The organism is Hymenobacter sp. YIM 151500-1 (assembly GCF_025979885.1).
Classification (GTDB): Bacteria; Bacteroidota; Bacteroidia; order Cytophagales; family Hymenobacteraceae; genus Hymenobacter.
Window position 1 is genome coordinate 708,795 of the sequence record NZ_CP110139.1, and the last position, 57,251, is coordinate 766,045.

44 protein-coding genes and 2 tRNA genes (1 of these 46 only partly in view) are annotated in these 57,251 nt (G+C 63.2%); 19 read left to right on the top strand and 27 right to left on the bottom strand.

From position 1 onward, the window contains the following. The 3 genes in view from OIS53_RS02820 to OIS53_RS02830 are tightly spaced (at most 11 nt apart) and all read left to right on the top strand, a layout consistent with a single transcriptional unit that may run on beyond the window. Positions 1 to 235, top strand: the 3' portion of a protein-coding gene (locus tag OIS53_RS02820; protein WP_264680871.1) for a hypothetical protein. It extends 167 nt beyond the left edge of the window; only the last 235 of its 402 coding nucleotides appear in the window; its start codon lies beyond the left edge, outside the window; the stop codon is at positions 233 to 235. Between the two features lie 11 nt (positions 236 to 246). Next, the gene (locus OIS53_RS02825; RefSeq protein ID WP_264680872.1) at positions 247 to 1,647 is read left to right on the top strand and encodes a radical SAM protein; all 1,401 of its coding nucleotides are present in this window, start codon (positions 247 to 249) and stop codon (positions 1,645 to 1,647) included. Beyond that, the gene (locus OIS53_RS02830; protein ID WP_264680873.1) at positions 1,648 to 1,938 is read left to right on the top strand and encodes a hypothetical protein; all 291 of its coding nucleotides are present in this window, start codon (positions 1,648 to 1,650) and stop codon (positions 1,936 to 1,938) included. A 523-nt stretch (positions 1,939 to 2,461) separates the two neighbouring features. On the opposite strand, the gene mutM is transcribed toward OIS53_RS02830, so the two are convergent. The 6 genes from mutM to OIS53_RS02860 form a co-directional block, all read right to left on the bottom strand. Then, the gene (gene mutM, locus OIS53_RS02835; protein WP_264680874.1) at positions 2,462 to 3,289 is read right to left on the bottom strand and encodes a DNA-formamidopyrimidine glycosylase; all 828 of its coding nucleotides are present in this window, start codon (positions 3,287 to 3,289) and stop codon (positions 2,462 to 2,464) included. 147 nt (positions 3,290 to 3,436) lie between these two features. Beyond that, positions 3,437 to 4,345, bottom strand: coding sequence for a PhzF family phenazine biosynthesis protein (locus OIS53_RS02840; RefSeq protein WP_264680875.1), 909 nt, complete (start codon positions 4,343 to 4,345; stop codon positions 3,437 to 3,439). 133 nt (positions 4,346 to 4,478) lie between these two features. Continuing rightward, on the bottom strand, positions 4,479 to 5,363 hold the full coding sequence (locus OIS53_RS02845; protein WP_264680876.1) for a M48 family metalloprotease: 885 nt from the start codon (positions 5,361 to 5,363) through the stop codon (positions 4,479 to 4,481). A 445-nt stretch (positions 5,364 to 5,808) separates the two neighbouring features. Further along, entirely contained in the window at positions 5,809 to 7,599 is a 1,791-nt protein-coding gene (locus OIS53_RS02850; RefSeq protein WP_264680877.1) for an ABC transporter ATP-binding protein, read from the bottom strand. A gap of 289 nt (positions 7,600 to 7,888) precedes the next feature. After that, on the bottom strand, positions 7,889 to 9,589 hold the full coding sequence (locus OIS53_RS02855; RefSeq protein ID WP_264680878.1) for an MFS transporter: 1,701 nt from the start codon (positions 9,587 to 9,589) through the stop codon (positions 7,889 to 7,891). Positions 9,590 to 9,859: 270 nt separating this feature from the next. Beyond that, positions 9,860 to 12,058 (bottom strand): hypothetical protein, encoded by a 2,199-nt coding sequence (locus OIS53_RS02860; RefSeq protein ID WP_264680879.1) that lies wholly within the window; start codon positions 12,056 to 12,058, stop codon positions 9,860 to 9,862. 223 nt (positions 12,059 to 12,281) lie between these two features. On the opposite strand from OIS53_RS02860, the gene OIS53_RS02865 reads away from it, so the two are divergent. Continuing rightward, on the top strand, positions 12,282 to 13,292 hold the full coding sequence (locus OIS53_RS02865; protein WP_264680880.1) for a helix-turn-helix domain-containing protein: 1,011 nt from the start codon (positions 12,282 to 12,284) through the stop codon (positions 13,290 to 13,292). Positions 13,293 to 13,363: 71 nt separating this feature from the next. After that, a complete protein-coding gene (locus tag OIS53_RS02870) occupies positions 13,364 to 14,353 on the top strand; it encodes an NAD-dependent epimerase/dehydratase family protein (protein WP_264680881.1) in 990 nt (329 codons plus the stop codon). Between the two features lie 113 nt (positions 14,354 to 14,466). On the opposite strand, the gene OIS53_RS02875 is transcribed toward OIS53_RS02870, so the two are convergent. Beyond that, positions 14,467 to 14,541: transfer RNA gene (locus tag OIS53_RS02875), tRNA-Glu, on the bottom strand. 314 nt (positions 14,542 to 14,855) lie between these two features. On the opposite strand from OIS53_RS02875, the gene OIS53_RS02880 reads away from it, so the two are divergent. Then, positions 14,856 to 16,652: a glycoside hydrolase family 15 protein gene (locus tag OIS53_RS02880; RefSeq protein ID WP_264680882.1), complete on the top strand. Its 1,797-nt coding sequence runs from the start codon at positions 14,856 to 14,858 to the stop codon at positions 16,650 to 16,652. A 464-nt stretch (positions 16,653 to 17,116) separates the two neighbouring features. Here the strand turns inward: OIS53_RS02880 and OIS53_RS02885 are convergent, their stop codons facing one another. Continuing rightward, positions 17,117 to 17,821, bottom strand: coding sequence for a M48 family metallopeptidase (locus tag OIS53_RS02885; protein WP_264680883.1), 705 nt, complete (start codon positions 17,819 to 17,821; stop codon positions 17,117 to 17,119). Between the two features lie 250 nt (positions 17,822 to 18,071). Beyond that, a complete protein-coding gene (locus tag OIS53_RS02890; RefSeq protein WP_264680884.1) occupies positions 18,072 to 20,264 on the bottom strand; it encodes a bifunctional alpha,alpha-trehalose-phosphate synthase (UDP-forming)/trehalose-phosphatase in 2,193 nt (730 codons plus the stop codon). 305 nt (positions 20,265 to 20,569) lie between these two features. Here OIS53_RS02890 and OIS53_RS02895 point away from each other — a divergent pair, with 305 nt between their 5' ends. Together OIS53_RS02895 and OIS53_RS02900 are read left to right on the top strand one after the other, a co-directional pair. After that, a complete protein-coding gene (locus tag OIS53_RS02895; RefSeq protein ID WP_264680885.1) occupies positions 20,570 to 21,649 on the top strand; it encodes a fatty acid desaturase family protein in 1,080 nt (359 codons plus the stop codon). Between the two features lie 14 nt (positions 21,650 to 21,663). Then, the gene (locus OIS53_RS02900; RefSeq protein WP_264680886.1) at positions 21,664 to 22,089 is read left to right on the top strand and encodes a GNAT family N-acetyltransferase; all 426 of its coding nucleotides are present in this window, start codon (positions 21,664 to 21,666) and stop codon (positions 22,087 to 22,089) included. Between the two features lie 167 nt (positions 22,090 to 22,256). On the opposite strand, the gene OIS53_RS02905 is transcribed toward OIS53_RS02900, so the two are convergent. The 6 genes from OIS53_RS02905 to OIS53_RS02930 all read right to left on the bottom strand — a co-directional run bounded on the left by OIS53_RS02905 (position 22,257) and on the right by OIS53_RS02930 (position 26,711). Next, on the bottom strand, positions 22,257 to 23,624 hold the full coding sequence (locus OIS53_RS02905) for a CocE/NonD family hydrolase (protein ID WP_264680887.1): 1,368 nt from the start codon (positions 23,622 to 23,624) through the stop codon (positions 22,257 to 22,259). Between the two features lie 88 nt (positions 23,625 to 23,712). After that, positions 23,713 to 24,618 carry a helix-turn-helix domain-containing protein gene (locus OIS53_RS02910; protein WP_264680888.1) on the bottom strand — a complete coding sequence of 302 codons (906 nt, stop codon included), beginning with the start codon at positions 24,616 to 24,618 and terminating at the stop codon, positions 23,713 to 23,715. A 38-nt stretch (positions 24,619 to 24,656) separates the two neighbouring features. After that, a complete protein-coding gene (locus tag OIS53_RS02915; protein WP_264680890.1) occupies positions 24,657 to 25,265 on the bottom strand; it encodes a hypothetical protein in 609 nt (202 codons plus the stop codon). A 103-nt stretch (positions 25,266 to 25,368) separates the two neighbouring features. Further along, a complete protein-coding gene (locus OIS53_RS02920; protein WP_264680891.1) occupies positions 25,369 to 25,740 on the bottom strand; it encodes a DUF4260 domain-containing protein in 372 nt (123 codons plus the stop codon). 212 nt (positions 25,741 to 25,952) lie between these two features. Continuing rightward, on the bottom strand, positions 25,953 to 26,552 hold the full coding sequence (locus OIS53_RS02925) for a Crp/Fnr family transcriptional regulator (protein ID WP_264680892.1): 600 nt from the start codon (positions 26,550 to 26,552) through the stop codon (positions 25,953 to 25,955). A gap of 87 nt (positions 26,553 to 26,639) precedes the next feature. Continuing rightward, positions 26,640 to 26,711, bottom strand: a tRNA-Glu gene (locus tag OIS53_RS02930). A gap of 280 nt (positions 26,712 to 26,991) precedes the next feature. On the opposite strand from OIS53_RS02930, the gene gap reads away from it, so the two are divergent. After that, positions 26,992 to 27,999: a type I glyceraldehyde-3-phosphate dehydrogenase gene (gap, locus tag OIS53_RS02935; RefSeq protein ID WP_264680893.1), complete on the top strand. Its 1,008-nt coding sequence runs from the start codon at positions 26,992 to 26,994 to the stop codon at positions 27,997 to 27,999. 262 nt (positions 28,000 to 28,261) lie between these two features. Next, positions 28,262 to 29,131 carry a diacylglycerol/lipid kinase family protein gene (locus OIS53_RS02940; protein ID WP_264680894.1) on the top strand — a complete coding sequence of 290 codons (870 nt, stop codon included), beginning with the start codon at positions 28,262 to 28,264 and terminating at the stop codon, positions 29,129 to 29,131. Between the two features lie 42 nt (positions 29,132 to 29,173). On the opposite strand, the gene OIS53_RS02945 is transcribed toward OIS53_RS02940, so the two are convergent. Then, a complete protein-coding gene (locus tag OIS53_RS02945; RefSeq protein WP_264680895.1) occupies positions 29,174 to 29,812 on the bottom strand; it encodes an HD domain-containing protein in 639 nt (212 codons plus the stop codon). A gap of 240 nt (positions 29,813 to 30,052) precedes the next feature. Here OIS53_RS02945 and OIS53_RS02950 point away from each other — a divergent pair, with 240 nt between their 5' ends. Beyond that, complete coding sequence (locus OIS53_RS02950; protein WP_264680896.1) at positions 30,053 to 32,761, top strand: cyclic nucleotide-binding domain-containing protein; 2,709 nt, start codon at positions 30,053 to 30,055, stop codon at positions 32,759 to 32,761. 397 nt (positions 32,762 to 33,158) lie between these two features. On the opposite strand, the gene OIS53_RS02955 is transcribed toward OIS53_RS02950, so the two are convergent. The 4 genes from OIS53_RS02955 to OIS53_RS02970 form a co-directional block, all read right to left on the bottom strand. Then, on the bottom strand, positions 33,159 to 34,205 hold the full coding sequence (locus OIS53_RS02955) for an adenylate/guanylate cyclase domain-containing protein (RefSeq protein WP_264680897.1): 1,047 nt from the start codon (positions 34,203 to 34,205) through the stop codon (positions 33,159 to 33,161). Continuing rightward, positions 34,195 to 34,590, bottom strand: coding sequence for a response regulator (locus OIS53_RS02960; protein WP_264680898.1), 396 nt, complete (start codon positions 34,588 to 34,590; stop codon positions 34,195 to 34,197). The genes OIS53_RS02955 and OIS53_RS02960 overlap by 11 nt, the downstream gene beginning before the upstream one ends. A 224-nt stretch (positions 34,591 to 34,814) precedes the next feature. Beyond that, the gene (locus tag OIS53_RS02965; RefSeq protein WP_264680899.1) at positions 34,815 to 36,212 is read right to left on the bottom strand and encodes a sensor histidine kinase; all 1,398 of its coding nucleotides are present in this window, start codon (positions 36,210 to 36,212) and stop codon (positions 34,815 to 34,817) included. Between the two features lie 30 nt (positions 36,213 to 36,242). Next, on the bottom strand, positions 36,243 to 36,521 hold the full coding sequence (locus OIS53_RS02970; protein WP_264680900.1) for a hypothetical protein: 279 nt from the start codon (positions 36,519 to 36,521) through the stop codon (positions 36,243 to 36,245). A gap of 171 nt (positions 36,522 to 36,692) precedes the next feature. Here OIS53_RS02970 and OIS53_RS02975 point away from each other — a divergent pair, with 171 nt between their 5' ends. Then, positions 36,693 to 37,037, top strand: a complete 345-nt coding sequence (locus tag OIS53_RS02975; protein WP_264680902.1) for a translation initiation factor — start codon at positions 36,693 to 36,695, stop codon at positions 37,035 to 37,037. 209 nt (positions 37,038 to 37,246) lie between these two features. On the opposite strand, the gene kdsB is transcribed toward OIS53_RS02975, so the two are convergent. Continuing rightward, a complete protein-coding gene (gene kdsB / locus OIS53_RS02980; RefSeq protein WP_264680903.1) occupies positions 37,247 to 37,987 on the bottom strand; it encodes a 3-deoxy-manno-octulosonate cytidylyltransferase in 741 nt (246 codons plus the stop codon). 241 nt (positions 37,988 to 38,228) lie between these two features. Here kdsB and OIS53_RS02985 point away from each other — a divergent pair, with 241 nt between their 5' ends. Further along, complete coding sequence (locus tag OIS53_RS02985; protein WP_264680904.1) at positions 38,229 to 39,293, top strand: LysM peptidoglycan-binding domain-containing protein; 1,065 nt, start codon at positions 38,229 to 38,231, stop codon at positions 39,291 to 39,293. Positions 39,294 to 39,511: 218 nt separating this feature from the next. Next, positions 39,512 to 40,270 carry a TIGR02757 family protein gene (locus tag OIS53_RS02990; RefSeq protein ID WP_264680905.1) on the top strand — a complete coding sequence of 253 codons (759 nt, stop codon included), beginning with the start codon at positions 39,512 to 39,514 and terminating at the stop codon, positions 40,268 to 40,270. A gap of 398 nt (positions 40,271 to 40,668) precedes the next feature. Here OIS53_RS02990 and OIS53_RS02995 read toward each other — a convergent pair whose 3' ends face one another. After that, positions 40,669 to 41,316, bottom strand: coding sequence for a sce7726 family protein (locus OIS53_RS02995; protein ID WP_264680906.1), 648 nt, complete (start codon positions 41,314 to 41,316; stop codon positions 40,669 to 40,671). A 247-nt stretch (positions 41,317 to 41,563) separates the two neighbouring features. Here OIS53_RS02995 and OIS53_RS03000 point away from each other — a divergent pair, with 247 nt between their 5' ends. Both OIS53_RS03000 and rlmF read left to right on the top strand, forming a co-directional pair. Then, positions 41,564 to 43,981, top strand: a complete 2,418-nt coding sequence (locus OIS53_RS03000; RefSeq protein ID WP_264680907.1) for an endonuclease MutS2 — start codon at positions 41,564 to 41,566, stop codon at positions 43,979 to 43,981. Between the two features lie 191 nt (positions 43,982 to 44,172). Further along, complete coding sequence (gene rlmF, locus OIS53_RS03005) at positions 44,173 to 45,138, top strand: 23S rRNA (adenine(1618)-N(6))-methyltransferase RlmF (RefSeq protein ID WP_264680908.1); 966 nt, start codon at positions 44,173 to 44,175, stop codon at positions 45,136 to 45,138. A gap of 352 nt (positions 45,139 to 45,490) precedes the next feature. Here the strand turns inward: rlmF and murB are convergent, their stop codons facing one another. Both murB and OIS53_RS03015 read right to left on the bottom strand, forming a co-directional pair. Continuing rightward, the gene (gene murB / locus OIS53_RS03010) at positions 45,491 to 46,519 is read right to left on the bottom strand and encodes a UDP-N-acetylmuramate dehydrogenase (protein ID WP_264680910.1); all 1,029 of its coding nucleotides are present in this window, start codon (positions 46,517 to 46,519) and stop codon (positions 45,491 to 45,493) included. Between the two features lie 137 nt (positions 46,520 to 46,656). Further along, entirely contained in the window at positions 46,657 to 48,522 is a 1,866-nt protein-coding gene (locus OIS53_RS03015) for a hypothetical protein (RefSeq protein WP_264680911.1), read from the bottom strand. 366 nt (positions 48,523 to 48,888) lie between these two features. On the opposite strand from OIS53_RS03015, the gene OIS53_RS03020 reads away from it, so the two are divergent. Then, a complete protein-coding gene (locus tag OIS53_RS03020; protein WP_264680912.1) occupies positions 48,889 to 49,686 on the top strand; it encodes a DUF547 domain-containing protein in 798 nt (265 codons plus the stop codon). Positions 49,687 to 49,981: 295 nt separating this feature from the next. Here OIS53_RS03020 and OIS53_RS03025 read toward each other — a convergent pair whose 3' ends face one another. From OIS53_RS03025 to OIS53_RS03035, 3 genes are all read right to left on the bottom strand, one after another. Continuing rightward, positions 49,982 to 51,142, bottom strand: a complete 1,161-nt coding sequence (locus OIS53_RS03025; RefSeq protein ID WP_264680913.1) for an outer membrane protein assembly factor — start codon at positions 51,140 to 51,142, stop codon at positions 49,982 to 49,984. 91 nt (positions 51,143 to 51,233) lie between these two features. Beyond that, positions 51,234 to 52,646 carry a sugar MFS transporter gene (locus tag OIS53_RS03030; protein WP_264680914.1) on the bottom strand — a complete coding sequence of 471 codons (1,413 nt, stop codon included), beginning with the start codon at positions 52,644 to 52,646 and terminating at the stop codon, positions 51,234 to 51,236. Positions 52,647 to 52,772: 126 nt separating this feature from the next. Then, a complete protein-coding gene (locus OIS53_RS03035) occupies positions 52,773 to 53,306 on the bottom strand; it encodes a hypothetical protein (protein WP_264680915.1) in 534 nt (177 codons plus the stop codon). A 167-nt stretch (positions 53,307 to 53,473) separates the two neighbouring features. Here OIS53_RS03035 and OIS53_RS03040 point away from each other — a divergent pair, with 167 nt between their 5' ends. Together OIS53_RS03040 and recQ are read left to right on the top strand one after the other, a co-directional pair. After that, entirely contained in the window at positions 53,474 to 54,652 is a 1,179-nt protein-coding gene (locus tag OIS53_RS03040; RefSeq protein WP_264680916.1) for a THUMP domain-containing class I SAM-dependent RNA methyltransferase, read from the top strand. Positions 54,653 to 54,902: 250 nt separating this feature from the next. After that, the gene (gene recQ / locus OIS53_RS03045; RefSeq protein ID WP_264680917.1) at positions 54,903 to 57,158 is read left to right on the top strand and encodes a DNA helicase RecQ; all 2,256 of its coding nucleotides are present in this window, start codon (positions 54,903 to 54,905) and stop codon (positions 57,156 to 57,158) included. The last annotated feature ends 93 nt before the right edge of the window (positions 57,159 to 57,251 follow it).

Consider the following 57,251-nt stretch of genomic DNA (forward strand, 5'->3'; position numbering starts at 1 on the left):
TTTTATAACGGGCAGCAGTGGGCATACCATCGGAACAAAGTCTGCCTATTTTAGGGACGTTTCGAGTTGGATGGCCGATGGCAATTCAATTGTAACCAGCTACGCTATCTTGAATGTGGACCAAGTAAATCAGTCGGGTGGGTACGAGGTCATTCTGTTTTATTGGGTTAAGGTGTCTCCATCTCCTAAAGCAGTTATTAGAAAAATCAACGCCCGCACGTCACTGGTGCCTTAAACCTACTTCTTATGCCCGAACGGCCCTATACTTACTACGACTTTACCCTGAGCCTCTGTCCGCACTGCCTGCGCCGCGTTGAGGCCAAGATTGTGTTTGAAGATGGCGGCGTGTACATGCTCAAGCGCTGCCCGGAACACGGCCGCCAGCGCGTGCTCATTGCCACCGACGTAGAGTACTACAAAAGCATCCGCAACTACGTGAAGCCTAGCGAAACGCCGCGCCGCTTCAACACCGCCACTCACTACGGCTGCCCCTACGACTGCGGCCTGTGCCAGGACCACGAGCAACACTCCTGCCTCACCGTCATTGAAATTACGGACCGCTGCAACCTCACCTGCCCCACCTGCTACGCCGAGAGCAGCCCCCTGCACGGCCGGCACCGCACGCTGGCCGAGGTAGAAGCCATGGTGGATGTGCTGGTAGAAAACGAGGGTGAGCCCGACGTAGTGCAGATTTCGGGCGGGGAGCCCACGCTGCACCCCCAGTTCTGGGAGATTCTGGACATGTGCAAGCGCAAGCCCATCAAGCACCTGATGGTGAACACCAATGGCGTACGCCTGGCCAAAGACGAGGAGTTTGTAGCCCGCCTGGCTACCTACGCCGGGGCGTTTGAGGTGTATCTACAATTCGACTCGTTCAGGCAAGAGGCGCTGGAAGCCCTGCGCGGGCGCGACCTGCGCCAGGTGCGCCTCCAGGCCCTGGAACACCTCAACAAATACAACCTCAGCACCACGCTGGTCGTGACCTTGCAAAAGGGGCTGAACGATGATGAAATGGGCGACATCATCGACTTTGCCCTCCGGCAGCGCTGCGTGCGGGGCGTCACGTTCCAACCCACCCAAGCCGCCGGCCGCTTAGAGCACTTCGACCCCGCCACCGACCGGCTCAGCCTCACCGAAGTGCGCCAGGGCATTATCCGGCAAAGCTCGGTGTTCACGGCCCAGGACTTGCTGCCCGTGCCCTGCAACCCCGATGCCCTGGCCATGGCCTACGCCCTCAAGCTCGACGGCGAGGTGTTTCCGCTCACGCGCTACGTAGACCCCGCCGACCTGCTCCAGAGCGCCGGCAACACCATTGTATACGAGCGGGACCCGCGCCTGCGCCAGCACCTGTTGCGCCTGTTTAGCACGGCCAATACCGTGGATACGGTGCTGCCCGAGATGAACCAGCTGCTCTGCTGCCTGCCCCAGGTGCAGGCCCCCAACCTGGGCTACGACAACCTATTCCGCATCATCATCCTACAGTTTATGGACGCGTGGAACTTCGACGTGCGGGCCGTCAAGAAGTCCTGTGTGCACATCGTTAGCAAGGACCTGAAAATCATTCCTTTCGAAACCATGAACCTGCTCTACCGCGACGCTGAAAAGCAGCAGCGGCTGGAGGTTCTGCGCGACATTCCAGTGCTGTAAATGGAAAACCAACTTCCTCAACCGTCACCACCCGAGCAGCCCCGCCCCTCCGATGGGGAATGGATGCTGATTATTTTGTTCGGCAACGTCGTGCTGGTGGTGCTGTGCGTGTCGCTAGGGGGCTTTTTTCTGCTGCTGCTTTTGCCAGTAGCCAATATTATAGCGGGGCTGTTAGTGCTGCTGGGGGGAAGAAAGAGATTGGGGCTGATGATGGTGTTGTCTGTGCTGGTGCTTGGTCTAATTGGCTTCGGCACTTGTGCGCTGATGCTGTCCAATCTCAGCATTCACTAACAAAGTATTTCAGCAGCACTACTCAGTGCGAAAACACCAGCGTGTAGATGGTAGCTGAGCCATTTTCGGCGGTTTGCGTCAGCTCTTTTACCGCAAACCGGCGAGTTATGCCCGACTGCACCACGGTAAGAGAATCGCCGCCCGGGATGAGCTTCTAGGAGCCGGTTTGGTGCGGCGGGGCTTCGGGGTGGGTCTTCAACTGGGCTTCATCCAGCGCGTAGCTGCCATCGGCTTTGAAAATCTGTTCGGTTGTCGCGCTGAAACGCTTTCAGGCGGGCCAGCATTTCCACGGCCGGCGCTTACCCGGTGGTTAGGCGCCAGGGGGCAGCCTCGCAAGCGGCGAATACCAGCGCACAAGCCAGCACGACCAGGACCACGAGCAGTTTTTCATGAAAATGGGTTTTGCCAACGGGGCGACAACACCTGAATAAATGTGGTGCAGCGCATCTGGCGCGTGTCTCCCACTAAATGCCCAACTTCACTTTTCCACGGTGGCCGGTAGCCTGAGATGATACTTGCATTTTTATGCTAAAGTGGGCGCAGGCTGGCAAACCGGGCATACGTACGTAGCTCGGCCGCCCACGTAGCTTTTTACAATTTCCGTATTGGCGTGGCGGGGGCAAAACCGGTGGGCATCGGTGCCGGGGGTGGCGGAGTCGTCCCACTGCCGGGCGTGAATCAGGAAGTCGGCCGGAAAATGGCGGTAGGTGGCTTCATGCCGGATGGCCGTGCCTAGCACATGCTGAATGGCGCCGTGCAGGGCCTGGTACTCGTCGGCTTGTAGCGTATGGGCGAGGCGCTCCGGGTGGATGCCGGCCTGAAACAGCACCTCGTCCACAATCCAGTTGCCCAAGCCTGCCGTGATGCTCTGGTCTAACAAGAGGGGCTTCACGGCTACTTTGCGGCGTTGCAGTTTCTGCTGCAGCTGCTCCGGGCTGATGTCCAGGGCGTCGGGGCCCAGCTTCTTGGCCTGCTGGTAGGTTTCGATGCTGTCGGCCAGCCGGATGCGCCCGAACTTGCGCGGGTCGATGAAGGCAACGCGCAGGCCGGAGTCCAGGTACAAGGTCACACGCGTAAACCGGGGTCGGTCGGCTGGGTCGCGGTAGGCGCCCACGTCACCGGTCATGCCAAAGTGCAGCACCAGCACCCGGCCATCGTCGAGCAGCAGAAAGCAGTTTTTACCTAGACGCCCCGTATCCCGGACGGTTCGGCCCACCACGGCCTGGCGCAACGTGTCTTCGTCAACGGCCAGCACGTGGGCATCGTGCACTTCCAGCGCGGTTATGGTTTGCGCTACAACTAGTTCGTGAAGAAAGCGGCGGTAAGTTTCTACTTCGGGTAGTTCGGGCACAGCAAGAAAACAGAGAAGTGAAAAAGCCAGGAGCGGCCAGCTTTCAACAACCTGAAGCGTCGCAAAGTTGCTGGTGGCTGATGCTGGACCGTTAGCAGTCCAGCATCGAACCCAGATTCCTCGCGCTGCTCGGAATGACAGGTGCTTTTACACGGTCAGGGTGCCGCTGACTACCACGATACCTGTGCCCCCGATGCGCACGGCTTGCAGGTTGGTGGGGGTGCCGTCGAGGCGGACGTGCACGGTGCCGGGGCGGCCCAGCCAGTGGCCTTGCTCGGCCACAAACTCGGGCCGGGACAGACAACCGTAGTGCCAGAGGTAGGCAGCCATGCCCCCGGTGGCGGAGCCCGTTACGGGGTCTTCCACCACGTCGGGCGGGGTGCAGAAGTGGCGGGCAAACGTGTGCCCGGCCGCCGTGGCCCCGCCCAGGCAAAAGAGGTGGGTGCTGAAAAAGCCGGACGCGGCCCGGTACTGGTCGAGGCCAGCGGCGTCGGCCAGGCGGGCCCGGCGCAGGGCTTCGGGGCCGCGCAGCAGCACCATGAGCTGGGGTGTGCCGGTGCTTACGGTGTGCAAAGGGGCACCGGGGTGCACATCATCGGGCGAGAGGCCAAAAAAAGGCAGCACCACGGCCGGGTCGTGGGTGCGGCCAAATTCCGGCCGCCGCTGGGTCATCCACACCGGCGCCGGGGTACCGGGCACCGGCGGGGCCAGCACCTCTACCTGAATGGGGCCGTGCAGCAGCTCCAGCTGCAAACGGAGCGGCGCCTCCAGGCCAGGCAGTGGCAGGCGGCCGGTGTGCAGCAGCGCCGTGAGCGTGGCAATGGTAGGGTGGCCCGCCAGCGGAATTTCCTCGGCTGGCGTGAAGTAGCGCACCCCAAAGTCGGCCACTGCCGAGCGGCGCACAAAGGCCGTTTCCGACTGATTGAACTCCCGCGCCAGGCGTTGCATCTGCTCGTCGGCCAGCGTATCGGCATCCAGCACTACGGCGCACGGGTTGCCGCCCAGGGCCGTATCGGTGAAAGCGTCAACCAGCAGAAAAGGGTAGGAGCGCGGCATGAGGCAACGAGAGAATGCTGCTGCAAAGTAAGGCGAAGCCCGCACTCCGGGCCGTGCGCCCTGGACGGACGCATAAAAGCCAGCTCCCACACGTAGGAGCTGGCTTTTATTGAACCCGAAAGCGAAACGCTGCTTAGGAAGGGTCCGAGAGCAGGGCCACCTGGCGGCCGCTCTGGTCGTAGATGCCGCCGCTCTGGCTGACAAACAGGCGGCGCTGCTGCCCATCGACCAGCACAAACGGGAAGGTGCTGCTGTCGGAGCGGGTGAGGCGGCCTACCACCTGGGCCGTGTGGTCGGAGTGGTCGAGACGCACCACGTTGAGGCGGCTGGTGAGGTAGTAGGGCTCGTCGGGGTTGCTGCGGAAGGTGATTTTGCCGAGCACGCTCACCTGGCTGCCATCGGCTACCAGCGTGGGCTGGGGCTGCGGGGCCGGACGGCTGGCCAGCACGGCCGGAGCTGCTGACGGGGCCACTGTGCGGCTGCTGGCGGCAATTTGCTGGTTGGCCCGCTGCCAGCCCGCCCCAATGGAGGCCAGGCGGGTGCGGCGGCCGGGGTGCGTGGCCGAGGTCTCATCATCGGATACGACGGCCATGCCGGCCTGCGCTTCGGCCAGACTAGCACCCATCTTGCGCAGCACAAACCCCGAAAACTCATCGGCTTCCAGCTCGTCGGCGGGATTGGAGCCGCCGGCGCGTAGGGTGTGGCCGTTGAGATGGTGGCCCATTTCGTGAGCCAGGATGCTGATGCCGGCCCAGTCGGTGCGGCCGGCGCGGTTCACGGCCTGCACAAACTGCGGGTTGTAGAGCAGGTACCGCTTGCCGCCGTACACCACGGCCGCCGCATTTTGCACCTCAGTAGTAGCGCGCAGCTCGAAGCGCGGCTTCAGGCCCACCACATCGGTAATCTCGCGCAGCACGTCGCGCTGGGCGGTTTGGGCGCCGGCCGTAAGGGCCAGCAAGCAGAGCCACCCGGCAAGCACCAAGCCTGCAAAGCGGCGGAAAAAGCGGAGGTGGGTCATGGAAGTGAGAATGAAAGGGTCGGAAGAAAAGGGCAAGAACCCTGCCTGATTATTGCAATTCCGCCAGGCGCTTGCCTGCTTGTAAAAACTGCTCGCTTATCGGTTTAAAAAGCAAATTAAGCTGAAGTAATTCTCAACAGTAGACCTTTCAAGCTGGCGGGAGGTTGCACGGAAAAAACACAATTATGTGCGAAGTCGTTCCGCCCCGCCGGGACGGGCACGGCGGCATGACCGGAACGGCGCTTGTGTAACGCACCGGGGCAGGGGAAAAGTATGCTGACGGGACCTCACGGGTTGCCTCACCCCCTAGCCCCCTCTCCGAGGGAGAGGGGGGACTAGTTTCTAGCATTTTAGAGCTAGAATCAGCTAGTAATTCTAGAGCTAGTTCCCCCTCTCCCCCGGAGAGGGGGCTAGGGGGTGAGGCAACTAGGGCTAGGGGGTGAGGTCAAGCAACCCCTACCGCGCGGGCCGGCGTGGGGGCCGTTCGCTCGCCGATTTGCTGGCGCCACATGGCGTAGTAGAGGCCTTTCTGGGCGAGTAGCTCCTCGTGGCGGCCGGCTTCGGCGATGTGGCCGCGCTCCAGCACGAAGATGCGGTCGGCGTGCAGGATGGTGCTAAGGCGGTGGGCAATGAGGATGGTGATGTGCTGGCGCGAGCCCGACAGCTCCCGCACGGTCTGGCTGATTTCCTCTTCCGTGAGCGAGTCCAGGGCCGACGTGGCTTCGTCAAAGACCAGCAGGGTGGGGCGGCGCAGCAGGGCGCGGGCAATGCTCAGGCGCTGCTTTTCGCCCCCGGATACCTTCACGCCGCCCTCACCAATCACCGTGTCGAGGCCCTGGGGGGCGCGGGCCAGCAGGGAGTCGGCGGCGGCCTGGTGGAGGGCGCGCAGGCACTCGGCATCGGTGGCGTGCGGGGCCACAAACAGCAGGTTTTCCCGGATGGTGCCGGCGAAGAGCTGGGTGTCCTGGGTTACGAAGCCGATTTGCTCACGCAGCAGGTCCAGGTCCAGCTCCGAGCCGGGGATGCTGTTGTAGAGAATTTGGCCGGCGCGGGGCGGGTACAGGCCCACCAGCAGCTTCACCAACGTGGTTTTGCCGGAACCCGAAGGTCCCACGAAGGCAATGGTTTCGCCCAGGCGGGTGGTGAACGAAATGCCATCCAGGGCGGCGCTGCTGGCCGAGAGGTGCTGGAAGTGCACGTCCTCGAAGGTCAGCGTTTCAATCTTCTCAATCTTCCTGGGGTGAGTCGGCTTCACCTCCTTAGGCGTGTCCAGGATGCGCTGGTAGTTAGCCAGAGAGGCTTCAGTTTCGCGGTACACGTTGATGATGGTGCCCATTTCCTGCAAGGGCCCAAAAATGGCGAAGGAGTAGATAAAGAACGAAAAGAACTCACCCACCGATATCAGCTTCTGCACCACCAGAAACAGGAGCATGAGCAGAATGACGTTGCGCATGAGGTTGACGAAGGTGCCTTGCACGAAGGACAAAGAGCGCAGGTAGCGCACCTTTTTCAGCTCCAGCTTCAGGATTTTGTCGGTGGTGGCGTTGAGGCGGGTGGTTTCCTGCTGGGCCAGGCCCAGGCTCTTGATCAGCTCGATGTTGCGCAGGCTTTCGGTGGTGGAGCCGGCTAAGGCTGTGGTTTCGGCCACGATGGTTTTCTGAATCGTCTTGATACGCTTGCTCAGAAACAGGCTCAGGGAGCCCAGCAGCGGAATAGTCAGGAAGTAGACCACCGCAATGGGCCAGTACACGCTCACGGCGTACCAGGTCACGAACACGATACCCACCAGGGAGATGAACAGCACATTGACGAAGCTCTGAATCAGCTTCTCCACGTCGGTGCGCACCTTCTGGAGCTTGCCCAGGGTTTCGCCGGAGCGCTGGTCCTCGAACACCTGATAAGGCAGCTCCAGGGAGTGCCGCAGCCCGTCGGAGTACAGCTCGGCGCCCAGGCGCTGGGTGATGACGTTGGTGTAGTAGTCCTGGAAGTTTTTGGCGATGCGCGACACCATGGCCACGCCCATGGCTTTCAGAATCAGGATGCCTGCTCCGGCCGACAGAAACGCCCAAAAGCCAGGCCGGGCTGGGCTGGTAAGCGTGGGCGTGACGTGCCGGTCGATAATCTGCCGGAAGATGTAGGGGTCGAGCAGGGAGAAAACCTGGTTGATGGCCGCCAGCAGCAGCGCCAGCGCCAGCAGGCCCCAATAGTGGCGCAAGTAGCCGTAGAGAAGTTTCATAGAGAACAGAAGCCGTGAGAAGGCCGGAAGGTTTAAAAGTAGCTGGCAGCGGACTTTGAGCGTGTTTGGGAATTGTCCTGCTGAGCGCAGTCGAAGCATCTCTCCCGCTGGCTAATCATTTAGCATTGCAACGAAGCGGGAGAGATGCTTCGACAAGCGGACGCCAGATGGAGCAGGACCTAAACCGTGTTCTGCTAAATTTTCCAACATGCTCTTAGCCAGCACAGGTCACCTAAGTCAACCGACAGGGCACACCCGGCGCACGGCCCAAGCTGAAGCTTAGGCCACCTTAGCTCACGGCTTCGCCGGCGGTGTTGGCTACCAGGCGGGTGGTGCCGGGCACCATCACGGGCGGGGTGGCGGTGGGCAGGTAGGGCTGGGCCAGCAGGTGGGCTACGGCGGGCGGCTCGGGGCCCTGGTGAAACTGCCGGGCGCGGGCTTTTAGGTCTTCCTCGTCGGGGCTGGCGCCGCGCAGGTGCTGCTGCTCGTGTTCCTCCCAGGTTTCGACCATGAAGTACTCCACCAAGCGGGTAGGGTCGGCCAGGTCGGCGTAGAGGCCCACGCGGATGGCGCCCTCGCGGCGGCGGATGCGGCTGAGCTGGTGTATGAGGTAGGTGAAGGCGGGGCGGTTTTCGGGCCGCACGCGGTAAGTGGTGGTGATGATGACCGGGCCGGCGTCGGGGTCAGGCTCCTCGGCCAGCTCAGGCTCCCGGCGCGGACGGGTGGGCGTGGGGTCGGGCAGGTTTTCGGTGGTGCTCAGCGAAAAGCGCACCACCAGCAGCAGGCTCAGCCCCAGCCAGACGGCCGCCCCCGTGAGGGCCGCGGGCAGGCTCCAGCGCGTGGCCACCGCGCCCCACACCACCGAGCCCAGCGCCATGCCGCCCTGAATGGTGAGTAGGTAGAGGCTAATGGTGCGGGCCTGCACCCAGCGCGGCACCACCGTCTGCACGCCCACGCTAAACGAGTTGAGCACCAGCATCCAGGCCAGGCCCACCAGCACCAGCAGCCCCATGAGCAGCGGGCGGCTGGCCGAGTACGCCAGGCCCAGCAGCCCCAGCCCAAACGTGGCCGTGGCCAAGCTCACGCGCCAGTCGATGCTGAGGCGGCGGTTGAGGCGGGGCAGCACCAGGGCCCCCAGCACGGCCCCCGCGCCCATGCACGAGAGCAGCAGGGAGTAAAACGACGTGGGTAGGTGGAGCTGCCGGGCCACCACGGCCGGCATCAGGGCTAGCAAGGCACTGGCCCCAAACGTAAAGCACACGCCCCGCACCAGAATGTGCTGCACCGGCGGCGCAAACCGGGCGTAGCGGATGCCGCCCCGAATAGCGGCCAAGATTCGTTCCCCGGCCAGCTCCGACGTAGCCTGCGGCGCCCGTTGCCAGCGCCACACCATGTACATAGTGGCCAGAAACGACACCCCATTCAGCAGAAACGCCGCCCCCGCCGACGCGTACCCAATCAGCAACCCGCCCAGAGCCGGCCCAAAGGCGCGGGCCAGGTTGAAGCTCACGCTGTTGAGGGCCAGGGCCTGGGCTAGCTGCGGCCGGGGCACCAGCTCGGGCGTCACGGTTTGCCACACGGGGTTGTTCAGGGCCCCGCCCAGGCCCAGCAGAAACGTGAGCAGCAGCAGCAGCCAGGGCGTGGTGAGGCCCAGCAGCGTGAGGGCGGCCAGCACCAGGGCCGTAATAGCCATCCAGGTTTGGGTGAGCAAAAGCATCCGACGCCGGTCTACGAGGTCGGCGAGGGCGCCGGCGGGCAGGCTCAAGAGGAACACGGGCAGCGCCGAGGCGGTCTGGAGCAAAGCCACCAGCACCGGCGAGGGCGTGAGCTGGGTCATCAGCCCCACGGCTCCCACGTTTTGCATCCACGTCCCGATGTTCGATACAAACGAGGCCACCCACAGCATCCGAAAAAACGGAATCCTGAGCGGGGCAAACGGGGAGGTGGGGGCCGGGGGCGCCGGCAGAGAAGGAGCAGGGGAGGCAGACATGCGGGCTGCGAGTGTGGCGGGAGCTTAACTGCGTTTTCCTGCGGTTCAGCTTGCGCCAACCAGGAACTGACTACCCGCAGACAAACGCAGCCGCCGCGCAGAGGTTAGTAGAGCAGCGTGCAGGCGTGAAACCTCACCCCCCGGCCCCTCTCCAAAAGAAAGGGGGAGCCTGACCACTATTGACTAGCCTCTGGGATAATCTATAAGGCCGTCATGCTTCGACAAGCTCAGCATGACATGCTACCTGTTACCTGTCACCATCCCGCCGCCTCACAGCCGCACCCCGATGCCTGGCCCCAGTAGCAGAAACGGCTTGCCTTTGGTGAGCAGGTAGCCCCCGCCCAGGTAAAGTGGGAAGGTGAGCTTGGCCTCGCGGCGGGTGGGGTAGATGGAGCCCAGTACTACCACGCCCAGGTCGCGGTAGGCATCCTGGCTGTTGCTGAGGTTGAAGGCGTTGAGGGCCACGAAGCCTGCTCCAATCTTGTAGGGCCGCAGGCGGTTGATTTTCTCGGGGTGGTAGAAGCTGATCTGCCCCAGCATGGCCAAGGAAATGCCCCCGAACGTGCTGTAGCTCTTTTCGCCCGGAATGCGGGTGAGCAGGCCGCCGGGGAAGCTCACGTCGATGTCGAACTTGATGCTGCGCCGCAGCACCAGCTCCAGCTTCTGCGAAAAGCCCGGCTCCTGGTACTGGCTGGGCGTGTGCCGCACCGTCACGATGATGGTGCTCCAGTCGTCGAGGTCGTAGGTTTTGCGGGCGCCCAGCAGGGTGTTGAGGCTGATGCTGCCCACCTGGCACTGCTTGTCCTGGTAAAACGCCGCCCGCACCGATGAGCCGTCGGGGCACACCACCACGTTATCAAGGGTGCGCATCTCGATCAGCTCGCCCCGGCTGTTCTGGGTTCGGATGTCAAAGGTGAGGTACTGCTTGCCGTAGAGCTGCTGGTCGGAGTCGATGCCCCCGGCGTTGAAGCTGAACACTACGTCGCGGATGGTACGGTCGTAGAGGATGGGGCCGGCGAAGCGCGTCACGGGCCGGGGCGCTTCGCCGAAGGTGACGCCCACGAAGTCGAGCGGGTGGGGGCGCTGAAACTCGCGCACCGTGAGGCTGTGGCCCGTGGGCTGGCCGGCGTTGAAGATGGTAATGCGCTTTTTGTCGATGGTGACGGGCACCTGCACCCGGTACACCACAGCCGCATCGGTGCGCACCGAGGAGTCGGAGGGCACCACCTGCACATCCTCGAAGTGAAACCGGGCCCGTTGCAGGGCCTCGCCTTCCAGGCGCACGTCCACCGTTTCGCCGGGGTTCACAGCGGGGCTGCTGGTCCAGTCGCCGCCGCGGTGGCGCACACTCACGGCCGTAATGGCGGTTTTGGGTGCAATGTTGAAGTTGGTGACGTACTTGGCCTGGTCCTGCTCCTTGATGTAGAGGTAGCTGTCGGTCTGGCGGTGCAGGTTGTACACGCGCAGCCAGCACAGCACCCTATCGTTGGTGAGGTACTGGCGCGTAAACAGCTCGGCAATCAGCGCCCCGCCGGCTTCCTCCTGGTCTTCGATGCGGTAGGTGCGCTTCAGCTCAAACGTGCGCCCATTGTCCAGAATCAGCTCCACCCCGCGGCGGCGCGAGGCCTCGTCCAGGGTCAGCTCCTTCTTATCGACGCTCAGAAAGCGCAGGCGCGAGGCCTTCACGGTAAACTCCTGGCGCAGCGGGGGCAGGCTGTAGCTCACGCGGCGGTTGTGGTCGGTGAGGAAGGGCCGCTCGGTTTGGGGCCGCACCGTGAGCAGGCGGGGGCCGAGGGCATTGGGCAGCACGTGCAGGCGCAGGGTGCCGTTTTCCTGGACGAGGCGGTAGTCGATGTCCTGGCCGCGGGTCCACTCGGGGCTTGTGCGGATGTTTTTGGGGTGGTTGCTGGTCAGCTCAAACACCTTCTCCTCGCCCACAAACAGCTCGGTGTCCGGGGGGCGCAGCTCCAGGGTGGTGCGCGTTACGGGCAGCAGGCTCACGGTTTGGGTGCGCGGGGGCCGGCCCACCGAGTCGGGCGCCTGCCGGAAGGTGAGGCGCAGGAAGGGCGTGGCCGTCAGGTCGCGGAAGCGCAGCTTGGCCCGGTAGTACTGCCCACCTTCGGCGGGCGTGAGCGAGTCGAGCAGCTGAAAATCGGCGGAGCGCACCAGGCGCAGGGGTGCCCCGGCCGGGTTCAGCGGAGACACCAGCAGCTCGGCGGTTTCGTCGTCGTGGCGGTAGTGGAAGTAGAGGTGGGGCTCGCCCTGCACGGCTACGGTGTGGCGGCTGAGGGTGTAGCGGGTGGTGTCGGTGCGCAGCGTCAGCTCCCGCAGCAGCGGGACTTGGGCGTAGGTCGGGGCCGCCGAAACAACCAGTAGAAGAAACAGCAGCTGCGCAACTGCGCAACGCCAGGAGCGGAGTGCCGGGTGAAAGCGCACGGGGCAGGCAGCGTCGGGAAAAAGAAGAAACAAATCTACGGCCTGCCTCCGTTCTATGGGGCTTGCCGAGCCCACAAAGGTAGAGCCCTACCACCTACTTGAGCAGAAAAAACGCCAAACCTGCCGCCTCACAACGCTGAAATGTTGACCAGCGCCGCCGAAGAAGCGGCTTCCGGTTGCCAGTAGGGGTAGCGTGCGGGCTTCGGGCTGCTTACGTGCGTAGCTTGCCTGACTTTCCGCTATCCATTCGCGCGCCATGCTTCACCTCGACCTGCTCATCTCGCCCCAGCAAAACCAGCTCGATTACCTGGCAGCCCGCTACCACGCTCCTGTTGTGGGCAACGAATGGCGGTTTGCCAACGAGGTAGGCCGGGGTGTGCTGCGCGCCTACGCCCTTCCGCTCGACTTTGCGGCCTACACCTACGAGTTGGAGGTAGTGCAGCCGCTGGCTCTCGACACGGTGAACCCCGCCGACAGCGGCATCTACTGCGTGTTCGTGAACGTAGGGCAGGCGCCGGTCACCAAAACCGTGGGGTCTGATACCGTTACCCTACGCAAAGACCAGCCCGGCGGCGTCTTTTTTTACTCGCCCGGCAACACCGTCGTCGAGCCCCGGCAGGAGCCTGGCTCCTACATGTTTGTGTGCCTGACGTTCACGCGCCAGAGCATGGCGCCGTTTCTGGAACCTGGCAGCGCGTTGGCGGCGTACTTTGCGTCCGGCCGCGTGTTTCACGTGTTCGAGGAGCTGACGCTGGATATGGAGCAGCAACTGCGGCCCCTGGTGGGTAGTGCCGCTCCGCTCGACACGCTGGCCGTGTACAGTCGCGTGCTGATGTTTTGGCAGTTGCTGGTGCAGCAGCTGGCCCGCCGGCAGCTGGCCCGCCGGCAGCTGGCCCCGGTGGCCACCCGCTTGCTCCAGCCCGACGTGAAGCAGCTGTTTCGGGCCCGCGCCCTGTTAGAAGAAAACTATCAGCAGGTGCCCTCCATCGAAGAGCTGGCCCAGGCCACGGGTATGAGCGCAACCAAGCTCACGCGCTACTTTCCGCAGTACTTCGGACGCACCATTTACCAGTACGCCCAGTACGTGCGCATGCGCAAGGCCCGCGAACTGCTGGGGGAGGGGCGTTTGTCGGTGTCAGAGGTGGGCTTTCTGGTGGGCTACAGCAGTCTGACGCACTTCACCAACGCCTTCCGCAAGCACTTTGACGTGCTACCCCGCGAGGTGCTGCGCCAAGGGCGCCAGCTGGTGCCGGTTTCGGGCGAGTAATTGCCGGTTTCGGGCGGTTTGGTGGGAGCAATGCTGGTGAAGTTTGCAGGGTTCCTCATCGTATTCGCCTTATGAAAACCTGCTTTGTTACGGGCGGCTCCGGCTTCGTCGGCCGCTACCTTATTGCCGAACTCCGCCGCCGGGGCTACGCCGTGCGGGCGCTGGCCCGCTCCGACCAGGCCGCCCGCACCGTGGAGGACCTCGGTGCCACGTCCGTCCGCGGCGACCTCGACGACCTAACCGCCCTGCAAACCGGTATGGCGGGCTGCGACGCCGTGTTTCACTTGGCCGCAGTCGTGGACTTCAATGCCCCGGCTGAGCAGCTGTACCGCGTGCACGTAGTGGCCACCCACAACGTGGTGGCCGCCGCCCGGCAGGCCCAGGTGGGACATCTGCTATACCTGGGCGCCGCCTCGGTAGTAGCCAACGCCAGCAGGCAGCGGCAATTGCCAGAAACGTTTGTGGCGCCTTACCTCCATGATGGCTACTCTGCTACCAAGCTGCAGGCTGAGCAGTATGTGCTGGCAGCCAATAGCTCCACGCTGAAAACCTACGCCGTGCGTCCGCCCCTGATTTGGGGCGTGGGCTTTTCGGGATATGCCGAGTTCAAGCAGTCGGCTGAGAGTGGAGAGTTTTGGTTTATTGACGGCGGAAAGCATGTTTTTTCCACCTGCCACGTGCGTAATCTTGTGGAGGCGTTGCTGCTGGTGTACGAGAAAAGCCCCGGTGGCCATATCTACTTCATCACCGACGGCGAGACGTGGACGCTGAAACGCTTCCTGACCACGCTGCTGCGGCTCTACAGCTTGCCGCACGAGTTTAGCAGCCTCCCCTACAGCGTGGCCCGCGTGGCGGCCACCGTGCTGGACGCCGCGTGGCGCGTGTTCAACCTGAAAGGCGCCCCGCCGCTTACCAAAACCTTGCTCTACCTCTTCGGCAAGGAATTTACCATCAGTGACCAGAAAATCCGGCGAGAGCTGGGCTTCCGCAACGTTATCAGCATAGAAGAAGGCATGCGCGAAATTGAGCGAGCCCAGGCGCAGCAGCCCCAAACGGCGTAGCATGTTTTGGCTACGCTCATTCTTCGCCTCTCCAGGTTGGCCCACATGCAAACACGAAAAAGCCGCCGCTTCTACGGAAGCGGCGGCTTTTTCGTGTTTGGGGTGATGAATGCTGGTAGTCCGTAGGGGAATCGAACCCCTGTTGGCAGAATGAAAATCTGCAGTCCTAACCCCTAGACGAACGGACCATCTTCGGTTTTAACGCTGCAAAGATAGTAGCCCGCCAACACCAGGCAAGACCTCAATCCCAAAAAAAGCAGCACCAGAATCTAAGCCGCAAAGAATCAAGCAGATTTTTTTGCCTCCGAAAAGTCTGATTCCGCGCTCCGCTGGCTGAAACAGGGTGACTCTGGCCCGCCACAACGCCTAGCTCCGGCCTGCGCCCGGCTGGCTCCGAAGCACAGTAGCCGCACCGGTGGCAACCCCAGCCCCGCCGCCGGGGTACTACCTGCTGGTACACGCCGCCCGGACGCTAGGCGCCCGGTTCAACCACCTGCTTTGCATGACCAAACATACCTACAACCTGGGCCTGGTGGGCAACTGCGCCTTCCTGGGCCTGATTGACACCGATACGGCGGTGCGCTGGCTGTGCTGGCCCCGCTTCGACAGCAGCTTCGTGTTCGGCTCCCTGCTCGACGGGCAGAAAGGCGGCGAGTTCAGCATCCGGCCCGCCGAGGCCCGCCAGCAGGCCGGCTCCCGCCAGTACTACCTGCCCAACACCAACGTGCTGCGTACCGAAATCCTGCTGGCCGACGACGGCGGTTCCTACCGCGTTACGGATTTCGCGCCCCGCTTTCCGCAGTACGAGCGGTACTACAAGCCCCTGATGCTGATTCGGAAGGTGGAGCCGCTCACGGGCACGCCGCGGGTGCGAGTGGCCTGCCGCCCGGTGGGCCAGTACGGGCAGCTGGCGCTGAGCCGGCGCCGCTCCTCCAACCACATTGCGTTTCTGGGGCTGGAAGAGGAAATCCGCCTCACCACCAACATCCCGCTCACCTACATTCTGGAGGAAGAGGACTTCACCCTAAACGAAACGAAGTACCTGGTGCTTACTTACGGCGCCCCCCTGGAAGCCCCGCTGGAAAGCACCGCCGAGCGGTTTCTCAGGGCCACCACCGACTACTGGCGGCAGTGGGTGAAGAGCACCAGCATCAGCAACTTCCACCAGGAGCAGGTGATACGCTCGGCCCTGGCCCTAAAGATTCACCAGTACGAAGACACCGGCGCCATCATTGCGGCCAGCACTACCTCCCTGCCCGAGGCGCCCGGCAGCACCCGCAACTGGGACTACCGCTACTGCTGGATGCGCGACACCTACTACATCCTGACGGCCTTCAACAACATCGGGCACTTCGAGGAGCTGGAGCGGTACTTCCACTACATTGCCAACATCTCCACCAAGGTCAAGGACCGGTTTCAGCCCCTGTATGGCATCAGCGGGGCCTCGGAGCTGGTGGAGCAGGAGCTACCCCTGGCCGGCTACCTCGGCAACCAGCCCGTGCGCATCGGCAACGACGCCTACACCCACATCCAGAACGACGTGTATGGGCAGGTGCTGGTGGCCCTGCTGCCGCTCTACGTGGATGCCCGCTTCCTGGACCCCGAGCGTACCAACCCCGAACGGCTCGTAACCGAGGGCCTACGCCTGATTGAAGCCACTATGGACCAGCCCGATGCCGGTTTGTGGGAGTTTCGCAACCTGGCCCAGTATCACTGCTATACTTACCTGTTTCACTGGGCCGGCTCGCACGCTGCTCGGCAAGTGGCCCGCCACCTCGGCCGCCCCGACCTTGAAGCCCAGGCCACCCGCCTACTTGCGGAAGCCGCCGCCCGGATTGAACAGTGTTTCAACGAGGAGCGCCAGGCCTACGCCAACGCCGTAGGCTCGCCCCACCTCGATGCCAGCACCTTGCAGCTCATTATGATGGGCTACCTCGACCCCGCCTCCGAGCGGGCCCGCCACCACCTGGCCGCCCTGGAGCAGGAGCTGAAGACCCCCGAAGGCCTGTTCTACCGCTACCGCCACCCCGACGACTTCGGCACCCCCGAAACCACCTTTCTCATCTGCTCCTTCTGGTACGTGGAAACCCTGGCCTGCGTGGGTCGCCTCGACGACGCCATCCGCGAGTTTGAAAAGCTCATTACCTACACCAACCACCTGGGCCTGCTCTCCGAAGACGTAGACGCCCGCACCGGCTCCCAGTGGGGCAACTTCCCCCAGGCCTACAGCCACGTCGGCCTGGTAAACGCCGCCTATCGAATAGCAAAGAAGCTGGACCGGCCGAATTTCATTGAGTAGAAGGACCTGGCAGCAGACTTCTCGCCGGAGGCGAGGCGTCTGCCCGCCGGGGGATGGGGCAAGTCTCCCGGCTTGCGGCCGCCGAAGGCGGCCAGCCGGCACCGCGCCGTGTGGGCTGTAGCGTGCCAGAAGATGTAACGCGAAGTTGTACTTCGCGAGGCGCCAGAACAATGCGGCACCCCACCAGTCCCAAGGCTGAAGCCCTGGGCTAGGTAACGTCTCAACCTAGTCCACTGACTAGTCCAGAGCTTCAGCCTTTGGAACGTTAGGGTACAAGCGCAGCTCAGCATTGTTCTGGCGCGTCGCGAAGTACAACTTCGCGTTACATCTTCTGGCACGCTGCCAGTTCATGCGGCCCTAACGCGAGTTGGCCGCCCTCGGCGGCCGCGAGTCGGGCGACTTGCCCCATGGGCCGGCGGGCAGACGCGCCAGCTCTGCTGGCTAAGTCTGCCGCCTGCGTTGCGTCAGCATTCTAAAGCTATGCCGTTCAGGACGGCTTTATGGTCGCGCCAGGTGGGCATGAACTGGTCCATGAGACCCCAGAAGCGGGCGTTGTGGTACCGCTCGTGCAGGTGGGTGAGCTCGTGCACCAGCACGTATTCGAGGCAGGGAGAGGGGCGCTTGATTAGCTCCAGGTTCAGCCAGATGCGCCGGGCCTGGGTGTTGCAGGTGCCCCAGCGCGTCTTCATCTGCCGGATGCCCCAGGTGCTGGCCTCGGCTCCCACAATGGGCTGCCAGTGGGCAAGCAAAGCCGGCAGCTGCTGACGTAGACGCTGGCGGTACCAGGTGGACAGCACCTGCGCCCGGTACGCGCGGGAGCTGTTTTCGGGAGCGAAAAGGTCGAAGTAGCAGCCGCAGCCGGACAGCTGGGCGCGGGGCCGGCCGGCGGTGGCGTGTACGCGCAGCTCGACGGGCTGGCCCTGATACAAGTGCATTTCGCCCGAAACGTAGTGCAGCGTCGCGGGCTGCTCACGGGCGGCAAAGCGGGCCTGGTGCTTCCGAATCCAGGCGCGGCGGGCCTGCACCAGCTCGCGCACGGTGGCATCGGGGGTACGCAGGGGCACGGCCACCCGCACGCGCCCATCGGGCATGTGCACGCTCAGGCGCAGGGTGCGGATGTTCTTACGGACGACTTCCACCTGCAAATCGTCGATATAAAGCTGGGGCATGAAAAGCGGGAACCAATTGAACCCGCAAGGTAGGAGAGGATAAATGAGTGACTGAGTGAAGACCGTCCTGCTTCATCTGGCGTCCGCGCAGGCGCAGCCGTAGTCGAAGCATCTCTACCGAGGGTAATCTTAATCGTCCGCACGACAGCAACTATCATCAACGAAGCGGTAGAGATGCTTCGACTACGGCTGCGCGGACGCCAGATGAAGCAGGACGGTTCATCCACTCATTTCCTCCTCACCAACTCACTTATTCACTCCCCATCATCAGCTCTCGCAGTAGCTGCCGCACGTCGGGTACGCCGGGCAGGTGGTAGCGGGCCAGGGAGCGGGGGGCACTGCCGACTTTCACCGTAAACGCCTCCGACGGCATGGCCCCAAACGTGTCCTCGTCGGTGCGGTCGTCGCCGATGGCGAGGACGAAATCGGGAGCAATGGTGCTGAGCCAGCGCGCGGCGGCAGTGCCTTTGTTGATGCCGGCGTTCTTGACTTCCACTACCTTGTTGCCCTCCAGCACCTGCAAATCGGTGTTTGACGCCAGGAAGGTGAGGTGGCTCATCAGCTCCCGGGCCCGCACGGTGGCCAGCTCCGCGTCGGCGCGGCGGAAGTGCCACACCAGCGAGTACTCTTTTTCCTCGATAAACGAGCCCGCCGTGCGCGCCACGTACAGCTCCAGAATAGGGCGGATTTCAGCCTTCCAGTCGTTGCGCACGGGCTGAAACAGCTGCCAGTCTTCGCCGCGGGTGCGCAGCCACACGCCATGCTCGGCAATAAAATCAAGCGGTAAATGGCCCAGCCAGTTTTGCAGCGTAGTTCGGTCGCGGCCACTGATAATGACCACGCGGTTCCGTTCGTTGGCGGTGAGGTCCTGGAGCAGCTGCAGCAGCTCCGCGTCGGGCTGGGCGCGCTGCGGGTCGGCTTGGAAGGGCACCAGCGTGCCGTCGTAGTCCAGCAGCAGCAGCCGCTGACGGGCCGCCTGGTAGGCTGTTTGCAGCTCCGCCCGCGTGTCGGGACCCAGGGTTTCGGTGGCCAGGGTCAGCTGCTTGATTTTGGCGTAGGCTAGGCGGTCCATAAACAGCTGGGTCCAGGCAAACACGTTGTACTGGCTCACCAGGGCCTGCAAGGCGGCTTGGCGTTGCTGCTGTTCCTCTACGGGCATCACCAGGGCCTCGTGCAGGGCTTCGGCCAGCTCGTGGGGGCTGGTGGGGTTGATGATGAGGGCGTCGCTCAATTCGCGGGCGGCGCCGGCTCGTTCGCTCAGGATGAGCACGCCGGGGCCGGCGGCGCTTTTGCTGGCTACAAACTCCTTGGCCACCAGGTTCATGCCGTCGCGCATGGGCGTCACCAGCGCCACCTGGGCCAGGCGGTAGAGGGCGACCAGCTCCTCCAGCGGAAACGAGCGGTAGAAGTAGTGAATGGGCGTCCAGCTAATGGTGCGGTACTGGCCGTTGATGCGGCCTACCAGTTCGTCAATTTCTTCCTTGAGCGCCTGATACTGCGGCACCTGGTCGCGGGAGGGCACCACCAGCATGAGCAGGCTGGCCTGGCCCTGCCACTCGGGGTAGCGCTGCAGCAGCAGCTCGAAGGCCCGCAGGCGCTCGGCAATGCCTTTGGTGTAGTCGAGCCGGTCGATGCTCAGAATCACGCGCACCTCGCGCAGGGCTTCGCGGTAGGTAGCCTCGTGCTGCTTGGCTTCTTCCGAGGCCGCCACCTGAGCGTACCGCTCGTAGTCAATGCCCATCGGAAAAGCATCTACCAGCACCGTGCGGGTGGGCGTTTCAATCTGTCCGTTCTGGGTGGCAATGCCCAGCAGCTGCGACACGGCGCTGAGGAAGTGGCGCATGTAGCCGAAGGTGTGGAAGCCAATCAAATCGGCCCCCAGCATGCCTTGCAGCAGCTCGGCGCGCCAGGGCAGCACCCGAATCAGCTCGTACGACGGAAACGGAATGTGCAGGAAAAAGCCGATGGTGCAGTCGGGGCGGGCGCGGCGCAGCAGCTCAGGCAGCAGCAGCAGCTGGTAGTCGTGCACCCAAATGGTGTCGTCGGGGCCGGCCAGCTCCAGCACGGCCCGGCAGAATTTCTCGTTCACGGCCACGTAGGCCTCCCAGTGGGCCTGCTCGTAGGTGGCGTACTGCGGAAAGTAGTGGAAGGTGGGCCAGAGCGTGGAGTTGCTGAAGCCCTCGTAAAAGTCCCGGATTTCGGCCTCGGTCAGAAACACGGGTACCATGCTGTCCTGGCGCAACTGCTCGGTTACGTGCTGCTCTTCCGGCTCGCCGTCTACCACCAGCCCCGGCCAGCCCACCCACACGTTGCCTTCCTGCCGGTAGATGGAGCCCAGGCCCGTGGCCAGCCCGCCCTCACTGGGCTGAAAAGCAAGGGTGCCATCGGAAGTGCGCTGAACTTTGGTGGGGAGGCGGTTGGAGACGATAATAGTACGGAACATGAGCCTGGTGACGTTGGTAGTCTTCAAGGCTTACGGGAGAAAACCGCCGGAAGCCAAAATTTTTTCACCGGCAGCCCCTTACGGTTGAGTCTGCTTTTTTAGGGGGTTAAACAGGTTATTTCATCCATTTTCAGGTTTCGGGAGGCGTTTGCCTGGTTAGGAAGCGGCTCGACTGGTAGGTAAGAAGTAAAAAAGCAGGAAGGAGCTTTTTGCAGACGGCTATGGTTGTAAAGCCGTACGTTTGGGATTCACTTTGAATTTTATTGGGAAGCGGTGTGAGCTGCTAGACCGCAGCACCGCTTTGCATGGCACAAACCCTGAAGTTTACCAACTCCACCCAGTCGGCGTTTTTCGCCACGGTCCGCCAGCGGGTGGACACGTATTTTCTCTCGCGCAGCCTGTCGAGGCACGCCACTCCGGCCATGTGGGCCAAGACCATCTTTTTCCTGACCGGGTTTGTGGGGCTGTACGGGCTGCTGCTGTCGGGGCAGTTCAGCTTGTGGGGCATGCTGGTCCTGGCCGGGCTGCTGGGGGCGTTCTGCGCCTTTATCGGGTTCAACATCTGCCACGACGCCATACACGGCGCGTTTTCGGCCAATAAGCGAGTTAATAAGGTGTTCAGCCTGCTGTTCAACCTGATTGGGGCCAGCCCCTACGTGTGGAACATCACCCACAACATCGTGCACCACACCTACACCAACATCCCCGGCCACGACGAAGACATTGAGGTGGCGCCGGGCCTGGTGCGGCTGTGCGAGGACGAGCCCCACCGGCCCTGGCAGCGCTACCAGCACCTGTATGCGTTTCCGCTCTACGGCTTGGCTTCCCTGTCGTGGGTGCTGCGCAAAGACTACCTGAAGTTCTTCAAAAGCAAAATAGGGGAGCACGTCACCAAACACCCGCGCCGGGAGTACGTCAACCTGTTTCTGTACAAGGCCCTCTACTACGCGCTGTTTATCGTGTTGCCCCTGGTGGTGCTCGATATTACGTGGTGGCAGTTTGTGATAGGGTTTCTGGCCCTGCACTTCGTAGAGGGACTGGTGCTGGGCCTGGTGTTTCAGCTGGCCCACGTGGTGGAGGGCACGGCTTTTCCGGTGCCCGACCCCAGCGGCGATATGCAGGAAGCCTGGGCCGTGCATCAATTGCGCACCACGGCCAATTTCGCCCCCCGCAGCCGCTTGGCAAGCTTTCTGTGCGGAGGCCTGAACCGGCAGATTGAGCACCACCTGTTCCCGCGCGTCTGCCACATTCACTACCCGGCCCTGGCCGGCATCGTGAAGCAAACGGCCCAGGAGTTTAACCTGCCCTACATTGAAAACCGCTCGTTCCTGTCGGCCCTCCGCTCGCACTACCGCATGCTGCAGCTGTTCGGCCGGCCGGCGTAAAGGCACAGGTTTCGATGATTGTTGTAGAAGTATTTCGCGAGGCTGTTCCCGCCCACTACGACGCCATAGCCGCCGGCATTATGGCCCACAACGCCGCCCACACCGGCGAAGCACACGGGCAACCGCTCACCGTGCTGGCCCAGCGCAATCAAGCCGTGGTAGGAGGGCTGTGGGGTGAAGTGTTCTGGGGCTGGCTCAAGGTGGAGCTGCTGTGGGTGCAAGAGGACCTTCGAGGGCAAGGATTAGGCCGGCAACTGCTGCGCCGCGCCGAAGCTGAAGCCCAGCGCGAAGGCGCCACTGCCGCCCACCTCGACACCTTTTCTTTTCAGGCCTTGGAGTTTTATCAGAGGGAAGGCTACGAAATCTTCGGTACGCTGCCTGATTTTCCCCGTGGCCATACCCGCTACTTTTTACAGAAGCAGTTCAGGCCTGTTGCCTAATTACTGGGTACACCACTGCTCGAAGCCAGAACAGCACCTACGGCGCAGTTTCGCCGGCAGGTGCTGTTCTGGCTCCGAGCAGTGGTGCTCCTCACAAGGGCGCTGGTTCCGGCGTGCAGTACGGAAAAGGTGTCAGCTAAAAAGCTGGTTAAAAGACAGTAAGCAGATTATGCGGCTGGCTCTTGCTGCGTGGCGGCAAGATTTTGCTGCTGAAGATTCCAGAACCGGTCGTTTTCGTACTGGTTGAAAGGAATTTCGAACAGTTCCGTAATTCGGCCATCGGCAATGCGGTAGTGGATTACGTAGCGCAGGTCGAAATGATTGTCGTCGCCCGTGTAGAAGTCACGGTGAATGGAAACGGCCCCGCCATCGTGCCCGAACACGTCTAGCAGTTCGAAGCCGTTTTTGCCGTTTCCGAGCCGCATTGCCGTGGCACGTATACCATTGAGAGCCCCATCCAGCCCGTGCCAGTCCCCGGAAATTGGGCTGTGACCGGGCAGGTGCCAAACAAAATCAGGGCTGAGGTGCCGGTCAAACCACGCCTTATCAACGGTGCCGAAGGCCTGGAAGAAATCATACACGAGTTGGGCGTTCGGGTGGCGCGGTTCTTTAGCTGGCGCCTTAAACACCCGCCGGAAATGGTCGGCCACGACGCGGGCGGCGTGTTGCACGTAAGGCTCCTGGTCGTAGAACTGGGTATGCTCGCCTTCGGTCCAGTGCAGGTCTTTCTGGCCCGGCAGCGCCTCGAAGAAACGCTTCACGTTCTGAGGCAGGGCCGAGCCGTCGGAGTGCACCAGCTGCACAGGCACCCGGATGTTCTGGGCCGGCGCCACGGCGTCCATCTCCAGCCATTCCTGCCAGCCCACCACCGCAAACCGGTTGAGCCAGGTGGGCACGGCGCCGCGTTCGGGGTTGGCGTAGTAATCGATGGGAAAGAACATGGCCGCTCCGCTGCCCTCGGCGGGGTCGTAGGCGGGCACGTAGTCCATGTCGCCGGTTTGCTCAAACTTGGTTTGCGCCTGAGCCGCCAGCGCCAAACGCTGCTGCACGCCTTCGGGGCCGCCGTAAAACAGCGGGGTGGTGTCGGGGTGCTGGAGCCAGGCGGCCACGGTGGCCACGGCGCGCAGGCGCGGGTCGGCGGCCGCTGCGTAGGCAACCACGCTGGCCCCGGCGCACACGCCCAGGATGCCCACCTGCTCGGCTTGCACGGCGGGCACGGTCTGCAAGAAAGTCACGGCGTTGTGCAGGTCGCGCACTTTGGCCTGGGTTGATTCCAGCTGCCGCGGCTCGCCGCCGCTTTCCCCGTAAAACCGAAAGTCCAGGGCCAGGGCCGCCAGGCCCAGGTCGGCCAGCTGCTGGCCGTAGCGGTGCCCGATCTGCTCCTTTACCTGCGTCCAGGGGCCGCTTACCAGCACCACCGGCAGCTGGTCGCCGGGCTGGTAGCTGGCGGGCAAAAACAAGGTACCCACGAGGGTTTCGCCCTCGCTGGGAAAAGTGACGCGGTTGGGGCCGGGCTGATAGGGTTGCGTTTCCATGCGGGTTGGGGTTGAGAAATGAACCCCGCAAAGAACCGTACCGCCGCGCCTCTGGGGGTAACGAAAATCAAAGCAGCTATGACAAGATTCACCGCCCCACCGCCTGCTCCCGAAACTGCTGGGGCGTGAGGCCGGCGTGCTTGCGGAAAAAGCCTGCGAAGTGGGTAGGCTCGGAAAAGTGCAGGTGGTAGGCTACCTCTTTTACGCTCAGCGTGGTGCTGAGCAGCAGGCTTTTGGCGGCCGTCATTACGGCTTCCTGCACCAGCTGGGAGGTGGTTTTGCCGGTGATGCGCTTTACCACGGCGTTGAGGTGGTTGGGATGAAAGCAGAGCTGCTCGGCGTAGAAGGAAGGGTGGCGGGCCGCCGCCGTGGCGTCGGGAGCCACCAGGCTGCGCGCCAGCAGAGCCTGCAAGCGGGCCACCAGCTGCACGTCGGCAGCGCGGTTCTCGTGGGTGGGCGGCTCGGCCGGCGGCGTCTGGCGGCTGAACTGCCGCCGCACGTGCAGCAGGGCCAGGTGGGCGTAGGTGGCCAGGAAAGCGGCTCGGTCGGGGCGGTTGTGGTGGTACTCGTGCCAGATCTGCTGAAACAGCAGGTCGAGCTGCCGGGCTTCCGCCTCGGGCAAGTCCAGCGGGGCCGACTTGTCGAGGCTCAGAAACGGAAACTCTGTGAGCAGCTGCGCGCCGGCGGGCGTGCTGCGGGCAAAGTCTTCGTCGAATAAAATATACCACCCTTCCCAATCCGCTTCAATGTCCCAGGAAATCAGCTGGTAAGGCGTGTTGAAAAACAGGTTGGCCGACACGGGCCGGCCGTTTACCTGGCGATTGGTGCCCTGCCAGCGCAGGGCCACGGCGTATAACTCGTGCCGAAATGGGGGCTGCTGCCGGTTCACCGTGCGCATGTTGTCCCGGAAGCGCCGGATGTCGAAATGCTCGTCGCGGGGCGGGGCAATGTTGATGAAGCGGCAGTACTCGGCCAGCGTGGTAAGGTGGTGCATGGGCGGAAAGCTACCCCTAAAACCCGCACGTAGGCAGGCTAGTCCCAGCGGATGTCGGGGGCGGTCTGCACTACCTCGTGGCCGCTGGCAAACCGGAGGCGCAACTGAAACTGCTGGTGGGCGTTGTCGCGGGGCTTGGGGCTGATGCGGAGATATAGCGGAGTGTTCAAGTCGCCATATTCGCCAGATTTCCAGCTGTTAAGCGAATCGGCCAGATAGGCCAGCGCAAACTCAGCCCCTTGGTGGTAGCTGCGGCCGCCGCTGCAGCGCACAAACTGGTTTAGGGGCTGTCCAGCGGCCACCCCATTAAAAAGTCCGGTACTGGTAAACGTAACGGCCGTCACTTTGTCTTTCAAGCCTTTGCGGCCCGGCGCTTCACACGACCACGCCACGGCTTGGCTGGTAAACAGCGCCCCCACCGGCGCGGCGGCTACGTAGTTGTACTCCAGGCGCACGGTGGTCAGCAGCTCGGGGGCCGAGGTGCGGGCCCCGCTGTTCAGTAGTGGGCTGCCCGGTGCCGGCTCCGATAAGTATAGTTTCAGCCCGCGCACGGTGACGTATTCGCGCGGCTCATCCTTGCAGCAGCCCAGAGGTACCATTCCCAGGAACACGCCGAGCAGTAACGTCTGGATTAACTTTTTGAACATGGTTTCGGGTGTTGATGCAGGAAAGCCAGAAGCCCGGACCTGGAGAGAAGCGCAGCGGGCTTTTCAAAAGTAAGCAATCCGCCAACAGCCATTCCGCTGGCCATCAAGCCACCCCAGCCGCCCGTTTCTGGCCGATGCGGCCCAGGTGGGTGTCGTGGAAGCTGGTGGCGTACTTCAGCCCGTAGCCCAGCAGCCGGTCGAAGGCGGCGTGAAATAGCAGCACCGTACCGGCCAGCAGCAGAACCGGCTGCTCCAGGGCCCAGCCGGCCAGGCCCACGGCCAGGGCCGTGGCTTTGTGGTGGACGAGGTTGTAGCAGAAGGCCCCGACGCGCGGCCCGGCCAGGTAGCCGAGCATGCTCAGGTCGGGGGCCAGAAACAGGGCCGGCAGCCACCACCAGGCATAGGGCAGGTAGGCAAACACCACGACGGCAATCAGGGCCTGGGCCAGTTCTTCGAGTTTCAGCAGCGTGTTCATGAGGTTGGGAATAACCGGTGAAAGAATACTCCAAAGGTCCGGCCCCGGCGACCCGCAAGTCGTTAACAAACGCTAAGAAAACGCCCGGCCTGTGCCTCGTCCGCGCCGCTTCCCTACTCCCGAAGCGTCCGGAGCTCCCAGGGCTAAAGCCCTGGGAGCTCCCGGAGGCCTATTTCACAGGTGCCGCCCGTTTAACGGGCCCACAGGACAAACTACCCCGCCGTTGCGGACCCGTCTTCGGCCTGCACCCGCGCCCGGATGCGGCTCAGCGACACCGGTGTAACGCCCAGGTAAGAGGCAATGTAGTGCTGCGGAATCCGTTCCAGAATCTTGGTTTTGTGGCTGCGCAGCAGGGCGCGGTAGCGTTGCTCGGGGCTTTGGGTGAGCAGCTCCATCAGGCGCTGGTCGGTGCCCAGCAGGTGGTATTCGGCCACGAGGCGTCCAAACCGCTCATACACCGGCCACTCGTCGTAGAGGCCGCGCAGCACCGCGTACGGAAACACCACCAGCTCGGTCGGCGCCAGAGCCTGAATGGCCAGCTGGCTGGGCTGCCCGGTGAGGCAGCTGGCGTAGGAGGCCATCAAATGGTTTTCGAAGAAGAAATAGGTGGTTTTCTCTTCTCCGTTGGGGAGGGTGTAAAACAGCCGGCACGCCCCGGAAAGCACCAGGGCCAGGTCGGAGCGGGTTTGCTGCTCCCGCACAAAGTACTGCTTGCGGGCCAGGCGCTCCGGCACCAGCGCCGCAGTCAGCGGGGCCCACTCGGCGTCGGTGAGCGGCACGAAGCGGTGAAGGTAAGCGCGCAGCGGATGCATGGCGGCAAGATACGCGGCAGCCGGGTTTGCTACGACCCCCGAAAGCAAACAAGCCTTCCGCCAGGGAGGCAGAAGGCTTGCGGTGCGTAGTCCGTAGGGGAATCGAACCCCTGTTGGCAGAATGAAAATCTGCAGTCCTAACCCCTAGACGAACGGACCATCTTCGGTTTTAACGCTGCAAAGATAACAGCCACCCCACGTCAGGCAAGAGCCCCTGGCCAAAAAAAGTAGGACGCTGCCAAAAAGAACTGATTTTCAACCGGAAATTTTTCGGGAGGGAGAGTCACTTAACCATCCGGAAAGACGTATCGGCAGCAGCGCAGGGGCCGGGCCGGAGTGGGTGGTCGTCGGATTTGGCGAAGTACCCCCAGCCCGCTACCTTCGCTCCGCGTTTTCCACCCGGCCCGCCGGACCAATAAACACCCATTTCCTCATTCCTATGGCTAAAATCAAAGTCGCCATCAACGGCTTCGGCCGCATTGGCCGCCTGACGTTCAAAGCGTTGCTCGAGCGCGACAACGTGGAAGTTGTGGCTATCAACGACCTCACCGACAATAAAACGTTGGCGCACCTGCTCAAATACGATTCGGTGCACGGCCGCTTCCAGGGTACCGTGGAGTACGACGAGCAGAGCCTGACCGTGAATGGCAAGCGCATTGCCGCCCTGGCCGAGCGCGACCCCAAGCTGCTGCCCTGGGGCCAGATGGGCGTAGACGTGGTGCTGGAATCGACGGGCCGCTTCGTGGACGAGGCCGGCGCCGGCCAGCACCTCACCGCGGGCTGCAAAAAAGTGGTGATTTCGGCTCCCGCCACCGGCAACATCCCCACGGTAGTGCTCGGCGTGAATGAAGACACGCTCACGGGCGAAGAAACCATCCTCAGCAACGCCTCCTGCACCACTAACTGCCTGGCCCCCATGGCCAAGGTGCTCGACGACGCCTTCGGCATCGAGAAAGGCTACATCACCACGGTGCACGCCTACACCTCCGACCAGAACCTGCAAGACGCCCCGCACAAAGACCTGCGCCGGGCCCGCGCCGCCGCCTACAGCATCATCCCCACCAGCACCGGCGCCGCCAAGGCCGTGGGCTTGGTGCTGCCCCAGCTGAAAGGCAAGCTCGACGGCATTGCCATGCGCGTGCCCATCCCGGACGGCTCTACCACCGACCTGACCGTAATTCTGAAAACCGAAGCCACCAAAGAGCAAATCAATGAGGCCCTGAAAACCGCCGCCCAAGGCGAGCTGAAAGGCATCATCGAGTACAGCACCGACCCGCTGGTGAGCATCGACATCGTAGGCAACCCTCACTCCTGCATCTTCGACTCGCAGCTGACCTCGGTGAACGGCACCCTGGTGAAAGTGGTAGGCTGGTACGACAACGAGTTTGGCTACTCCACCCGCACCGCCGACCTCATCCAGAAGCTAGGCGAGAAAATGAAGGGCTAATTCGGTACGTTATCATCTAAAAAGCCCACCAGACGATTCTGGTGGGCTTTTTGCGTTTTACCCCCACCCCACCCCCCGCTGCTTAATGCGCGGAATCCTCCGGGAGAGGGGCTCTAACTCTACCTTTCTAAAGAGCTAGATACTAGAACTAGAGCCCCTCTCCTTTTTCGGAGAGGGGTAGGGGTGAGGCGACTACAGCCAGAAGCCGTTGGAGTTGGGTTGTTACCTTTGCCCCCACTCAACATCTCACCATCTCATCACCTTGCGCGTCTGCTTTATTCTAAATCCCACCTCTGGCACCAACCGCACCCAGGACGTGCCGGCGGAGCTGGCGCAGCACGCCGCGGCAGCCGGCGCCGACTTCGCCATCTGGCCCACCGAGCGGGCCGGGCACGCCGAGGAGCTTGCCCGGCAGGCCGCTGAGGCGGGTTTCCGGGTAGTGGTGGCCGTGGGCGGCGACGGCACGGTGAACGAGGTGGGGCGGGGGCTGCTGGGTACGGCGGCAGCCCTGGGCATCGTGGCCCGCGGCTCCGGCAACGGGCTGGCCCGCCACCTGCGCCTGCCCCTCAGCCTGCCCGCGGCGGTGCGGCGCGTGTGCCAGCCCACGTTTCAGCGCATCGACGCGGGGCGCATTAACGGGCGGCCGTTTTTCTGCACGGCCGGGCTGGGGTTTGATGCCCACGTGAGTAAGCTGTTCGCCCAGGCTGGCACCCGCGGCCTGAGCACCTACGTGAAGGTGGCCCTGCGCGAGTACCGTTACTTCCGGCCCACCCCCGTGCGCATCACCCTCAACGGCCAGCCCGTGTTCGACACGCATTGCTACGTGCTGGCTTTTGCCAACGCCGCCCAGTACGGCAATAACGCCTACATCGCGCCCCGCGCCGACATTCAGGACGGCCTGCTCGACGTGTGCCTGATTGACCGCCTGCCCCTGCTGCGGGCCGTGCGGGTGGGCGTGGGGCTGGCCCTGGGTACGCTGACTACTTCCGGTGGGGCCGTGTACCACACCAGCCGCCACATCCGGGTGCAAACCCAGCAAGCCCTCGGCTTCCACGTCGACGGCGACTATGTGGCCGAGGCCACCGAGTTTGAAGTGGAACTCGACCACCTGGCTCTGGAAGTGGCTGTGTAAAACCATTCCGGCGTCCCAGGGCTGAAGCCCTGGGCTAGTCAGCTAGTCAGCGGGAGGTACGGGGCCCTGCGTAGCCCAGGGCTTCAGCCCTGGAAATCCGTCCACCAGGGCCCGCGCCTCCGCCAGGCGCTCCTGCTTCGCGGCTTCGCGGCGGGCCGTGGCGGTGCGGGTCCAGTAGCGGTGGCTGCTCAGAAACTGCACCTGAATCTGGTTCCAGGCGTGTTCGTCGGTGATGAGCTGGCGGGCTTGCAACTCCCGAAACAGCGTGCGGCTGATGGGCCAGAAGTCGGGGCGGCCCAGGTAGTCGAGGTCGGCGTCGCAGAGAAGCTGGGCCAGGAGCAGGGCGCCGGGGCTCTGCGGCATCTTGGTAGCCAGAATGAGCTGGCAGATTAGCTCGACCTGGACCGCAGCGTAGCCGAAGCCCGGCAGCACCTGGCGGGCCAGCGCGCAGCTGGCTTCCTCGTGGCCCTGGTAGGCGGTCAGGAACCCGGCATCGTGGTAGAGGGCGGCCGTGCGCAGCAGGGCCAGGTCGGTGGGGTCCGTGACGCCTTCGGCTTCGGCCAACGACTGAGCCTGCGCCGCCACATCCAGGGTGTGGTGCAGGCCGTGGTAGAAGAGCGTAGGGGAGAGGTGCTGGCGCAGCTGGTCCAGAATGTACAGTTCGGCGCGGGGGCAGTCCATACGGAGCGGGCAAAGACGACGGGTTAGGGTTGTAAGTAGCGGAAAAATCCGGTGCGGTGCCGGGCCGGCGCCTATCTTGCAGTAGTATTGCCGAGCCGGTTGGGTGGACGTGTAGAACGAGTTGGGGCTGAAGATTCAGACCAACCCGCACCCGTCTAAGCAGCCAAGCTGTAAGCCGAAGCCTCGTATAAGTTCCTCTTACCACCTGTTACCTGCTCATCACCTCATCACCTCCACAGAATGACACTACGTACCCGCTGGCAGCAGCTGCTGGGCATCCGCCCCGACGAAGGCCGCACGGTAGGCTTGTTCTTTCTGCACAACTTCCTGCTGGGCATCGGCACCATCCTCGTGTACGTGTCGGCCAACGTGCTGCTGCTGGAGCACAACCCCGCCCGCAACCTGCCCCTGGCCTACGGCGCCGCCGCGCTGGCCCTGCTGGTGGCGGGCCGCCTCTACGCGCACTACGAGCACCGCCTCCCGCTGCCGCGCCTGGCGGTGCGGGGATTGCAGGCGGCCGTAGTGCTCACGGCCGTGGTGGGCGGTCTGGTGGTGGCGGGCCATTCGGTAGGGGCGGCCGTGGCCATCATGGCCGGCTACCGGGTTATCTACCTGCTCACCAACCTGGAGTTCTGGGGCGTGTCGGCGGTGGTGTTCGATGTGCGCCAGGGCAAGCGCCTGTTTAGCGTCATCAGTTCCGGCGACATGCCCGCCAAGGCCCTGGGCGCGGTTCTGGCCATCCTCATCCACCATCACACCGACGTGCTCTGGCTGCTGCTGACGGCGTTTGGAGCCTATCTGGGGGCGCTGTTTACCTTGCGCGCCACATTTCGCTCCCACGTGGTAGAGGCCCGGCCCGCCGGCCGGGGCCAGCGCCAGCAGGCCGTGGCGCCGGGCTTGCAGCGGTGGTTTGGCAGCAGCCGGCTGGTGCTCACGCTCTGCCTGAGCATGCTGGCCGTGGCGGCCGTCAGCGCCGGCATCGAGTACTCGTTTTTCGTCAACGTCAAGCACCGGTTTCACGACCAAGCCGAGGTGACGCGCTTCGTGGGCACGGTGCTGGCCCTGACCTACCTGCTGGCCCTGGTGTTCAAGCTCCTGCTCAGCGGGGCCGTGCTCGACCGGCTGGGCGTGCGGCGCACCCTGCTGGCCCTGCCGGTGCTCATGCTGGCCGGGCTGGCACTGTACGCGGTGCTGGGCCAGGGCGAGGCGGGCAGCCGGCTGCTATACTTCTGCGGCCTCTACCTGGGCCTGGAGGTGCTGCGCCGCGCCGTCTTCGACCCCGTGTTTCTGGTGCTGTTTCAGCCTTTGTCGCCGCCGGAGCGGTTGCAGGCCCACACCTTGGTGAAGGGCTTGTACGAGCCCCTGGGTTTGGGCCTGGCCGCCGTGCTGCTCTACACCCTGCACAGCCGGCCCGCGCTCAGCCAGGAAGTTACGTTTGGCTGGATGCTGGCACTGATGGGCCTGGCCCTGCTGCTGCTCTACCGCACCTACGGCCACTACCTCGCCGAGCTGCAACACGCCCTGAGTCGCCGGTTCACGCCCGCCGCGGCCGAAGCCGCTTCGCCCGAAGCGCCGGCCGCGCCAGTCGTGGAGGAACCTGCTGCCCCGGCAGAAGCCCCCGACATTCCAGCCCTGATTCGGGCCCTAGCCGACAAAACCCAGCGGTCCGCCGCTACCGACCACCTGCTGCGCCTCGGCGAAGCGGCCCTGCCCCACCTAACCCAAGCCCTGAGCACCGCCACCGACGAGGCCATCATCCGGCGGGTGGCGCTGCTCTGCGGGCACGTGGCCCAGCCGGCCAGCCGGCAGGCGCTGGTGGCCCTGGCCCGGCAGCCCCAGTTGGGGCGGCGCGAAGCGGCGCTACGGGCCCTGCGCAACTTTGCGCCGGAGCGGGCCGCCGCGCCGCTGTTTCAGGAGCTGGTGCAGGAAGAAATGCGCCGGGCCCAGCTGCTGCTGCATGGGCAACAGGCCACCGCTAGCCCGGACCTCCGCTCGGCCCTCGACTACGAACTGAGCCGCGTGCAGCAGCGCCTGTTTGGCCTGCTGCTCCAGCTGTACTCCCCGCCCGCCGTTCTGGATGCCCAGCGGGGCGTGACCCACGCCGCCCGCGAACGGCAAGCCAATGCCCTCGAAATCCTCGACAACCTGATTCCGCGGGCTGTGTACCAGGGCTTGCAGGCTTTGCTGGAGGTACGCCCCCTGGCCGACAAAGTGCGCACCTTCGACCGGCTGCTGGGCGGCCCCTTGACGCTCTCGGAGCCCATCGAAACAACCATTATCCGGAGCGGCGAGGCAGCCTTTTCCGACTGGACCATCAGCCTGGCCCTGCGCCATGCCGCCACGATGAAGGGCGTGCTGGGCCAGCTGGTACAGCTGCTGCAAAGCACCAGCCCCCTGGTGCGGGAGGGCGCGGCCCAGGCCCTGGCCCGCCTCGCCCACGATCATCCCGCCCGCTACCAGCACCTGCTTACCGCCCATCCTCACCTCGCCGACACGCTTATGCACCACGCCGCCGCTGCCTCCCGCATTTCCGCCACCGAGCGAGTGGCCTTGCTCAAACACACCAGCCTGTTTGTCGAAACGCCCGAAAACGTGCTTAGCAGTATTGTGCCCATCATGAAGGAAGTAAGCTTCCCGGACGGCCAGCAGATTTTTGCTAAGGGCGACCTGGGCACTTCCCTGTTTGTGGTCTACGAAGGCGAGGTCGGCATCTTCACTGGCCCCCAGCAGCTGGCCACCTTCGGCCCCGGCGACTTTTTCGGGGAGCTGGCCCTGCTCGACGCCGAGCCCCGCTCCGCCTCCGCCGTGGCCCACGGCCCCGTCATTGCCTTCCGCCTCGACCAGGATGATTTCTACGACGTGATGGAGGAGCGCAGCGAGGTGCTGCGCAACATCCTGCGCATACTCTGCCAGCGCCTGCGCCGGCAAAATGAGAAGATGGTGTCGTAGGCTGTAGCGAAGCGGCGAAGCTGGCGGCAGACTTCTCGCCTATGGCGAGGCGTCTGCCCGCCGGTGGATGGGGCAAGTCTCCCGACTTGCGGCCGCGCAGCGGCCATGCGGCACCGCGCCGTATAGACCAGTGGGGAAGAAAAATGTAACGCGAAGTTTTACTTCGCGACACGTCAGAACGATACAGCGCAGGATGTCCGCCTAATAGGACCGTACAACAATGCGCGAAGCGCAAGCTTGGCTCCGCCTTCCTACGGTTCGCGCTACAGCTAGACGGCGCGGTGCCGCCTGGCCGCTGGCGCGGCCGCAAGTCGGGAGACTTGCCCCATGCCCCGGCGGGCAGACGCCTCGCCATAGGCGAGAAGGGCGAAGCTGGCGGCAGTTCTTTGGCGTCACCTCACGCTACTACCTCATAGAGCATCACGGGCTGCGCCTTGTTTTTTAGCGTTACCTCTTTGATGGGGCGGCACTGAAACGACTCCTTCACCTCCTGATAGGTGGATTCGGTGATGATGATTTGGCCGGGTTGGGCGGCGGCTTGCAGGCGCTGGCTCACGTTTACAGTGTCGCCGATGACGGTGTAATCCAGGCGCTTGAGGGAGGCCGAGCCAATGTTGCCCGACACCATCTCGCCGGTGTTGACGCCGATGCTGACCTGGGGGCGGTAGGCGGTGCCGTCGGGTAGGGTGTCTTCGTTGGCCTGCACCACGGCGCGCACGGCCAGGGCGGCGTCAATGGCCCGGTCGAGATGGTACTCGTCGCGGAAAACGGCCATTACGGCGTCGCCCATGAACTTGTCGATGTAGCCGCCCTGGGCAATAATCTCCTGCACCATCTGGTCGAAGTAGGTGTTGAGCATGGCCACCACGTTGGCCGGCGGCAGCACCTCCGACAAGGACGTGAAGCCGCAGATGTCGATGAAAACCACCGTGGCCTGCACGGTTTCGCTGGCCAGTAGGCGGTTCTCGAAGCCGGGGCGGCCCATGAAGTTGAGCACGGTTTCGTCGACGTACATCTTCAGGATGTTGTTTTCCTGAATGGCGCGCAGGGTTTCGCGCAGCTGCCGCACCTGCTGGGCGGTTTTTTCCATGGTCACTTCCAGGTCCTGAAAGTCCACGGGCTTGCACACGAAGTCAAAGGCCCCGCGGTTCATGGCCGTGCGAATGTTTTCCATGTCGCCGTAGGCCGATACCATCACGGTTTTCACCACCGGACTCACCTCCGGCAGCTTGCTGAGCAGCGTCAGCCCGTCCATCACCGGCATGTTAATGTCGGAAAGGATGATGTCGAGGTCGGGGTGCTGGCGCAGGGTGTGCAGGGCTTCTTCGCCGTTGCTGGCAAACACAAATTCGTAGACCTGCTCCCGGATTTTGCGCCGGAACTTCTGCTTGATGAGCAGCTCCAGGTCGGCCTCGTCATCTACTACCAGAATCTTAGTTTTCATGATCGGCCAGCAAGAGGAGTTTGTCTTTGAGGGCGGCAAAATCTACGGGCTTGGTCAGGAAGTCGTTGGCCCCGAGCTGCAAGGCCTGCTGCCGGCTCTGCTCGTCGCCATAGGCCGTGAGCATCATTACCTGGGGCGGCGCTGGCGGCGGGGCCGCGTACTCCCGCTTGATCTGGCGCAGCAGCTCCAGTCCGCTCATGCCCGGCATGTTGATGTCCGACAAAATCAACACCACCTCCGAAGCGTGCCCGTGCAGGTAGTCCAGCGCCTCCTCCCCCGAATACGCAAAGGAAAAAGAAAACCGCCCACTACGAATTTCCCGCCGGAACCGCTGCTCAAACAGTGCCCGCACATCCTGCTCATCGTCAACAACCAGTATTTTCATAGGGACTTAGGGGCTTAGGGTCTTGGGGGCTTAGTAAATGAGTAAATGAGTGAATGAGTGAATGAGCGAATGAAGGAAGGGAGAAGACCGTCCTGCTGAGCGGAGGCGCAGCCGCAGTCGAAGCATCTCTCCCTCTGGCTAATCTCAATCGTGCGGACGAAGCGGTAGAGATACTTCGGCTCCGCTCAGCATGACGCTCTTTACTCATTCGCTCATACACTCATTTACTCATTCACTCCCCCCGGCAGCGTCACGATAAACTCGGTGCCGGCTCCCTCCTCGGTTTCGACGGTGAGCGTGCCGCCGTGGCCTTTGGTGACGATGTCGTAGCTGAGGGAGAGGCCCAGGCCGGTGCCTTCGCCGGTGGGTTTGGTGGTGAAAAAGGGTTGAAAGATTTTCTGGCGCACGGCCTCCGGAATGCCGGTGCCGTTGTCGTGCACCCGCACCTGCGCCTCGCCGGTGGGCAGGCGGCGGGTGCACACGCGCACGGTGGGCACGAAGCCGGCCGGGGCCTGTTCCTGCCGCTTCTGCACGGCATAGAAGGCGTTGGTAAACAGGTTGAGCAGCACCCGGCCCAGGTCCTGGCCCACGGCCTCTACCTGACCCACGGCGGGGTCGAAGTCGGTGGCAAGGGTGGCGTTGAAGCTCTTGTTTTTGGCCCGCAGGCCGTGGTAAGCCAGGCGCAGATACTCGTCGGCCAGGATGTTGAGGTCGACGGGCTGCCGCTCGCCAGTGCTGGCGCGGGAGTGCTCCAGCATGCCCCGCACGATGCTGGCGGCCCGCTGCCCGTGGTGAGTGATTTTCTGGAGATTCTGGCGCAGGTCCTGGAGCAGCTCGGCAGCCAGCTCCGGGTCGGGGGCCGCGTTCTGCTGCTCTTCTTCCAGCTCCTGCACCAGCTCGGTGCTCACGTCGGCGAAGTTGGTGACGAAGTTCAGCGGGTTCTGAATTTCGTGGGCAATGCCGGCCGTCAGCTCGCCCAGCGAAGCCATCTTTTCGGCCTGAATCAGCTGGGCCTGCGTGGCTTTTAGCTCCGTAAGAGCCTGGCGCAGCTCCTCGGTTTGCTGGGTAAGTGTAGCCGTGCGCTCGGCTACCAGGCGCTCCAGCTCGGCATTCTGCGCCTCGATGAGCTGGCGGGCTTTTTCCTCCTCTTCCCGCTGCTGGCGCTCCTGCTCCAGGTGCTTTTTCTGGCTGCGGGCAATGAAGATGAAGGTAATCAGCCAGATAATGGCAAAGCCCTGAGCCGTATCGAAGCCATCATCGTAGGCTTTCAGGATGTCGCGCCCCACCAGGGCGAGTGCCAGCTCCACCACCGAGTACAGCACCAGCGGGGCCAGGGCCAGTAGCAGGGTGCGAGCGGGGCGGTAGTCGCGGGCACGCACCAGCACGGCCACCATCACGGCGTATACCAGCAGGAAGTACAACTCGTCGAGTTGGTCGGTTTTCCACCGAAACACCTGGCTCAGCACAAACAGCGCCACGCCCGGTATCCAGATGCTGCCCAAGGCCTGGCTGAGGCGCGGTATCCGGGCGGGCAGGTCCAAAAACTGCCGCAGCCACCGCACAATCAGCAGGGCCAGCAGCACGCTAAACAAAAAGGTTCCGTTGACGGCTACAGGCTCCATGAGGCAGGCAATAGGGGAGGAAATGAAAGATTAGCGGCCAGCGTTGGTCTTTTTGTCGAGCCAGCGGGGCAGGGGCATGGTAATCACCACCACCGGGTTGCTGGTGCGCGGGGTGTTGGGTTGCTGCGGGCGGCTTTTTTCGGAGCTTTTGAGAAGGCCCATAAACTCACCCACGGCGCCCACGGCCGTGGGCAGGGTCAGGCGCACCGTCAGCTGCCGGGATGCGCGGCCGGGCGGGGCGGAGGTGGACTGGGCCTGTCCGCGGGCGGCTGTCAGCAGAAGGGTACTAACGAATAGCAGGTACTTCACTCGGAGCGTTTAGAAAGGAATAGGAGCCTAAAGATGCAGGTATAAATGCATTTTACTATAGCAGGAGTACCAGAAGCAGGTAGGCAGTTAGCTTCAGGCCCACCCAAACGTGCCAGCGCCGGTGGGTGCTGCGCGTTGGCACGTCCGGGCTCATTCCGCTACCTTGCCTGCATGAAAGCCGACAAGAAACGCCGGGAGGGTGTGGTGTACTCCACCAACCCCGATTTCGACTACCAGACCAACCAGCCGGAAGAAGCCGCCACGCTGCCCCCGCAGCAGCAAAACCTGCGCGTGCAGCTCGACAAAAAAGCCCGCGGCGGCAAGCAGGTCACGCTCGTTACGGGCTTCGTGGGCCAGGATGCCGACTTGCAGGAGCTGGGCAAGCTGCTGAAAACCAAGTGCGCCGTGGGCGGCAACGCCAAAGACGGCGAAATCATCATCCAGGGCGACTTCCGCGACAAGGTGCTGGCCGTGCTGCTGGAAAAAGCCTACAAAGCCAAAAAAGCCGGCGGCTAGCTACCCAGCATGAGAGCGGTAGGTAGTCCGTATCACAGACCACAATCTTTTTTTTGGATAAAAAACGGAGCAGTCCCGGCTTTCTCGCACGTGAGAAGGCCGGGACCACTCCGTTTTGGGCTACTCTTCGTGTAATGCAGGTATAAGCTTCTTGGCTTCGTCTTGCTTCGGTTTTCTGCACGTAAAACGACGTTCTTTCACTCATCCCCTCACCTCAGCGCCTGCAACGCCCGCTCCACGTCCTCGGGCGTGTCGATGCCGATGGTGGCCAGGTCGGTTTCGGCGGTGAGGATGCGGTAGCCGTTTTCCAGCCAGCGCAGCTGTTCCAGGCTCTCGGCCAGCTCCAGGGAGGAAGGCGGCAGGCGGGTGATTTCGGCCAGCACATCGGGGCGGTAGGCGTAGAGGCCAATATGGCGCAGGTAGCGGTGCTGGCGCAGCCAGTCGGCTGATTCGTGCTGGCGCTGGTAGGGCAGGGGGTGGCGACTGAAATAGAGGGCGTATCCGCGGGCGTCGAGCACCACCTTGGGCAGGTGGGGGCTGAACAGCTCCTCGGGGTTGAGCACGGGCTTTACCAGGGTTGCCAGCTGGGGCGGCTCCGGCTGCTGAAATAGGGCCAGCAGGGCGTCGATTTGCGCCGGCTGGATAAACGGCTCGTCGCCCTGGATGTTCACGATGCAGTCGGCCGGGGTGCCCAGCTGCTGGTAGGCATCCCACACCCGGTCGGTACCGCTGGGGTGGTCGGGCGACGTCAGCAGAACCTCCCCCCCAAAGTCTGCCACGTGCTCCCGAATACGGGCGTCATCGGTAGCCACCACCACCCGGCTCAGCCCCGACTGCCGCGCCTGCTCGACCACTCGCCGGATCATCGACTTGCCGCCCAAGTCAAGCAGCGGCTTGCCGGGCAGCCGGGTAGAAGCATAGCGCGCCGGAATAATACCAATTGTGTGCATGTGGTAGGGTGGTGAGTAGTGAGATGGTGAGCAAAGATAGCCGCCTGCTGAAGCAAGGCGCACCGAAAGGAGGCAAAGCTGAGAACCTGGCAACGGCAGGCCTGCACTCCTGCTCACTACTACTTCACCGGCTCCCCAGCTCCCGGTAAGCGGCGGCTTCGGCTCGAATCCGTAACTTTCGGCAAATTCTATGCGCCGGAGCGGTTTGCTTTCTGCCCGCGCTTTTTTGGCCTTTGCTAGTATGTCCCGAATTTGGTTGCTGACTGCCGCGTTTGTTTTCACTGGTGTAGCTGCGTGGGCAACGCCGCATCCGGTAGCCCTGCCCGATTCTATCGGGGTGGAGTACCGCAATAATAAGATGCTGATTAAGCACCGCGTGACGCCGGGCGAAACGCTGTATGGCTTGGCCCGCCGCTACAAAGTGCCCGTGGAGGACATTGTAGAGGCCAATTCCGGGCAGAAAGGTGCTCTGGTAACGGGACAGGTGGTGCTGGTGCCCCGCAACCGGGTGGTGCTGACCACGCCCGGCGCCGGCCGGCCCGCACCCGCCGCCACGGCGGCGGCCGTCCGGTCCTTGCCCACCGATACCCGCGGCAACCGCATCTACAAGGTAGAGGCCGGCCAGACGCTGTTTTCCATTGCCCGCCGCTTCCAGACCACGCCCGACGTGCTGGCCCGCCTCAACGGCGTTACGCCCACCTACAACGTGCGCCTGGGGCAAACGCTGATTATTGCGCCCGGCCCGGCCGGTGCTTCTGCGGCGGCTCCTGCCCGCTCGGCCACTCCGGCACCGGCCCAGCCCGTCCCTACTCAACCGGCACCCAGCCCGTCCGCGCCCGTGGCGGCAGCCCCGACCCGGCCTGTTCCCGCCCCCCGCCCCGAGCGGACCGAGGAACCGGCCCGCGACCGGGACAAGCAAGCGCGGGAGCAGCAGCAAGCCCGCACCAAAGATTCGGCGGCCACCACCACGCCGTCGCCCACCGAACCCAAGGAAGAAGAAGCTGCGGACCGCGTCCCGAACCGGGCCAGCGAAATCGTGCGGCGCGTGTCGGAAAGTGGCTTGGCTACAGTTATCCAGACCGATGCCTCCGACAAGTACCTGGCCCTGCACAAAACGGCACCGGTGGGCACCATTATGCAGGTGCGCAACATCATGAACGGCCAGTCGGTGTACGTGCGCGTCATCGGCCCCCTGCCCGACACCGGCGAAAACACCAACATCCTGGTGCGCCTGTCCAGGAAAGCCGTGCAGCGCCTGGCCACTCCCGACCAGCGCTTCCGCGTCGAAACCAGCTACGTGCCGTAGCTGGAGAGTTAGAAAGTTGAGAAGTTAAAGAGGTAGAAGGTTACGTTGGTCAGCTTCAGCTTAGGAACAGCAAGCGACCTGCTCACGTCTGAACGACCGGCGGCACAGTAGAACTCTTCGGCTGCTTGTCGCTCTGCTGTTGTAAGGTCCTTTGCACAGAACAGGCTGACCAGTGTAACTTTCTACCTTTTTAACTTCTCAACTTTCTAACTCTTCCCATGAACCACGCGCAAGTGCGGGCCTTGCTCGACGAGCGGTACGAACGGTACGACCAGCCCGCCTTCATTGCCGCCGACCCCATTAGCATTCCGCACCAGTTTAGCCGGCGCCAGGACGTGGAAATCAGCGGGTTGTTTGCGGCCCTGCTGGCTTGGGGGCGGCGCCCCACTATTATCAGCAAGTGCCGGGAACTGCTGCAGCGCATGGACGACGCGCCCTACCAGTTCGTCACCCAGCACCACCACGACGACCTAAAGCGCCTGCTGGGCTTCTGCCACCGCACCTTCTGCGACACCGACCTACTGTACTTCGTGCACTGGCTGCGCTGGTTTTACGGTGGGCACGACACCCTGGAAGAGGCTTTCCTGCTGGGCCAGACGCAGAAAGAGCGGCTCGAGAACTTTCATAACCTGTTCTTCAGCCTGCCCGACGCGCCCCAGCGCACCCGCAAGCACGTGGCCACGCCCGCCCGCGGCTCGGCCTGCAAGCGCGTAAACATGTACCTGCGCTGGATGGTCCGCCCCGACGCCCGCGGCGTAGACTTCGGCCTGTGGCGACGCCTCTCGCCCGCCGAGCTGGTCTGCCCCTGCGACGTGCACGTGGAGCGCGTAGCGCGGCGCCTGGGCCTGCTCACGCGCCGGCAGGTCGACTGGCTGGCCGCCGAAGACCTCACCGCCCACCTCCGCACCTTCGACCCCGAGGACCCCGTGAAGTACGATTTTGCGCTGTTTGGGCTGGGTGTGGAAGGGGAGATGTAAGGACAGCAGGTGTATCTTGCTGCACTTGCACGGTAGTCATCCCGCCAATGCATCGTCTGAAAAGACGAAGCCCCGGCAGGTGGCTCTGCCAGGGCTTCAGGAAGTGGGTGGATTCAGCACCTTACTCCCTAGCTGAAATGGGTAAACGTGCAAAGACGAAACCAGTTGGCAAGGTCAACTGGTTTCACATTTCCCTGGAACTGCTGAAAGCAGCTGTAGGGGGAACAATCCGGGCAGTAGTTAGCTACTGGCTCGGACACCCGTAAGGTGGCGGCGGTCAGGGCGTGGCTCTGGCTGCCGTTTGCCTGTTCAGGCTCTGCAAACATACGAGGTTTACACCAAAAGTCAACGGCAGGCAAAAGCAAAGAATTGGTCTTCAGCTAAGTGATTATCAGCTGTTAACGTTGCGCTGCTGTGCGTCCCGCTGTCCTGCGCTTTTTGGTTTTTTGCTTGGCCCGGCGCTTCCGGCGCAGCCCGGCCAGGCGCTGCCGCTCGGCTTTATGCTCGGCGCGGGCTTGCAGGCGCTCGGGCAGGCGGGCCGTGAGCCGCTCGCGCACAAACTGAGCTAGCCGAGAAAGGGGCACTAGCTGGGTGTGGCGCAGCAAGTGCAGCACCTCGCGGCGGCGCAGGGTGCTGACGCCGCGCAGGCCGCTGGCCATCAGAAACTGCTTGATTTCTTCGAGCAAAAGCAGGCCCGCCACGGCGGCCCGCTCCACGGTGGCATTGTACAGCGCCGGCCGGTGCAGCCGGAGGCCCTCCTGTGAAGCCACCAGCACGCCCACCCATTCGGGCAGCAAAAGCAGCAGGCGCTCTACGTGCTTCTCCGTGACCACAAACGTGACGAAATCGTACGCTTCGGTGTAGCAGGGCAGCTGGGCCGCCACTCGCAGCAGCGTGTCGCCGTCGCCCTTCACCTCGTAGCCGTGCATGAACTGCTCGGTGATGTGCACCACGTCGGCGCGGGTGGTGCCGGTGGGCAGCTCGTCCACGTACACCCCGCCAGAGAGCAGCGGATACAGCAAGGCACGGATTTCCGGGTCGTTCATAAGCTACCAGCAAAGGTAAGAACGGACGTAGCGCGGGCTGTAGCCCGCCGCTCATAAGCCCAATAAGTATATTCGTGGCTTGGCTATAATCCGAATCGGGCTACACGAACCGTTTTGTGAAGGGAGCCAGGCCTGAAGCCTGTGCTGCGGCCTGATTAATTAGCTCAGCTGAATCTTTCCCCGCCCCAATGCTGTTTACCTTCGCATTCCCTTTCTAGTGCCCCGTACTACCTACCAACTACCTAGTTTGATTCTTCCCCAGAACTTCGAGCAGAAAATAGGCTTCGCGCAGCTGCGCGAGATGCTGGAGCAGCTCTGCCTGAGCGCCTTGGGCCGCCAGTTTGTGGCCAAGATGACGTTTCAGCCCAAGGCCGACCAGGTGCAGAAGCTCCTGCTCCAAACCGACGAGTTTCGCCAGCTACTCAATTCGGGCGCCGACTTTCCCAGCCAGCACTACCACGACGTGCACCCGCACCTGGTGCGCGCCAACCTGCCCGGCTCCTACCTCGACGTGGCCGCCTTCCACGCCGTGAAGATGAGCTTGCGCACCATCCGCGAAGCCCTGACCTTTTTCAGCCGGGCCGAGGAAGGGCTGTACCCCACGCTGCGCCTGCTCGGCATTGGCGTGCAGGTAGACCGCAACCTGCTGGCCGCTTTGGATAAGGTGGTGGACGACGAAGGGCAGGTGCGCGACAATGCCTCGCCGCTGCTGGGCCAGCTGCGCCAGGAGCTGATTGCCCGCCAGGGCCAGCTGCGCAAGCAGCTGGCCGGCATTCTGCGCCACGCCCGCCAGGAAGGCTGGGTGCCTGAGGGCGCCGAGCCCACCATCCGCGGGGGGCGCCTGGTGCTGCCGGTGGTGGCCGAGCACAAGCGCCGCGTCAAGGGCCTGATTCATGATGAGTCGGCCACGGGCCAGACGGTGTTTATTGAGCCGGAGGCGGTGTTCGAGCTGAACAACGACATCAAAGACCTCGAAAACGCCTACCAGCGGGAGCTGATCCGCATTCTGACCCAGCTTACCGACCAGCTGCGCCCCCACATTCCGGACCTGCGCCGGGCCTACCAGTACCTGGGCCTACTCGACTTTATCCGGGCCAAGGCTCTGCTGGCCCACCGCCTCGAAGCCACGCTGCCTACCCTTCACCCACGGCCGTTGCTGCGCTGGAAGCAGGTGCGCCACCCGCTACTGTTCCTGTCTTTTCAGGAGCACTACAAAGAAAACCCGCGGGAGGTGGTGCCCTTGGACATCGAGCTGACCTCGGAGCAGCGTATTCTATTGATTTCGGGGCCGAATGCTGGGGGTAAGTCGGTGAGCATGAAGACGGTGGGGCTGGTGCAGTACATGTTGCAGTGCGGCCTGCTCATCCCGGCCGGGGATGGGTCGGAGGCGGGCGTGTTTGATGATATTTTCCTGGACATCGGCGACGAGCAGAGCCTGGAAAACGACCTGAGCACGTATTCCTCCCACCTACTGGCCATGAAGCAGTTCGTGACCCTGGCCGGCAAGCGCAGCCTGGTGCTGATTGACGAGTTTGGCACCGGCACCGAGCCCAGCCTGGGCGGGGCTATTGCCGAAGCCGTGCTGGAGCAGCTCAACCGCGCCCGCGCCTTCGGGGTCATCACCACCCACTACACCAACCTCAAGAACTACGCCGAGCGGACCGAGGGCATTGTGAACGGCGCCATGCGCTACGACCCGGAGCAGTTGCAACCCCTGTACCGCCTCGAAATCGGTAAGCCCGGCTCTTCGTTCGCCATTGAAATTGCCCGCAAAATCGGCCTGCCCAAGCAAATTGTGGAGCGGGCCACCCAGCTCGTGGGCAAAGACAAAATCCGCTACGACCGGCTGCTGGAAACCCTGGAAAAGGAGAAAACCGAGCTGGAGCAGCGCACCGCCGAAGCCGCCAAGCAGGAGCGGCGCATGAAAAAAGCCGCTCAGGAGTACCAGGACCTCAAGCGCCACCTCGACGAAACCACCCTTGATGTGCTGCGCGAGGCCAAGTCCAAGGCCAAGCTCCTGCTCAAGGACGCCAACCAGCAGATTGAGTCCACGATTCAGGAAATCCGCCTGGCCCAGGCCGAGAAGGAGCGCACCAAGGAGGTCCGCGGCAAGCTCGACACCTTTGTGCGCGAAAAGCTGCAAGTAGAGCCGCCCAAGCCCAAAGCCACCCGCGAGCTGGCCGACCCCAGCTCGCTGAAGCCCGGCGACAAAGTGGCTCTGCTGGGCCAGGAGGGCCACGGCGAAGTGGTGAGCGTGAAAGGCAAGACGGCCGAGGTGCTGTTTGGGGGCCTGAAAACCCTGGTCAAGGTTAATCAGCTGGAAAAGCTGACCCGCTCCGAGATTCGGGAGCGGGAAAAGCAGGCGGCCCGCAAGGCCCCGGCCCAGCACGCCGGCCTCGACCTCACCGGCCGCATGTCGGGCTTCAACACCACCCTGGACCTGCGCGGGGAGCGGGCCGAGGACGCCCTGACCAAAGTCATGGCCTACGTGGACGACGCCGTGATGCTGGGCGTGCCGGAAATCAAAATTCTGCACGGCCGCGGCAACGGCGTGCTGCGCCAGGTGGTGCGCGACTACCTGCACCGCACCCGCGAGGTGGCCAGCGTCGCCGACGAGCACGCCGACCGGGGCGGCGACGGCGCCACCGTGGCCGTGCTGAAATAAAGAAGCGGTGTCATTCCGAGTGGAGCGAGGAAGCACCTGGCGGCAGACTTAGCCAGCTGTGCTGGCGCGTCTGCCCGCCGGGGGATGGGGCAAGTCTCCCGACTTGCGGCCGCGCCAGCGGCCATGTGGCACTGTGCCGCTTGCTCGATAAGTACATATCCAGCTTTAACAAAGCTGAAAACACCGCTACTGTGCATCCCCGCAACCCGCATAACGCGCGCTACAATTTTCCGCAGCTGACCCAGGCGCTGCCGGAGCTGGCTACCTTCATCCGGCTCACGCCCACCGGCGACGACAGTATCGACTTTGCCGACCCGGCCGCCGTCAAGGCCCTGAACCGGGCGTTGCTCAAGCATCACTACGGTGTCGCCACTTGGGATATTCCGGCCGGCTACCTCTGCCCGCCCATACCCGGCCGGGCCGACTACCTCCACCACGCCGCCGACCTGCTGGCCGCCGATAACAACGGCGAAATTCCGCGCGGCAAGGCGGTGCACGTGCTTGATGTGGGTGTGGGCGCCAACTGCGTGTACCCCATCGTGGGCACGCGCACCTTCGGCTGGCGCTTCGTGGGCTCCGAGGTGGACCCGGTGGCTGTGCGGGCCGCCCGCCACCTGGTAGCGGCCAACCCCGTGCTGGTCGGCCACATCGACCTACGCCAGCAACCCGATGCGGCGGCCGTGTTTGAAGGCATCGTAAAGCCTCGTGAAGAGTTTGACCTGACCATCTGCAACCCGCCTTTTCACGCGTCGGCAGCGGAAGCCGAAGCGGGCAACCGCCGCAAGACCCGCAACCTGGGGTACGCGAAAGCGGCGCCGGTGCTCAACTTCGGCGGGCAGCCCCAGGAATTGTGGTGCCAGGGTGGGGAAGAGGGCTTCATGCGGCGCATGGTGGCCGAAAGCGTGCCGCTGGCCGGGCGGGTGCTGTGGTTTTCCTCGCTCATCTCCCGCAAAGAAACCCTGCCCAGCGCGCACTATTTTCTCCAGCAAGCTGGCGCTGTGGAGGTCAGAACTATTGATATGACTCAAGGCCAGAAAGCCAGCCGTCTGGTAGCCTGGACGTTTCAGAACGCCGAGCAGCGGCAAGCCTGGGCCGCGCGGCGGTGGGGGCCTCACCCCCCGGCCCCCTCTCCCGTGGAGAGGGGGAGCCAGACGTAGCTGTTCTACGCCGCCCCTCCGGCTGGCGCCTCCGGAACGGCTACCGGTATAGTTGCCGATAAGTTTGGCATCACTGCCGCGTAGCGGCTGAAGGTATGTAGTCAACCGAAAAGAATAAAAGCACGTGCACTGCTACGCGACGCTGGGTTTATCCTCCTAATTTCTATCTACTACAACCCTCTACTACAACCCTTCGGCCGCTACGCGGCCACTGTGCTACTACAGCTTGGTAGCCGTTCCGGAGGCGGGAGCCGACGGGGCGGCGTAGAACATCAATCGTCCGGCTCCCCCTCTCCGCGGGATACTGCGCATCAAGCAGTTGCGGGGCCGGGGGGTGAGGCAAACAGAGGCCCTACAAAATATTCACTTCGGGGTGCAGCTCGATGCCGAATTTTTCGCGCACTGAGGCAATGATGTCGTGGGCCAGGTCGCGGATGTCCTGGCCCTGGGCGCCGCCGTGGTTGACCAGCACCAGGGCCTGCTTGTCGTGGACGCCGTGCTGGCCGCGGCGCTGGCCTTTCCAGCCGCACTGCTCGATCAGCCAGGCGGCGGGCACCTTTACGCCGCCGGGCACGGGGTAGCCGGGTAGGTCGGGGTACTGGGCTTTGAGCGTGTCGTACTTGGGCTGTGATACCTCGGGGTTTTTGAAAAAGGAGCCGGCGTTGCCCACCTGAGCCGGGTCGGGGAGCTTGCTGCGGCGGATGTGCATGACGGCCTCGCTGATGTGGCGCGGCGTGGGCTCCCCGGCCACGCCCAGGTCTTCCAGGGTGGTTTGGATGGCGCCGTAGCTGACGTTGGGCCGGGCCTGGCGGTGCAGGCGCAAAACCACGCTGGTCACGATAAACTGGTTTTTCAGCGGCCCCTTAAACACACTTTCGCGGTAGCCGAAGCCGCACTCCGTGGCCGAAAATGTGCGCAGCTGCCCGGTGCTGATTTCCAGGGCCTCCAGCTGCTCGAAGGTGTCTTTCAGCTCGGCCCCGTAAGCCCCGATGTTCTGCAAAGGAGCCGCGCCCACGGTGCCCGGAATCAACGACAGGTTTTCGATGCCGCTCAGGTCCTGGTCGAGGGAGTACTGCACCAGGCCGTGCCAGCTTTCCCCGGCCCCGGCCCGCACCAGGGCCGTGTCCTCGTTTTGGCTGAGGATTTCCAGCCCGCGAATCTCGTTTTTCAGCACCACGCCCTCATAATCCTGGGTGAAGAGCAGGTTGGAGCCGCCACCGAGCACCAGCTTGTCGGCGGCCTGCACCTCGGGGCGGTTCAGCAGCTCCCGCAGTTCTTTCACCGAGGCAAAGCGGGCAAACCACCGCGCCTTCACGTCGAGGCCGAAGGTATTATAGGAGCGCAGGGAAACGTTGGGTTCAAGAGCGGGAGCCGGAGCCATAGCGAAGCAAGGAGTATGATTTCCGGCAAAGGTAGGCAGTTGCCAGGCGGTGCGCTGGCTACCTGGCTGCCGGCGCCCCAACCCAACCCCTCCCCTGGAGGATTCCGCGCATCAAGCGGCGGGGGTTAGGGTGGGGCTCATCCGCGGCCGGACTTGCTGAGGGCTTCCGAGGCAAAGGCGCGGACGTCGGCGTGGGGAGACGTTTGGCGCAGGCGGCGCAGCAGGTCGATGGCGGCGGGGTCGTCGTTGTACTCGATGAAGTCGAGTATGCGGATTTGGGCGCCGGGCTGCTGGGCCGTTAAGAAGGCTTCGTACTGGGGCAGATGCTCGGGAATGGCGCGTTCCAGCAGGTTGAATACTTCGTAGCTGTAGCCGCCCTGCACGTGCCCCAGGAAGGTTTCGGCAGCTTCCAGGGCCGCCAAAAAGGCCTGATAAGGCGGCGTATCCAGGAAGAAGCGTCCTTCCACGTCGGTGGGCTCATTGATTTCCAGCCAGTCGCGCAGGGTGTGGTAGGCCGTCAGGAGCTGGGCTTCTACGTGCTCAGTAACAAACTCTTCCCGCAGAGTGCGGTGGGTGTGGCGCTCAAATAAGTCGTCGTGGAGCTGAAGCACGGGCGCAAGCGGAGCAGCGGGCACGAAGTACTGAATGGCCGACAGCTGGTGGCGCAGCTCGGCAAAGCACTCCAGGCCCGCAAAGCCGGCCGTGGGCAAATACCAGGTGTACTGGCGCAGGGCTCCGGCCACGTGAGCCGGCGTCAGCACCTGCTTCCACGGAAAATCTACGTGGGCAAAGTGAATGGTTTCCCAGGCGGCCGAGTAGGCGGCTATGTCGGGCGAATGAGCCAGCGTGTCGAGGGCGGCCCGCACCTGCGCCTCGTCGGAGGCGGCGTGGGCTACGTCGGGGAGGTGGCTGGTATTGGGCAGGTGGCGGGCGTCGTCGTCGGGGGTGAAGTCCTGCACGTTGAACACGCCTTCCAGCTTGGTGATGTCGATTTTGGCGACGCGGCCCCGGTTCAAGAGCACCAGAAAAAACCGGTCGTCGAGCCAGCACATATCGTAAGCATAATCCACCAGCTCGCGCCGGAAAATCCGCAGCTTGTAGCCCGACTTGGCATCGAACAGCCACAGCAAACCCGAGTGGTCGGCGGCCAGCAGGTACTTGCCGCCGGGGCTGAGCAGGGCGCGCTTCTCCCACAGCGTGCAGCTGTTTTGGTGCAGCTGCTCGGCCTCGGTGCGGATGCCTTCCAGCCCGGCAAACGGGTAGCGCTGCTCCACCGCCAGCGTGGCCGGGTTGAGCTGAAGGTACTCGTGGTGGGTGTACACCAGGGTTTGGGTGCCCAAGGGGCCGGGGTAGAGGTTGGGGTAGCTGAACTCGACCTGCTGAAGCACCTGGCCGGTTTCGAGGTGGACGCGCAACATCCGGCTTCCGCTGTTATCGGCCAGCACTACCTCATCCGGGTGCTCCGGCTGCCAGCTCATGCCGATCAGGTAGGAGCCGTACTCGGGCCGGGGCGGGAAGTCTTGGTGGTACTGCAGCCAGCGGCTCCGGTCGGGGGCCAGCACGCCCAGGCCGTCGTGGCTGAGCGCCAGCAGGCGGTGGTCGGGCAGCCACAGGAGCTGGCTGGGGAAGAAAGTGTCGCCAGCCGGGGTGCTGGGCAGCAAGAACAGCTCCAGCACCTCGCCCGTGCGGGCGTCTAAGCGCACCAAGCTCCGGGTTTCCTGGTCGAAGCTTAGCAGCTGCTGGCCCGACGGCGCCAGGGCCACGCAGCGGCCCGTCTGGTCGAAGCGCCACAACGGGCGGCCGGCCAGGTCGCGGCAGCTCAGGAAATCCTTCCACGAAGCCACAAAGCCCAGCGCCCCCAACGGATAGAGCCGAAAGTCGCCGGCCACGGTGGAGTAGGTGAGCCGGGTGTAATTGGGCACCACGTGCCAGCCATCCTCCGGGCCCTGGTAGTCGAGTGGAATGTCGTTGAACAGATACTTGAGAAACGCGAGCAGGGCCATACCGGAACCAGTAACTAGGACGAAAGACGCCGCAAAGTAGCCGGGCTACCACGGCTCCAGCGTATCAGCGGGCCCGAGTAAACGGTTTGTATACCGTTCTGGCCGTGGTCTGGCGCCGGCGTGCTGGGCCTTGCAGCCCACGAAGGCAGCAGCCGGCCGGCTTTCTATCGACCCACAAGGGAAGAAGGCATCCGGCTGTAAGGTGACGATGAAGTTGTGCTCAGCAGAAAACCTGGCAGCCCGTAAGTGCTGCCGGGCAAGGCGGGAGAGCCGGTAAGACGCGCTTTGGGAAGAGAACAGCGTTTTCTGGGCCGGAGCGGCGGCCGTCACCCCGTACACATTCACCGTATTTCACGTTCTTTCGTTATGAAGCTACTCTTTCACCTGGCCGTGCTGGCTGGGCTGGCCCTTGCTCCGCTAGTCGGCCGCAGCCAGTACCTGCGCTACGCCACCACCATCAATCCCACCTCGCCCACCAGCAAGCCTATCAGCCACGCGCCCTACGATGCCCTGCTGAAAAAGTACGTGGACGAGCGCGGCCTTGTGAACTACCGCGGCTTGCGCGCCGACAGCGCCGCCCTCACCGCCTACCTGCGCACGGTCAGCGACAACCCGCCTAATGCCCGCTGGAGCCGCGACGAGCAGCTGGCCTACTGGCTGAATGCCTACAACGCCTTCACGCTCCAGCGGGTGCTGCGCGGCTACCCCGTCAAGAGCATCCGCGACCTAGGCGGCTCCCGCACGCTGATCAACACGGTCTGGGACCAGCGCTTCATCCGGCTGGGCCGGGAAAAATACTGCCTCAACGACCTGGAGCAGCGCCTTATTCGCCGCAACTTCAACGACTACCGCATTCACTTTGCCCTGGTGTGCGCGGCGCTGTCGTGCCCGCGGCTGCGGCGCGAAGCCTACGTGGGCAGCCGCCTCCAGCAGCAGCTCGACGACCAGGCCGTGGACTTCCTCAACGACCCCACCAAAAATAAGCTGACGCCTCCCCAGGCCCCGCAACTTTCCGCCATTTTCGACTTCTACCCCGGCGACTTTAAAAAAGGCAATAACACCATCCCGCAAACCGTCAACCGCTACGCCCGCCAGAAAATCAGCCCCACCGCCAAGCTCGGCTACCTGGAGTACAACTGGAATTTGAATGAGCAGGGCAGGTGAGAGGGGTGAGTAAATGAGTGGATGAGTAAATGAGTGGATGAGCGAATGCGTAACCCCGGAGGGGCGGCATGTCGGTAGAAACCCAACGGGTAAATGTATTCAAAGCCCCAGCGGGGCGACACCCATCGTCTGCGGATGATAGGTGTCGCCCCGCTGGGGCTTGATGGTTCTTCTTACTCGGCTGTACTACCGACATGTCGCCCCTGCGGGGCTGTCGTTCTTCATTCACTCATTCACTCATTCACTCATTCACTCATCCACTCATCCACTCATCCACTCATCCACTCATTCACCTCTAAAACGCCTCGTTAATACTGAAATACACACCGGAGGACGTTTTGCCGCGGCCGTAGTCGAGGCGGAGGTTGAGGCGGTCGGCGCGGTTGAAGGCGAAGCGTAGGCCGGCACCCGCGGCACCCTTGGGGCTGTTTTGAACCAGCTCCAGGGGGCGGTAGCCCACCTGGCCCAGGCCCCCGAACAGCACCGCGCCGAAGCGCCAGAACAACGGGCAGCGCAGCTCGGCTTGCAGGGCCAGCAGCTGCCGGTCGCGGTAGCGGCCCTCGTAGTAGCCGCGCAGCACCCGGTCGCCGCCCAGGTTGGCCAGCTCCCGAAACGGCACCCGGCCCGCGTGAAACTGCCCCACCAGCTGCAACGCCAGCACCGGCCGGCCAGTAAGGGCCAGCTGGCGGAAGTGGCGAGCATCGAAGGTGAACCGGGTGAAAGGCAGCTCCGAGCCCAGTGCCCGGGCATTAAACAGCGTGCTTACATCCAGGTAGCTGCCCTGGAAAGTGCTCAGCACGTTGTCGCGGCCGTCGTAGAGCAGGGCCGGGCCCAGGCCTGAGGTAAGCGTATTCTGCTGGTACTCACGGGCCGGCCGATCAAACAAGCGGCTGCGCGTCGGGTCCTGGTTAATGCCTTCGCGCAGGCGCACGTCGCGCAGGTGAGTGAGGCGGTAGAGGCCGCCCGCAAACCAGTTGGGCGCCACCCGCCGCAGCACCCGCTGCTGCAGGATAAGCAACTGATACTGGATAACTGACTTATTGACTAGGCGGGTGTGGGGACCAGTGCCGTAGTAGTTGATGGGAAACCGGTGAAAGTAGCTGGCCTCACCGGTTAGCAGCAGCTTTTCGCCGGGCGTAAACACATTGTGCGTGAGCTGGACCAGGCTCTGGCTTTTCTGAGTGCGCCAGGCCAGCAGGCGGGCGTTGGACTTGCGTGTTTCGGGGCCCGCCGCGGCCCAACGCCACACTGGCAGCAAAGCCAGGCCGTAGCCCAGCCCCGTTTCGGGCTGCGAAAACACGATGGGCAGCGGAATAAAGCTGGGCTTGTCGCGCCGGGGTGAGGCCGCGGCCGCCGTGGTGGCCGCTGAGTCGCCGGCGGGAGCAGCGGGGAGCTGCTGGGCTGCGACGGGTCCGGCCAGCAGTAGGGGCAGCAGAGCCAGGTAGCTAATGCGCATAGGTGGGAAAAGGATAGGGGTAATCAGCCAAAAAAAGCAGGATAGGTGAGCAGCTGAACGGCCCAGGGCAGCGTTCTGGTATAGCACTGGTTTACCGCACCCGGTAGCCGCGCAGGGCGTAGTAGAGCAGGTAGGCGTAGCACAGGGCCGGCAGCAGAAACGCCACCCGCAGCCCGCCCAGATACGTAGCCACAAAACCCATGAGCAGGGGAATAACGGCCCCGCCTACAATGGCCATAATCAGGAAAGACGAGCCCTGCTTGGTGTGGGTACCCAGGCCCGTAATGGCCAGCGGGAAGATAACGGGCCACATAATAGAGTTGCACAGGCCGCAGAGCACCACCAGCCACAGGGCCGCCTCGCCGCGCACCAGCACCGAGGCCAGCACCGCCAGCAGGGCCGTGAGGCACACCGCCACCAGGGCTTTGCGCGCATCGAGGCGGGAAAGCAGCGGAATACCGGCCAGGCGGCCCACCAACGAGCCAAACCAGTACGACGACACCAGCACGGCGCCCACGGCCTTGGTGAAGCCGGCCGTGGTTTCGACCGGCGCGGGGGGCTGCCCAAACAGCACAGCTACAAAATTGACGGCCACGTTCAGCCCCCGCACCAGCCCTTGGGTGAAGCCACTCAGCTGCCCGATGCCCTGAGACTCACCAAAGCGAATCAGGAACGAGCCCAGTCCTACCTCCACGCCCACGTACACGAAAATGGCCGCTATGCCCAGCACCAGGTGCGGGTAGTCCAGGGCCGAGCGGCGCAGGGCCGGAGCGGCGCTGTCGGTTTCCGTTTGTTTGGTTGCGCCGCCTTCGGCAAAGGTTTCCAGCTCCGGCAGCTTCAGTAAGGCAAACACGCCGGCCAGCACGGCCAAAAATACGGCCAGCCCAATGTAGGGGCCCTTCACCAGCGTGGCTTCCTCGGCCAGGCGCTGCTCCAGCGGCAGGGCCGCCAGCCGCGCCTTCAGCGCCGCCGACCCGCCAAACAGCAGCATACCGCCCAGCAGCGGCGAGAGGGTGCCCCCGAAGTTGTTGGCCACGCCCACGATGCTCACCCGGCTGGCTGCCCCGCTGGCCGGCCCCAGAATGGAAACGTAGGGGTTAGCCGCTACTTGCAGCAACGTAATGCCGGCCCCGAGCACCCCCAGGCCCAGCAGAAACACCCCAAACGTGCGCGAGTTGGCCGCCGGAATAAACAGCAGCGCCCCGGCCCCCATCACCAGCAGCCCCAGCACGATGCCGCGCTGGTAGCCCAGCTTCTTCAGAACAAGCCCCGCCGGCAACGACATCAGAAAATACGCCCCAAAAAACGCCGACTGCACCAACGACGACTGCAAATCGGTGAGCTGGCACACGTCCTTGAGGTAGGGCATGAGCACGTCGTTGAAGTTGGTGACGGCCCCAAACAGGAAGAACAGGGAAGTCATAGCCGCCATGGGCAGCGCGTAGGAGCGGCTGGCGGCAGCGGTGGTAGTGGTGGGAGAGGAAGAGGCGAGGGGTGCGGCCATAGATGTCTGCAAGAGAATAAAAAGCAAGCCGGCTCTATGGCCAGCTAAGCAATGCTACGGAGTTTTTTTAGGAAAACCGACGCCTATTCTTCCGGCAACCAACGGTGGACTATCAAAAGCAGCCGATTATTCTTTGACTATAAAGTACAGGTCTCGCTCCAGGTTATAAGCCATGCGCTGGACGCCACGCCGTGTTACCAGATAAGGAATACCTATCATAAGTGCTCCATGGAATAGAAAGAACACCAAGGCAACAACAGGAAGCTGGCCAGAAAAAAGCGTGGTTACTATGAAGATCAGATAGAACACCGCCAGAAATGCTACGAAAGAAAGCACACCCGAAGAGCCATCGATTTCAGCCTCTACCAACGTGCCTTCTGCGGTTGAAGCAACTTGGCCTTTAACCCTGGCAAAGGTGAGTGAAGGTTCGAACAGGTGGGCTTTGCGCCGTATTTTAAAGCTGTCCTGCCAAATCTCGCCCACGTACTGATTAGGACTTGAGGAAAATACCTCGAAAGCACTGGAGAACAGGCTGGAGAAGAAATCAGTTTTTCCAGCGTCAACGTGCTGCTGAAGAAGCTGGACAAACTGAGTTTTGTCCGTTTTCAACGGAATAGAAACATCGGTAATCAGACGCAGTTTGCGTAGGAATTCTTGCATCGATAACTAAAGTGAGATACTGAAAAGAAGCAAGGGAAGTCTGTAGCAAAGATAACTGGGCATTAGCTCTCCGGATATATGCCGTTCCACGCGCTTCTTTCCCGACCTTTGCGGCCCCACAAATTCTTGCCGCCATGTCCGCCAACCGCCGCTCTGCCCCATTCTACATGACTGCCACCACCCAGTTTGGGCTGGAAGAGGTGCTGGCCCAGGAGCTGCGCCAGCTGGGGGCGAAGATTGACCGGGTAGGCCAGCGGGCCGTGGAATTCACCGGCGACATGCAGCTGCTCTACGAAGCCTGCCTGTGGTGCCGCACGGCTATGCGCGTGCTGCGGCCCTTCGCCGGCTTCTACGCCCGCGACGAACGGGCCCTGTACCGCGAGGTAAGCCGCGTGGACTGGCAGCGGTTTATCCAGCCCGACCAAACCTTCGCCATTACGGCCGTCGTCAACAAGTCGTCGTTTGAGCACTCCTTATTCGTGGCCCAGCTCACCAAAGACGCCATCGTGGACCAGTTCCGCCAGCGCCTCGGCCGCCGCCCCAGCGTAGACGTGAAGAACCCCGACATCCGCCTGCACCTGCACATGCTCGAAAACGAGGTGACCCTGAGCCTCGACGCCTCGGGCGAGTCGCTACACAAGCGCGGCTACCGCCAGCAAACCAACGTGGCGCCCCTGAATGAGGCCCTGGCCGCCGGTATCCTGCTGCTTACCGGCTGGGACGGCCGCAAGACCCTCATCGACCCAATGTGCGGCTCGGGCACCTTCCTCACCGAAGCCGCCCTCATTGCCCAACGCATTGCGCCGGGCCTCTACCACCAGGGCAAGTTCGGCTTCGAGAACTGGCCCGACTTCGACGCGGCCCTCTGGGAATCGGTGCAGCTCGACGCCCGGCAGGCCCGCCTGGAGGAGCCCCAGGCCTACCTCGCCGGCTCCGACCTGTCCCGCGAATACATCGAGCTGGCCCGCCAAAACGTGGCCGCCGCCGACCTCGAAGACTTCATCCGCCTGGGTGTGCGCGACGTGCGCGAAGCCAAAGCCCCCGCTAAAGAAGCACCCGGCCTGGTCGTCATGAACCCGCCCTACGGCGAAAGAATCGGGGAGGAAGCCGAGATGGAAGCTCTCTACAAAACCATCGGCGACACGCTCAAAGCCGGCTTCCAGGGCTACGACGCCTACATCTTCACCGGCAACCTGGAAGCCGCCAAGCGCATCGGCCTGAAAGCCTCCCGCCGCATCCCCCTCTACAACGGCCCTATCGACTGCCGCCTGCTGAAGTTTGAGCTGTATCAGGGCACGCGGAAACCTCACCCCCTAGCCCCCTCTCCAAAAGAGAGGGGGGACTAGTTCTAGTTGTAGTTGCCTCACCCCAACCCCTCTCCGAAAAGGAGAGGGGCTCTAGTTGTAGTTTTTAGCTGACGTTCTTTCCACATTAATCATCCCCAACATCCTCAGCTGAGCAGGGGAGCTAGCCTCTAGTTCTAAAAGCTAGTTCCCCCTCTCTTTTGGAGAGGGGGCTAGGGGGTGAGGTCCCCGGCACGATTTTCCGTTCGCCGTGGTTATTTCACCCCGCCCCGATTCGCCCTATCTTTACCCCATGTTATTTGCCGCCGAACCCCTCGCGCCTACCCTCGATTCTGCCCGCCGCGTCCTGAAGCAGTACTACGGCTACGATACCTTCCGGCCCATGCAGGAAGACATCATCCAGAACATCCTCGGCGGCCAGGATACGGTGGTGCTCATGCCCACGGGCGGGGGCAAAAGCATCTGCTTCCAGGTGCCGGCCGTGGTGCGCGAGGGCGTGTGCGTGGTCGTCTCGCCGCTGATTGCCCTGATGAAAGATCAGGTGGAAGCCCTGAAAGCCAACGGCATCCAGGCCGCCTACATCAACAGTAGCATTGGGTCGAGTGAGCAAAACAACATCGCCGCCGATTGCCTCAATGGTTACCTCAAACTGCTCTACGTCTCGCCCGAAAAGCTCTTGTCGGAAGGGTTTATGACCTTTCTCAAGCGGGTCAAGCTGAGCATGTTCGCCATCGACGAGGCCCACTGCATCTCGTCGTGGGGCCACGATTTCCGGCCCGAGTACACCCAGCTGCGGGTGCTGCGGGAGCAGTTTCCGCAGGTGCCCATCATTGCCCTCACCGCCACCGCCGACCGCCTCACCCAGCGCGACATTCAGCAGCAGCTGCGCCTGCGCGAGCCGCGGGTGTTTCTATCGAGCTTCGACCGGCCTAACCTTAACCTCATCGTGCGGCCAGGGCAGGACCGCATCAACGGCATTCTGGAGTTTCTGGAGCGCCACCAGGGCGAGGCGGGCATCATTTACTGCCTCTCGCGCAAGCAGTGCGAAACGCTGACTCAGAAAATCCAAGCTAAGGGCATCAAGGCGGGCTACTACCACGCCGGCCTTACGCCTAACCAACGCGGGGCCGTGCAGGAGGCGTTTCTGAAGGATGACGTGCAGGTAATCGTGGCCACTATTGCCTTCGGCATGGGCATCGACAAGAGCAACGTGCGCTGGGTGATTCACTACAACCTGCCCAAGAACATCGAAGGCTACTACCAGGAAATCGGCCGCGCGGGCCGCGACGGCAGCCCGGCCACCGCGGTGCTGTTCTATTCCTTCGGGGATGTGATGAGCCTGCGCGACATGCTCACCAAGGAAAACCCCAGCCTCACCCAGCTCAACCTCACCAAGCTGGAGCGCATGCAGCAGTTTGCCGAGGCTGCCTCCTGCCGCCGCAAAATCCTGCTCAACTACTTCGGCGAAACCCTAACCCAGGACTGCGGCAACTGCGACATCTGCCGCAATCCGCCCACCACCTTCGACGGCACCGAGCTGGCCCAGAAAGCCCTGTCGGCCGTGGTGCGGGGCCGCGAGAAGCTCAGCATCAACCTGCTGATTGACGTGCTGCGCGGCATGCGCAACCAGGCCGTGCTCAGCGCTGGGCTAGACCAAATCAAAACCTACGGCGCCGGCCGCGACCTGCCCTACCTCGACTGGTACAGCTACATCCACCAGATGCTCAACGATGGCCTGCTGTACATTGCTTACGAGGAAGGCTACGCCCTAAAAATCACCGACCTCGGCCGCCAGGTGCTGCAAGGCCAGCGTCCCGTGTCCATGAAGAAGTTCCAGCCCGCCGAGAAGGCCGAAAAAGCCCCGCGCGGCCGCAAAGCGCAGTCGGCCCCGGCTGCGGCTCCCGCCACCCGCGAGGCCCAGCTGTTCGAGGCCCTGCGCACCCTGCGCAAGCGCATCGCCGACGAGCAAGGCGTGCCGCCCTACGTCATCTTCACCGACTCTACGCTCCAGGAAATGGCCGTGGAGCGGCCCGTCAACCGCACGGCCATGCTGGCCATTTCGGGCGTGGGCATGAAGAAATTTGAGACCTACGGCGAGGCCTTCATTCGCGAAGTGCTGGCCCACGGCGGCAACCCCGCCGCCCTGGACGAAGACGAGGATGCCGCCCCGCTGGCCGGTCTCGACCCCGATGACCCCGGCGCACCCCGCGCCCCGCGCAAACGGGAGGTGAACACCGAAGCCGGCGGCACCATCGACACCACCTACCAGCTGCACCGCCTGGGCCTGAGTGTGGAGGCCATTGCCGAACGCCGCGCCCTGGCCGTATCCACCGTGCAAACCCACCTGACCAACTGCTACGCCAAGGGCCTGGACCTGCGCATTGAGGAGTTTTTGAAGCCCGAGGAGCTGGCCGAAATCCAGACCGCCCAGGCCCAGCTCGGCGGCAGCCCCATGCTCCGCGACCTGTTCGACCACCTGCGCGAGAAATACGACTACTTCAAGCTCCGCCTGGCCCTGATGTACTTCAAGAAGCTGCGCGGGGAGTAAGATGGTGAGGTGGTGAGTTAGCTGGCGGCAGACTTCCCGCCAGAGGTGGGGCGTCTGCCCGCCGATGAATGGGGCAAGTCTCCCGACTTGCGG

Bases quoted from the DNA above. Each gene is read 5' to 3' on its own strand.
- OIS53_RS02905 (WP_264680887.1), bottom strand. From the start codon at position 23,624: ATGGAAACGCAACCCTATCAGCCCGGCCCCAACCGCGTCACTTTTCCC.
- OIS53_RS02825 (WP_264680872.1), top strand. From the start codon at position 247: ATGCCCGAACGGCCCTATACTTACTACGACTTTACCCTGAGCCTCTGT.
- recQ (WP_264680917.1), top strand. From the start codon at position 54,903: ATGTTATTTGCCGCCGAACCCCTCGCGCCTACCCTCGATTCTGCCCGC.
- OIS53_RS02965 (WP_264680899.1), bottom strand. From the start codon at position 36,212: ATGGAGCCTGTAGCCGTCAACGGAACCTTTTTGTTTAGCGTGCTGCTG.
- OIS53_RS02865 (WP_264680880.1), top strand. From the start codon at position 12,282: ATGCTTCACCTCGACCTGCTCATCTCGCCCCAGCAAAACCAGCTCGAT.
- OIS53_RS02920 (WP_264680891.1), bottom strand. From the start codon at position 25,740: ATGAACACGCTGCTGAAACTCGAAGAACTGGCCCAGGCCCTGATTGCC.
- OIS53_RS02895 (WP_264680885.1), top strand. From the start codon at position 20,570: ATGGCACAAACCCTGAAGTTTACCAACTCCACCCAGTCGGCGTTTTTC.
- OIS53_RS02850 (WP_264680877.1), bottom strand. From the start codon at position 7,599: ATGAAACTTCTCTACGGCTACTTGCGCCACTATTGGGGCCTGCTGGCG.
- OIS53_RS02985 (WP_264680904.1), top strand. From the start codon at position 38,229: ATGTCCCGAATTTGGTTGCTGACTGCCGCGTTTGTTTTCACTGGTGTA.
- OIS53_RS02990 (WP_264680905.1), top strand. From the start codon at position 39,512: ATGAACCACGCGCAAGTGCGGGCCTTGCTCGACGAGCGGTACGAACGG.
- OIS53_RS02855 (WP_264680878.1), bottom strand. From the start codon at position 9,589: ATGTCTGCCTCCCCTGCTCCTTCTCTGCCGGCGCCCCCGGCCCCCACC.
- OIS53_RS02915 (WP_264680890.1), bottom strand. From the start codon at position 25,265: ATGTTCAAAAAGTTAATCCAGACGTTACTGCTCGGCGTGTTCCTGGGA.
- OIS53_RS02960 (WP_264680898.1), bottom strand. From the start codon at position 34,590: ATGAAAATACTGGTTGTTGACGATGAGCAGGATGTGCGGGCACTGTTT.
- OIS53_RS02910 (WP_264680888.1), bottom strand. From the start codon at position 24,618: ATGCACCACCTTACCACGCTGGCCGAGTACTGCCGCTTCATCAACATT.
- OIS53_RS02885 (WP_264680883.1), bottom strand. From the start codon at position 17,821: ATGCCCCAGCTTTATATCGACGATTTGCAGGTGGAAGTCGTCCGTAAG.
- OIS53_RS03035 (WP_264680915.1), bottom strand. From the start codon at position 53,306: ATGCAAGAATTCCTACGCAAACTGCGTCTGATTACCGATGTTTCTATT.
- OIS53_RS02870 (WP_264680881.1), top strand. From the start codon at position 13,364: ATGAAAACCTGCTTTGTTACGGGCGGCTCCGGCTTCGTCGGCCGCTAC.
- OIS53_RS02925 (WP_264680892.1), bottom strand. From the start codon at position 26,552: ATGCATCCGCTGCGCGCTTACCTTCACCGCTTCGTGCCGCTCACCGAC.
- OIS53_RS03030 (WP_264680914.1), bottom strand. From the start codon at position 52,646: ATGGCCGCACCCCTCGCCTCTTCCTCTCCCACCACTACCACCGCTGCC.
- OIS53_RS02945 (WP_264680895.1), bottom strand. From the start codon at position 29,812: ATGGACTGCCCCCGCGCCGAACTGTACATTCTGGACCAGCTGCGCCAG.
- gap (WP_264680893.1), top strand. From the start codon at position 26,992: ATGGCTAAAATCAAAGTCGCCATCAACGGCTTCGGCCGCATTGGCCGC.
- OIS53_RS02840 (WP_264680875.1), bottom strand. From the start codon at position 4,345: ATGCCGCGCTCCTACCCTTTTCTGCTGGTTGACGCTTTCACCGATACG.
- OIS53_RS02880 (WP_264680882.1), top strand. From the start codon at position 14,856: ATGACCAAACATACCTACAACCTGGGCCTGGTGGGCAACTGCGCCTTC.
- OIS53_RS02975 (WP_264680902.1), top strand. From the start codon at position 36,693: ATGAAAGCCGACAAGAAACGCCGGGAGGGTGTGGTGTACTCCACCAAC.
- OIS53_RS02955 (WP_264680897.1), bottom strand. From the start codon at position 34,205: ATGAAAACTAAGATTCTGGTAGTAGATGACGAGGCCGACCTGGAGCTG.
- OIS53_RS02995 (WP_264680906.1), bottom strand. From the start codon at position 41,316: ATGAACGACCCGGAAATCCGTGCCTTGCTGTATCCGCTGCTCTCTGGC.
- murB (WP_264680910.1), bottom strand. From the start codon at position 46,519: ATGGCTCCGGCTCCCGCTCTTGAACCCAACGTTTCCCTGCGCTCCTAT.
- OIS53_RS02900 (WP_264680886.1), top strand. From the start codon at position 21,664: ATGATTGTTGTAGAAGTATTTCGCGAGGCTGTTCCCGCCCACTACGAC.
- OIS53_RS03040 (WP_264680916.1), top strand. From the start codon at position 53,474: ATGACTGCCACCACCCAGTTTGGGCTGGAAGAGGTGCTGGCCCAGGAG.
- kdsB (WP_264680903.1), bottom strand. From the start codon at position 37,987: ATGCACACAATTGGTATTATTCCGGCGCGCTATGCTTCTACCCGGCTG.
- OIS53_RS02845 (WP_264680876.1), bottom strand. From the start codon at position 5,363: ATGACCCACCTCCGCTTTTTCCGCCGCTTTGCAGGCTTGGTGCTTGCC.
- OIS53_RS03025 (WP_264680913.1), bottom strand. From the start codon at position 51,142: ATGCGCATTAGCTACCTGGCTCTGCTGCCCCTACTGCTGGCCGGACCC.
- OIS53_RS03020 (WP_264680912.1), top strand. From the start codon at position 48,889: ATGAAGCTACTCTTTCACCTGGCCGTGCTGGCTGGGCTGGCCCTTGCT.
- OIS53_RS02830 (WP_264680873.1), top strand. From the start codon at position 1,648: ATGGAAAACCAACTTCCTCAACCGTCACCACCCGAGCAGCCCCGCCCC.
- OIS53_RS02890 (WP_264680884.1), bottom strand. From the start codon at position 20,264: ATGTTCCGTACTATTATCGTCTCCAACCGCCTCCCCACCAAAGTTCAG.
- OIS53_RS02950 (WP_264680896.1), top strand. From the start codon at position 30,053: ATGACACTACGTACCCGCTGGCAGCAGCTGCTGGGCATCCGCCCCGAC.
- OIS53_RS03015 (WP_264680911.1), bottom strand. From the start codon at position 48,522: ATGGCCCTGCTCGCGTTTCTCAAGTATCTGTTCAACGACATTCCACTC.